The sequence below is a fragment of the Rhodoferax sp. genome, from assembly GCF_030646845.1.
GTDB lineage: Bacteria > Pseudomonadota > Gammaproteobacteria > Burkholderiales > Burkholderiaceae_C > Rhodoferax.
Genome location: NZ_JAUSLE010000052.1, coordinates 1 through 51,174 on the forward strand (window position 1 = coordinate 1; position 51,174 = coordinate 51,174).

At 63.7% G+C, this 51,174-nt stretch carries 49 protein-coding genes and 2 pseudogenes; 26 read left to right on the forward strand and 25 right to left on the reverse strand.

The features are described from left to right. The 5 genes from Q7T10_RS12570 to Q7T10_RS12590 form a co-directional block, all read right to left on the reverse strand. On the reverse strand, positions 1 to 900 hold a 900-nt coding region (locus Q7T10_RS12570; protein WP_304748677.1), incomplete at its 3' end, for a cytosine deaminase. A gap of 97 nt (positions 901 to 997) precedes the next feature. Then, positions 998 to 2,254 (reverse strand): Zn-dependent hydrolase, encoded by a 1,257-nt coding sequence (locus tag Q7T10_RS12575; RefSeq protein WP_304748679.1) that lies wholly within the window; start codon positions 2,252 to 2,254, stop codon positions 998 to 1,000. 27 nt (positions 2,255 to 2,281) lie between these two features. Further along, positions 2,282 to 3,733 (reverse strand): dihydropyrimidinase, encoded by a 1,452-nt coding sequence (gene hydA, locus Q7T10_RS12580; RefSeq protein ID WP_304748682.1) that lies wholly within the window; start codon positions 3,731 to 3,733, stop codon positions 2,282 to 2,284. A 51-nt stretch (positions 3,734 to 3,784) separates the two neighbouring features. Next, positions 3,785 to 5,098 (reverse strand): NAD-dependent dihydropyrimidine dehydrogenase subunit PreA, encoded by a 1,314-nt coding sequence (preA, locus tag Q7T10_RS12585; protein ID WP_304748684.1) that lies wholly within the window; start codon positions 5,096 to 5,098, stop codon positions 3,785 to 3,787. 40 nt (positions 5,099 to 5,138) lie between these two features. Then, positions 5,139 to 6,488 (reverse strand): NAD(P)-dependent oxidoreductase, encoded by a 1,350-nt coding sequence (locus tag Q7T10_RS12590; RefSeq protein WP_370653763.1) that lies wholly within the window; start codon positions 6,486 to 6,488, stop codon positions 5,139 to 5,141. Between the two features lie 230 nt (positions 6,489 to 6,718). Here Q7T10_RS12590 and Q7T10_RS12595 point away from each other — a divergent pair, with 230 nt between their 5' ends. Beyond that, positions 6,719 to 7,654: a nitronate monooxygenase family protein gene (locus tag Q7T10_RS12595; protein WP_304748686.1), complete on the forward strand. Its 936-nt coding sequence runs from the start codon at positions 6,719 to 6,721 to the stop codon at positions 7,652 to 7,654. 8 nt (positions 7,655 to 7,662) lie between these two features. On the opposite strand, the gene Q7T10_RS12600 is transcribed toward Q7T10_RS12595, so the two are convergent. Continuing rightward, entirely contained in the window at positions 7,663 to 8,568 is a 906-nt protein-coding gene (locus Q7T10_RS12600; protein WP_304748687.1) for a LysR substrate-binding domain-containing protein, read from the reverse strand. A gap of 183 nt (positions 8,569 to 8,751) precedes the next feature. Between Q7T10_RS12600 and Q7T10_RS12605 the strand changes: the two genes are divergently transcribed. The 5 genes from Q7T10_RS12605 to Q7T10_RS12625 all read left to right on the forward strand — a co-directional run bounded on the left by Q7T10_RS12605 (position 8,752) and on the right by Q7T10_RS12625 (position 13,500). Then, positions 8,752 to 9,948: an acyl-CoA dehydrogenase gene (locus tag Q7T10_RS12605; RefSeq protein WP_304748688.1), complete on the forward strand. Its 1,197-nt coding sequence runs from the start codon at positions 8,752 to 8,754 to the stop codon at positions 9,946 to 9,948. 6 nt (positions 9,949 to 9,954) lie between these two features. Next, positions 9,955 to 11,211, forward strand: a complete 1,257-nt coding sequence (locus tag Q7T10_RS12610) for a CaiB/BaiF CoA-transferase family protein (protein ID WP_304748690.1) — start codon at positions 9,955 to 9,957, stop codon at positions 11,209 to 11,211. Between the two features lie 56 nt (positions 11,212 to 11,267). Continuing rightward, the gene (locus Q7T10_RS12615; protein ID WP_304748693.1) at positions 11,268 to 12,668 is read left to right on the forward strand and encodes a dihydrolipoyl dehydrogenase; all 1,401 of its coding nucleotides are present in this window, start codon (positions 11,268 to 11,270) and stop codon (positions 12,666 to 12,668) included. A gap of 148 nt (positions 12,669 to 12,816) precedes the next feature. Then, a complete protein-coding gene (locus Q7T10_RS12620; protein ID WP_304748694.1) occupies positions 12,817 to 13,026 on the forward strand; it encodes a dodecin family protein in 210 nt (69 codons plus the stop codon). Between the two features lie 27 nt (positions 13,027 to 13,053). After that, positions 13,054 to 13,500, forward strand: coding sequence for a signal peptide prediction (locus Q7T10_RS12625; RefSeq protein WP_304748697.1), 447 nt, complete (start codon positions 13,054 to 13,056; stop codon positions 13,498 to 13,500). Between the two features lie 437 nt (positions 13,501 to 13,937). Here the strand turns inward: Q7T10_RS12625 and Q7T10_RS12630 are convergent. Further along, positions 13,938 to 14,229: pseudogene (locus Q7T10_RS12630) on the reverse strand (amidohydrolase family protein); the annotation flags it as partial. A gap of 112 nt (positions 14,230 to 14,341) precedes the next feature. Here Q7T10_RS12630 and Q7T10_RS12635 point away from each other — a divergent pair. The 4 genes and pseudogenes from Q7T10_RS12635 to Q7T10_RS12650 all read left to right on the forward strand — a co-directional run bounded on the left by Q7T10_RS12635 (position 14,342) and on the right by Q7T10_RS12650 (position 16,913). After that, positions 14,342 to 14,911: a lysoplasmalogenase gene (locus Q7T10_RS12635; protein WP_304748787.1), complete on the forward strand. Its 570-nt coding sequence runs from the start codon at positions 14,342 to 14,344 to the stop codon at positions 14,909 to 14,911. Positions 14,912 to 14,925: 14 nt separating this feature from the next. Continuing rightward, positions 14,926 to 15,051, forward strand: a complete 126-nt coding sequence (locus Q7T10_RS12640; RefSeq protein ID WP_304748700.1) for a hypothetical protein — start codon at positions 14,926 to 14,928, stop codon at positions 15,049 to 15,051. A gap of 84 nt (positions 15,052 to 15,135) precedes the next feature. Next, positions 15,136 to 15,659 (forward strand): annotated as a pseudogene (locus Q7T10_RS12645) (transposase zinc-binding domain-containing protein); the annotation flags it as partial. A 381-nt stretch (positions 15,660 to 16,040) separates the two neighbouring features. After that, on the forward strand, positions 16,041 to 16,913 hold the full coding sequence (locus tag Q7T10_RS12650; RefSeq protein ID WP_304748703.1) for an FmdE family protein: 873 nt from the start codon (positions 16,041 to 16,043) through the stop codon (positions 16,911 to 16,913). A 131-nt stretch (positions 16,914 to 17,044) separates the two neighbouring features. Here Q7T10_RS12650 and Q7T10_RS12655 read toward each other — a convergent pair whose 3' ends face one another. Beyond that, on the reverse strand, positions 17,045 to 17,944 hold the full coding sequence (locus tag Q7T10_RS12655) for a radical SAM protein (protein ID WP_304748704.1): 900 nt from the start codon (positions 17,942 to 17,944) through the stop codon (positions 17,045 to 17,047). A 209-nt stretch (positions 17,945 to 18,153) separates the two neighbouring features. On the opposite strand from Q7T10_RS12655, the gene Q7T10_RS12660 reads away from it, so the two are divergent. Continuing rightward, the gene (locus Q7T10_RS12660) at positions 18,154 to 19,518 is read left to right on the forward strand and encodes an AarF/ABC1/UbiB kinase family protein (protein WP_304748706.1); all 1,365 of its coding nucleotides are present in this window, start codon (positions 18,154 to 18,156) and stop codon (positions 19,516 to 19,518) included. A 23-nt stretch (positions 19,519 to 19,541) separates the two neighbouring features. Further along, positions 19,542 to 20,516 (forward strand): hypothetical protein, encoded by a 975-nt coding sequence (locus Q7T10_RS12665; RefSeq protein ID WP_304748708.1) that lies wholly within the window; start codon positions 19,542 to 19,544, stop codon positions 20,514 to 20,516. A 17-nt stretch (positions 20,517 to 20,533) separates the two neighbouring features. Here the strand turns inward: Q7T10_RS12665 and Q7T10_RS12670 are convergent, their stop codons facing one another. From Q7T10_RS12670 to Q7T10_RS12680, 3 genes are read right to left on the reverse strand one after another with little or no spacing between them, the layout of a single operon-like run. Then, complete coding sequence (locus Q7T10_RS12670; RefSeq protein ID WP_304748711.1) at positions 20,534 to 21,883, reverse strand: HD-GYP domain-containing protein; 1,350 nt, start codon at positions 21,881 to 21,883, stop codon at positions 20,534 to 20,536. A 23-nt stretch (positions 21,884 to 21,906) separates the two neighbouring features. Beyond that, on the reverse strand, positions 21,907 to 22,806 hold the full coding sequence (locus Q7T10_RS12675) for a DMT family transporter (RefSeq protein ID WP_304748713.1): 900 nt from the start codon (positions 22,804 to 22,806) through the stop codon (positions 21,907 to 21,909). Positions 22,807 to 22,842: 36 nt separating this feature from the next. Further along, the gene (locus Q7T10_RS12680) at positions 22,843 to 23,361 is read right to left on the reverse strand and encodes a flavin reductase family protein (protein WP_304748716.1); all 519 of its coding nucleotides are present in this window, start codon (positions 23,359 to 23,361) and stop codon (positions 22,843 to 22,845) included. 82 nt (positions 23,362 to 23,443) lie between these two features. Between Q7T10_RS12680 and Q7T10_RS12685 the strand changes: the two genes are divergently transcribed. Further along, positions 23,444 to 24,910 carry an NAD(P)/FAD-dependent oxidoreductase gene (locus Q7T10_RS12685; protein ID WP_304748719.1) on the forward strand — a complete coding sequence of 489 codons (1,467 nt, stop codon included), beginning with the start codon at positions 23,444 to 23,446 and terminating at the stop codon, positions 24,908 to 24,910. Between the two features lie 39 nt (positions 24,911 to 24,949). Here Q7T10_RS12685 and Q7T10_RS12690 read toward each other — a convergent pair whose 3' ends face one another. Continuing rightward, on the reverse strand, positions 24,950 to 25,609 hold the full coding sequence (locus Q7T10_RS12690) for a DsbA family oxidoreductase (RefSeq protein WP_304748722.1): 660 nt from the start codon (positions 25,607 to 25,609) through the stop codon (positions 24,950 to 24,952). A 149-nt stretch (positions 25,610 to 25,758) separates the two neighbouring features. Further along, positions 25,759 to 26,607: a PA4780 family RIO1-like protein kinase gene (locus Q7T10_RS12695; protein ID WP_304748725.1), complete on the reverse strand. Its 849-nt coding sequence runs from the start codon at positions 26,605 to 26,607 to the stop codon at positions 25,759 to 25,761. A gap of 302 nt (positions 26,608 to 26,909) precedes the next feature. Here Q7T10_RS12695 and Q7T10_RS12700 point away from each other — a divergent pair, with 302 nt between their 5' ends. Next, positions 26,910 to 28,247, forward strand: a complete 1,338-nt coding sequence (locus tag Q7T10_RS12700) for an ankyrin repeat domain-containing protein (protein WP_304748729.1) — start codon at positions 26,910 to 26,912, stop codon at positions 28,245 to 28,247. On the opposite strand, the gene Q7T10_RS12705 is transcribed toward Q7T10_RS12700, so the two are convergent. Further along, positions 28,173 to 29,033 carry a hypothetical protein gene (locus tag Q7T10_RS12705; RefSeq protein WP_304748732.1) on the reverse strand — a complete coding sequence of 287 codons (861 nt, stop codon included), beginning with the start codon at positions 29,031 to 29,033 and terminating at the stop codon, positions 28,173 to 28,175. The genes Q7T10_RS12700 and Q7T10_RS12705 overlap by 75 nt on opposite strands. A 565-nt stretch (positions 29,034 to 29,598) precedes the next feature. Between Q7T10_RS12705 and Q7T10_RS12710 the strand changes: the two genes are divergently transcribed. The 4 genes from Q7T10_RS12710 to Q7T10_RS12725 are packed head-to-tail and all read left to right on the forward strand — an operon-like array spanning position 29,599 to position 33,553. Continuing rightward, complete coding sequence (locus Q7T10_RS12710) at positions 29,599 to 29,730, forward strand: hypothetical protein (protein WP_304748734.1); 132 nt, start codon at positions 29,599 to 29,601, stop codon at positions 29,728 to 29,730. An 8-nt stretch (positions 29,731 to 29,738) separates the two neighbouring features. Beyond that, positions 29,739 to 30,218: a YbhB/YbcL family Raf kinase inhibitor-like protein gene (locus Q7T10_RS12715; protein ID WP_304748737.1), complete on the forward strand. Its 480-nt coding sequence runs from the start codon at positions 29,739 to 29,741 to the stop codon at positions 30,216 to 30,218. A gap of 15 nt (positions 30,219 to 30,233) precedes the next feature. Then, complete coding sequence (locus Q7T10_RS12720) at positions 30,234 to 32,669, forward strand: Lon protease family protein (RefSeq protein WP_304748739.1); 2,436 nt, start codon at positions 30,234 to 30,236, stop codon at positions 32,667 to 32,669. Between the two features lie 14 nt (positions 32,670 to 32,683). Further along, on the forward strand, positions 32,684 to 33,553 hold the full coding sequence (locus Q7T10_RS12725) for a hypothetical protein (protein WP_304748742.1): 870 nt from the start codon (positions 32,684 to 32,686) through the stop codon (positions 33,551 to 33,553). 9 nt (positions 33,554 to 33,562) lie between these two features. Here Q7T10_RS12725 and Q7T10_RS12730 read toward each other — a convergent pair whose 3' ends face one another. Then, positions 33,563 to 34,393, reverse strand: a complete 831-nt coding sequence (locus Q7T10_RS12730) for a MipA/OmpV family protein (RefSeq protein ID WP_304748744.1) — start codon at positions 34,391 to 34,393, stop codon at positions 33,563 to 33,565. A gap of 239 nt (positions 34,394 to 34,632) precedes the next feature. Between Q7T10_RS12730 and Q7T10_RS12735 the strand changes: the two genes are divergently transcribed. The 3 genes from Q7T10_RS12735 to Q7T10_RS12745 all read left to right on the forward strand — a co-directional run bounded on the left by Q7T10_RS12735 (position 34,633) and on the right by Q7T10_RS12745 (position 36,430). After that, the gene (locus Q7T10_RS12735; RefSeq protein ID WP_304748748.1) at positions 34,633 to 35,199 is read left to right on the forward strand and encodes a cytochrome b; all 567 of its coding nucleotides are present in this window, start codon (positions 34,633 to 34,635) and stop codon (positions 35,197 to 35,199) included. Between the two features lie 20 nt (positions 35,200 to 35,219). Next, complete coding sequence (locus Q7T10_RS12740) at positions 35,220 to 35,792, forward strand: YceI family protein (RefSeq protein WP_304748751.1); 573 nt, start codon at positions 35,220 to 35,222, stop codon at positions 35,790 to 35,792. Between the two features lie 62 nt (positions 35,793 to 35,854). Next, the gene (locus Q7T10_RS12745) at positions 35,855 to 36,430 is read left to right on the forward strand and encodes a YceI family protein (protein ID WP_304748753.1); all 576 of its coding nucleotides are present in this window, start codon (positions 35,855 to 35,857) and stop codon (positions 36,428 to 36,430) included. A 5-nt stretch (positions 36,431 to 36,435) separates the two neighbouring features. Here Q7T10_RS12745 and ald read toward each other — a convergent pair whose 3' ends face one another. Beyond that, complete coding sequence (ald, locus tag Q7T10_RS12750) at positions 36,436 to 37,551, reverse strand: alanine dehydrogenase (protein WP_304748754.1); 1,116 nt, start codon at positions 37,549 to 37,551, stop codon at positions 36,436 to 36,438. A gap of 165 nt (positions 37,552 to 37,716) precedes the next feature. Here ald and Q7T10_RS12755 point away from each other — a divergent pair, with 165 nt between their 5' ends. After that, positions 37,717 to 38,754 (forward strand): ribonuclease Z, encoded by a 1,038-nt coding sequence (locus tag Q7T10_RS12755; protein WP_304748788.1) that lies wholly within the window; start codon positions 37,717 to 37,719, stop codon positions 38,752 to 38,754. Between the two features lie 14 nt (positions 38,755 to 38,768). On the opposite strand, the gene Q7T10_RS12760 is transcribed toward Q7T10_RS12755, so the two are convergent. Next, positions 38,769 to 40,274 (reverse strand): CoA-acylating methylmalonate-semialdehyde dehydrogenase, encoded by a 1,506-nt coding sequence (locus Q7T10_RS12760; protein ID WP_304748757.1) that lies wholly within the window; start codon positions 40,272 to 40,274, stop codon positions 38,769 to 38,771. Between the two features lie 24 nt (positions 40,275 to 40,298). Continuing rightward, positions 40,299 to 41,648: an aspartate aminotransferase family protein gene (locus Q7T10_RS12765; protein ID WP_304748758.1), complete on the reverse strand. Its 1,350-nt coding sequence runs from the start codon at positions 41,646 to 41,648 to the stop codon at positions 40,299 to 40,301. A 91-nt stretch (positions 41,649 to 41,739) separates the two neighbouring features. Between Q7T10_RS12765 and Q7T10_RS12770 the strand changes: the two genes are divergently transcribed. Beyond that, entirely contained in the window at positions 41,740 to 42,696 is a 957-nt protein-coding gene (locus Q7T10_RS12770) for a LysR family transcriptional regulator (RefSeq protein ID WP_304748760.1), read from the forward strand. A gap of 50 nt (positions 42,697 to 42,746) precedes the next feature. Here Q7T10_RS12770 and Q7T10_RS12775 read toward each other — a convergent pair whose 3' ends face one another. Continuing rightward, complete coding sequence (locus Q7T10_RS12775; RefSeq protein WP_304748762.1) at positions 42,747 to 43,121, reverse strand: hypothetical protein; 375 nt, start codon at positions 43,119 to 43,121, stop codon at positions 42,747 to 42,749. Positions 43,122 to 43,311: 190 nt separating this feature from the next. Between Q7T10_RS12775 and Q7T10_RS12780 the strand changes: the two genes are divergently transcribed. Both Q7T10_RS12780 and Q7T10_RS12785 read left to right on the forward strand, forming a co-directional pair. Beyond that, positions 43,312 to 43,812, forward strand: coding sequence for a hypothetical protein (locus Q7T10_RS12780; protein WP_304748764.1), 501 nt, complete (start codon positions 43,312 to 43,314; stop codon positions 43,810 to 43,812). Between the two features lie 34 nt (positions 43,813 to 43,846). Continuing rightward, positions 43,847 to 44,506, forward strand: a complete 660-nt coding sequence (locus Q7T10_RS12785; RefSeq protein WP_304748766.1) for a nitroreductase family protein — start codon at positions 43,847 to 43,849, stop codon at positions 44,504 to 44,506. Between the two features lie 33 nt (positions 44,507 to 44,539). On the opposite strand, the gene Q7T10_RS12790 is transcribed toward Q7T10_RS12785, so the two are convergent. The 6 genes from Q7T10_RS12790 to Q7T10_RS12815 form a co-directional block, all read right to left on the reverse strand. After that, complete coding sequence (locus tag Q7T10_RS12790; protein ID WP_304748768.1) at positions 44,540 to 44,791, reverse strand: acyl carrier protein; 252 nt, start codon at positions 44,789 to 44,791, stop codon at positions 44,540 to 44,542. Continuing rightward, positions 44,788 to 46,050, reverse strand: coding sequence for a dihydrolipoamide acetyltransferase family protein (locus Q7T10_RS12795; RefSeq protein WP_304748770.1), 1,263 nt, complete (start codon positions 46,048 to 46,050; stop codon positions 44,788 to 44,790). The genes Q7T10_RS12790 and Q7T10_RS12795 overlap by 4 nt, the downstream gene beginning before the upstream one ends. Further along, positions 46,047 to 47,030 carry an alpha-ketoacid dehydrogenase subunit beta gene (locus tag Q7T10_RS12800; RefSeq protein WP_304748775.1) on the reverse strand — a complete coding sequence of 328 codons (984 nt, stop codon included), beginning with the start codon at positions 47,028 to 47,030 and terminating at the stop codon, positions 46,047 to 46,049. The genes Q7T10_RS12795 and Q7T10_RS12800 overlap by 4 nt, the downstream gene beginning before the upstream one ends. Next, on the reverse strand, positions 47,030 to 48,025 hold the full coding sequence (gene pdhA, locus Q7T10_RS12805) for a pyruvate dehydrogenase (acetyl-transferring) E1 component subunit alpha (protein ID WP_304748777.1): 996 nt from the start codon (positions 48,023 to 48,025) through the stop codon (positions 47,030 to 47,032). The genes Q7T10_RS12800 and pdhA overlap by 1 nt, the downstream gene beginning before the upstream one ends. Continuing rightward, complete coding sequence (acsA, locus tag Q7T10_RS12810) at positions 48,022 to 49,770, reverse strand: acetate--CoA ligase (protein WP_304748779.1); 1,749 nt, start codon at positions 49,768 to 49,770, stop codon at positions 48,022 to 48,024. Before acsA ends, pdhA begins: the two co-directional genes overlap by 4 nt. Positions 49,771 to 49,882: 112 nt before the next feature. Further along, on the reverse strand, positions 49,883 to 50,344 hold the full coding sequence (locus tag Q7T10_RS12815; RefSeq protein ID WP_304748782.1) for a host attachment protein: 462 nt from the start codon (positions 50,342 to 50,344) through the stop codon (positions 49,883 to 49,885). A 294-nt stretch (positions 50,345 to 50,638) separates the two neighbouring features. On the opposite strand from Q7T10_RS12815, the gene Q7T10_RS12820 reads away from it, so the two are divergent. Beyond that, positions 50,639 to 51,174 (forward strand): CapA family protein (locus tag Q7T10_RS12820; protein ID WP_304748784.1); only part of this gene is annotated, 536 nt, incomplete at its 3' end.

The following is a 51,174-nucleotide window of genomic DNA, read 5'->3' on the forward strand; positions in this document are numbered from 1 at the left end:
GGCGGCCATCAGTTCGGGCACGCGGGTCATGCCGCGGCGTTTGGGGTAGGTATCGTGGCGGCCCTGCAAGGTGATGTTGATCAACGGGTTGGCAATCACGCTGACGCCGCTCTCGACGATCAATGGCAGCAGCTTACTCACGTAGTAGTTGTCCATGCTGTGCATGGAGGTGCAGTGCGAGCCGTTCACCCGGCCCTGCAGGCCCAGGCGCTGGGCCTCAAAGGCCAGCGCCTCGATGTGGCGCGACAGCGGGTCGTCCGACTCGTCGCAATGCATGTCCACCAGCAGACCGCGCTCGGCCGCGATCTCGCACAGCAGCTTCACGCTGGTGGCGCCCTGTTCAGAAGTGCGTTCAAAGTGCGGGATGCCGCCGATCACGTCCACGCCCTTGTCCAACGCGCGCTTGAGGTTGTCCACGCCGCCTTTGGTGCGCAGCACGCCGTCTTGCGGAAAAGCCACCAGCTGCAGGTCGATGTAGGGCGCGACCTGTTTCTTCACCGCCAGCAGCGCGTCCACGGCCAGCAGGCTGGGGTCGCTGGTGTCCACATGGCTGCGGATCGCCAGCAGGCCCCTGGCCACGGCCCAGTCGCAGTAGGTGAGGGCGCGCTCGATAATGGCTTCGGCTTTCAGCAGCGGCTTGAGCTCGCCCCACACGGCAATGCCTTCGAGCAGCGTGCCGGACGCATTGACGCGCGGCAAACCGTAGCTCAGCGTGGCATCCATGTGAAAGTGGGCGTCGACAAAGGGTGGGCTGAGCAGCCGGTCGTGGGCATCCACCACCTCACGTGCCGGGCCAGCCAGCCCCGCGCTGATCTCCACAATTTTCTCGCCCTGTACCGCGATGGACATGTTGGAGCGACCATCCGGCAGCGTGGCGTTTTGGATCAGCAGATCAAGCATGGGCGTTGGATTGGATGTTGGTCGCTATCAAAATAGTAGCTGCTAGCGCAATATTGACGTGGGCTAGAGCCTGATTTCTTATATATTCTCCAGCGTCTTACGTGCCCGCCCGCTCCAGCATCGCATGCAGTAGCACATTGCAGCCGGCGGTGATGTGTTCGGGTTTGGCGTCTTCAATCTCGTTGTGGCTGATGCCGTCCTTGCAGGGGATGAAGATCATGCCGCTGGGCGCCAGTCGGGCCATGTAGACCGCGTCGTGCCCGGCACCGGAGACGGCGGGCATGTTGGAGTAGCCCAGCTTCTTGGCGGCGCGCGCCACGGCGTCGATGCAGTCGCCGTGAAAGGCCTGCGCCGGGTAGCTCGACACCAGCTCAATCTGGATGCCCAGGCCCGTGTCCTGGCTGAGTTTTGCCGCATAGGCCTTGACCTCATCCGCCATCTGGTCCACCAGCGCATCGGTGCTGTTGCGCAGGTCGATGGAAAACTTCACGCGCCCGGGGATCACGTTGCGGCTGTTCGGGTGCACCTGCACCATGCCCACGGTGCCGCGGCCGTGCGGCGCGTGACGCAGGGCGGCTGCCACCACTTCCTGCATCAGATGCGTGGCGACCTGCATGGCGTCTTTGCGCAGCGCCATTGGTGTCGGGCCGGCGTGCGCTTCCATGCCGGTGACGGTGCAGTCGAACCAGCGAATGCCCAGCACGCCTTGCACCACGCCAATGGTTTTGTCGTTGTCTTCGAGCACCGGGCCCTGTTCGATATGCGTCTCGAAATACGCGCCAATCGGATGGTCGCCCGGCTCCTGCTCACCCACGTACCCGATGCGGGTGAGCTCGTCTTTCACCGACTTGCCCTCGGTGTCCTTTGCGGCGTAGGCGTGCTCCAGCGTGAAGGCCTTGGCAAACACGCCCGAGCCCATCATCACCGGCACGAAGCGCGAGCCTTCTTCATTGGTCCAGAACGCGACTTCAATCGGGGCTTCGGTCTGGATACCCAGATCGTTGAGCGTGCGCACCACCTCGATACCCGCGAGCACGCCGTAGTTGCCATCGAACTTGCCGCCTGTTGGCTGTGTGTCGATGTGGCTGCCCGTCACGATCGGTGGCAGGCTGTTGTTGCGCCCGGCGCGGCGCATGAAGCCGTTGCCGATCTTGTCGATGGTGACGGTCATGCCGGCCTCTTTGGCCCAGCCGAGCACGAGGTCGCGCCCCTGCTTGTCCAGGTCGGTCAGGGTCAGGCGGCAGACGCCGCCCTTCGGCGTGGCGCCAATCTTTGCCAGCGCCATCAACGAGGCCCACAGGCGCTCGCCGTTGATGCGCAATGAATCGATGTCGATGCGGGTTTCGGTGTCCATGGTCAGTCTCCTTGTCGCGATGGGTGTTCAGGCCGGGCTGCGCTGCACGGCGCTGGGCGCCAGCGTTTCTGCGCGCTGTTTGGCGGCTGCAAAGTTGGGGCCGAACGCGGGGCGTTTGATGTAGCGGCCGGCGCCCTGCTTGGCGCGCAGGTCGCCCTGCACAAACACCAGCTCGCCCTGGCTCACGGTGTGGCTGGGAATGCCGCGCACGCTGCGGCCCTCAAAGATGTTGAAGTCGCCCTTGCTGTGCTGCGTTTTGGCGGACAGGGTTTTGCTGCCCTGCGGGTCCCACACCACCAGGTCGGCGTCCGCCCCCACCGAGACACTGCCTTTTTGCGGGTAGATGTTGAACAGCTTGGCCGTGTTGGCGGACGTAACGGCAACGAACTCGGAGGGGGTCAGGCGCCCGGTGTTGACACCGGCGTCCCAGATCACCGCCAGCCGTTCTTCCACGCCGCCGGTGCCGTTCGGGATTTTGGAGAAGTCGTCTTTACCGGCGGCTTTTTGCGCGGCGCAAAAGGTGCAGTGGTCAGTGGCCGTGGTGTGCAGGTTGCCGGATTGCAGGCCGCGCCACAACGCTTCCTGATGGCCCTTGGGCCGGAACGGCGGGCTCATCACATGCGCGGCGGCGGTGGCAAAGTCGGGGTGGCGGTAGACGCTGTCGTCCACCACCAGGTGTCCGGCCAGCACCTCGCCGTAAACCCGTTGGCCCCGCGCACGGGCGCGGGCAATCGCCTCAGCCGCCTCGATGCACGAGACGTGCACAACATAGATCGGCACGCCCAAAACATCGGCAATGGCAATGGCGCGGTTGGCGGCTTCGCCTTCCACCATCGGTGGGCGCGACAGCGGATGTCCTTCCGGCCCGGTGATGCCCATTGCCGCCACTTCCTTTTGCAGCAGGAACACCAGTTCGCCGTTCTCGGCATGGACGGTGGGCATGGCGCCCAGTTCGAGCGAGCGCTTGAAGCTGTTCACCAGCGTTTCGTCGTCACACATGATGGCGTTCTTGTAGGCCATGAAATGCTTGAAGCTGTTGATGCCTTCTTGTTGGACCAGCGTGCCCATGTCGCGTCTGACGGTTTCGTCCCACCAGGTGATGGCCATGTGAAACGAGTAGTCGCTGGCCGCTTTTTCGGCCCAGCCGCGCCAGGTCTGGTAGGCCTCCATCAGCGGCTGCTGCGGATTGGGAATGACGAAGTCGATGATGGTGGTGGTGCCGCCGGCCATGCCGGCCGCCGTGCCGGTGAAGAAGTCGTCCATCGTGGTCGTGCCCATGAAGGGCAGCTGCATGTGGGTGTGCGGGTCAATGCCGCCAGGCATCACATACTGGCCACCGGCGTCCACTATCGTGGCGCCGGCCGGGGCTGCAAGGTTGTCGCCAACGGCGCTGATCTTGCCGTCCTGAGTCAATACATCGGCACGAAAAGCGCGGTCGGCGTTGACCACCGTACCACCACGAATCAACAGGCTTGTCATGATTTTTTCCTCAGATGAATGAGTGACGAAGAAAGATAGTACGCCGATGCGTCAAGCCGGGCTAGCCGTGCGCATGGGGTTGTTGGGGTGGCCGGTCCAGTCGGCATGGGTCGCACTCACCGTTTTGCCGGTGCGCTGGTCCAGCTCGCGGGGTTTCAGGTCACGCAGCGTGATGCACTCCGACACCGGACACACCGTCACGCACAGGTTGCAGCCCACGCATTCGTCTTCCTTGACCTCGAAGTGGCGCTTGCCATCCTTCATGGCCGTGATGGCCTGGTGCGAGGTGTCTTCGCAGGCGATGTGGCAGCGCCCGCACTGGATGCAGCTGTCCTGGTTGATGACCGCCTTGCTGATGTGGTTGAGGTTGAGGTAGCGCCAGTCGGATACGGTTGGAATCGCCTTCCCCACAATCTCGCCGACCGACTTGAAGCCCATCTCGTCCATGTAGTTGGACAAACCGTCGCTCATTTCCTGCACGATCTTGAAGCCATAGACCATGGCGGCGGTGCACACCTGCACGTTGCCGGCGCCCAGGGCGATGAAGTCCAGCGCATCGCGCCAGTTGCCCACGCCGCCAATACCCGAGATCGGCAGGCCCTCGGTTTGCGGGTCGCGCGCAATCTCGGCCACCATGTTCAGCGCAATCGGTTTCACGGCCGGGCCGCAGTAGCCGCCGTGCGAGCCTTTGCCGCCGGTGGACGGGCTCATAGTCAGCGTGTACGGGTCCACGCCCATGATCGAGTTGATGGTGTTGATGAGCGACACCGCATCCGCGCCACCCTTTTTTGCCGCACGGGCCGGCAGGCGAACGTCGGTGATGTTGGGCGTCAGCTTCACGATCACCGGCAGTTTGCTGTACTGCTTGCACCAGGCCGTCACCATCTCGATGTACTCGGGCACCTGGCCCACCGCGGCACCCATGCCGCGCTCGCTCATGCCGTGCGGGCAGCCGAAGTTGAGTTCGATGCCATCGGCGCCGGTGTCCTCCAGGCGCGCCAAGATCGCTTTCCAGGATTCCTCCACGCAGGGCACCATCAGGGACACCACCATGGCGCGGTCCGGCCAGTCGCGTTTGACCTGGGTGATCTCTTTCAGGTTCAGCTCCAGGTCGCGATCGGTGATGAGCTCGATATTGTTAAAGCCCAGCAGGCGCCGATCCGGCGTGAGCAGCGCGCCGTAACGCGGGCCGTTGACGTTGACGACCGGTGGCCCGGCTTCGCCCAGCGTTTTCCAGACCACGCCGCCCCAGCCGGCTTCAAAGGCGCGGTTGACGTTGTAGGCTTTGTCGGTCGGTGGCGCCGAGGCCAGCCAGAAAGGGTTGGGGCTCTGGATGCCCGCAAAGGTGGTGTGCAGATTGGCCATGGTGATCTCCGAATCCAGGGTGTTGTAGGGGCGGGCCGGTTCAGGCGCCAGTGAGTTGGGCGTGGATCGCGCGGGCCGATTGCTTGCCGTGTTCCACGGCCTCCACGGTCAGGTCCAGCCCGCCGGCGCGGCAGTCGCCACCGGCCCAGATGCCGGGCAGGCTGGTCTGGCCCACGGTATCGGTGGCGACGCGTCCGCCTTCGAGCATCAGGCCCGCCTGCGCCAGCACCGGGTTGCCCAACTGCTGGCCGATGGCCTTGAACACCATGTCGGCGGCCAAAGTCTCCAATTCGCCGGTGGGCATGAGCTTGCCATTCATCAGGGCCTGACGGGCAAAGCGCACCGCGCTGGCATGGCCGTTTGTGCCCATGATTTCAACCGGTGCCAGCCAGTGGTGAATCGTCACGCCGTTGGTCTGCGCCCATTCCTGTTCGGCGGTGGACGCCGACAGGGCCGCGGGGCCGCGCCGGTACACCATGTGCACGTCTTGCGCGCCGAGGAGTTTGGACTGCACGGCGGCGTCCACCGCCGTCATGCCGCCGCCAATCACCACCACACGCCGCCCGATGGGCAGGGTGGAGAGGTCTTCTGTCTGGCGCAGCGTGGCGATGAAGTCGACCGCATCCCGCACCCCTTTCAATTCCTCGCCCGGCACCCCGAGCTGGTGCGTACTGGCCAGACCCATGCCCAGAAACAGGGCGTCATGGCCCTGGCGCAGGGCATCGAGCTGGGCGACGGACTCCAGCTTCCAGCCGGTGCGGATCTCGATGCCACCGATGTCCAGCAGCCACTGCACTTCGCGTTGCGCAAAGTTGTCGGGCGTCTTGTAGCTGGCCAGGCCATATTCATTGAGGCCGCCGGCCTTGGCATGGGCGTCGAATACCACCACGTCGTGACCCAGGCGCGCCAGCGTGTGGGCGCAGGCCAGGCCGGCCGGGCCTGCGCCCACCACCGCCACCGTTTTGCCAGTGGCCGCGGCGCGGGTGAACAGTTGCGGCTGGGCGCTTTCCATCAATGCGTCCACCGCGTGGCGCTGCAGGCGGCCAATCGCCACCGGTGTGCCCTCTTGCGTGTTGCGCACGCACACTGCTTCACACAGGTTTTCGGTCGGGCAGACGCGGGCGCACATGCCGCCCAGCGGGTTGGCTTCGAGAATGGCGCGCGCCGAACCGCGCAGGTTGCCGTCGGCGATGCGCTTGATGAAGGACGGCACGTCAATGCTGGTGGGGCAGGCTGTGGCGCAAGGGGCGTCGAAGCAGTACAGGCAACGCTCGGCTTCCAGCACGGCTTGCGCCTGCGTCATGCGGGGTGAGGCGTCGGCAAAGTGCTGGGCGTACTCAGGTGCGCTCAGACGGCCGGGGCGAACATCGGGTGAGGAGGGGATGGACACGCTGGCAACTCCTGTGATGGTGAACTCAAAGACACGCGGAACTTTAAAAACTGACCGTTTAGTCAACTTCTTGAAGGGATATTAGCAATAGATGTGCCACCACAGATACAGGGTTTGCCCGAATGGGTGTTTCAAATTGAGCGGCCGCGCCGCGGTAACGCCGGCGACACCGTGCGCCCAGGTCAGCTCGCAATAATCGCAGCCCTGTCCCTCTGCTGTATCGGAACTCCATGAACCGCGTACTCGCCCACACCGGCGCCAAATACCCCATCCTGCAGGCCCCGATGGGCTGGATTGCGCGCACGCAGCTGGCCTCGGCCGTCTCGCGCGCCGGGGGTCTGGGCATCATCGAAACCTCGTCCGGCGAGACCGAGAACTGCCAGGCCGAGATCACCAGGATGCGCGCGCTGGACCTGCCTTTCGGCGTGAATTTACCGATTCGCTTCCTGCGCGACGACGCCATGCTCAAGTTTGTCTGCGCCTCGGGCGTGAAGTTTGTGACCACTTCAGCCGGCAGCCCGGCCAAGTTCATCCAGCCGCTCAAAGACGCCGGGATCATCGTCTACCACGCCGTGCCCACGGTGGATGCCGCGCTCAAGTGCGTGGACGCCGGCATCGATGGCCTGGTGGTTGAAGGCGCCGAAGGCGGCGGTTTCAAGAACCCGGAAGAGGTCTCGACGCTGGTGCTGCTGCAGGCGATTCGCGCCCGCACGGACGTGCCGCTGATCGCCGCCGGCGGCATTTGCGATGGTCGCGGCATGGCGGCGGCGTTCGCGCTGGGGGCCGAGGCCATCCAGATGGGCACGCGCTTTGTGAGCTGTACCGAGAGCCCGGTGCACGCCAACTACAAGAACGCCATCGTCAATGCCAAGGAAACCGGCACCTGGGTTCTCAACACCAAATCTTCCCCCTGCATTCGCGCCCTGAAGTCGCAACGCACACAGGCCATTCATGACGAAGGCCTGATGTCGGTCGATGCCTTGAAGGGCATTCTCGGCGTCTACTTCGACGGCGACATGGAAGCCGCGCCGGCGCTAGCCGGCCAGACCGTGGGCCTGATCGATTCGGTGAAGTCGGCGCAGCAGATCATCGACGACACGGTGGCCGAGTTCTTTGCCATCACGGCGCGGCTGGGTGCGTTGGCGCAGGCGCGTTCGTTCGACTGACGCAGCGGCTACGCCGCCTGCGTCGCTGTTTGCTGCAGCCAGGCCCGAAAATTCTTCATGACGGGGCGCTCGTCACCCCGCTCCGGTGTGACCAGGTAATAGGCGCGCTCGCCGCGCAGGGGCTGCTGGCACGCCACCACCAACTCGCCGCGTGCCAGTTCGGCCTCAATCAGCAGGCGTGGCACCAGCGCCAGCCCCAGGCCGTGGGCGGCCGCGGCGGCGGTCATTGAGAACAGCTCGTAGCGCGGCCCGGACAACGCCAGCGGAGCGGGTACGCCCGCCACTTCAAACCACTGCCGCCAGCCATCCGGGCGCGTGCTTTGTTGCAGCAGGGGCAACTGGGCGATGGCCTGGGGCGTCAGCGTCTTCTGGGCGCCCAGAAATCTGGCGCTGCAGACCGGCACCACGTCCTCCGCCAGCAGCTGGACGGACCGGGTGCCGGCCCAATTGCTGACCTGGGCGGTGGTGCCTGAATAAAGGGCCGCGTCGAACGGCGTGTCGGCAAACATGAAGGGGCGGGTGCGCGTCTCGATGTGAACCGTGATTTCCGGATGCAGCGCATTCAAGTCAGGCAGGCGTGGTATCAGCCAGCGCGTTGCAAACGTGGGCACGGCAGCCAGATGGATGCTGCCGCCACGACCCTGGGTGGACATGACGTCCAGCGTGTCCTGCTCCAGCCCCTGCAGGCGCGGTGCCACCTGCAACGCGTACTCGGCACCGCGCTCGGTCAGGGCCACGCCATGCCGGGTGCGGCGAAACAGAGCCAGCCCCAGAAACTCCTCCAGCGCCGTGATCTGGCGCGAGACCGCGCTCTGCGTCAGCGCCAGCTCCTGTGCCGCCCGCGTGTAGCTCTCGTGCCGGGCTGCGGCGTCGAAGCAGGCCAGGGCTTGCAGTGAGGGGATTTTTCTGCGCATGGTGTGCCAAATATACACAACTTGACTCAAAGGAACTGTCCGTTACCAATAACGGCAGCAATTCCGGCGGTGAAGAATCTCAATTAATTATGATTTTTAGTCATGTCTGGATGAAAACTCATCGCTTGTATGTCGCCGGCGGGGCCATTACCATCAAGGTCAACGAATTACCGGAGATATCCCATGGCCCACGCAACATTCAACTGGCAAGACCCGTTCCTGCTCGACAGCCAACTCAGTGATGACGAACGCATGGTGCGCGATGCCGCCGCTGCCTATTGCCAGGACAAACTGCAGCCGCGCGTGATCGAAGCGTTTCGCAAGGAACAGACCGATGTCGCCATCTTCCGTGAGATGGGCGAACTCGGCCTGCTCGGCCCCACCATCCCCGAAGCCTATGGCGGCCCCGGTCTCAACTACGTGGCCTACGGCCTGATCGCGCGCGAAGTCGAGCGCGTCGACTCCGGCTACCGCTCCATGATGAGCGTGCAGAGCTCGCTGGTGATGGTGCCGATCTTCGAATTCGGCACCGAAGGCCAGCGGAGCAAATACCTGCCCAAACTGGCCACCGGGGAGTGGATCGGCTGCTTCGGCCTGACCGAGCCGGACCATGGCTCCGACCCCGGCTCCATGGCCACCCGCGCCCACAAGGTCGCTGGTGGCTACAAGCTGTCGGGCGCCAAGATGTGGATCTCCAACAGCCCGATTGCCGACGTGTTCGTGGTCTGGGCCAAAGAAGTGAGCGAGAGCGGCCAGGTCGGCCCGATTCGCGGCTTCGTACTGGAAAAAGGCATGAAAGGCTTGAGCGCCCCCGCCATCCACGGCAAGGTCGGCCTGCGCGCCAGCATCACCGGCGAAATCGTGATGGACGGCGTGTTCTGCCCGGAAGAAAACGCCTTCCCCGAAGTGCAGGGCCTCAAAGGGCCGTTCACCTGCCTCAACTCCGCCCGCTACGGCATCGCCTGGGGCGCCCTGGGCGCGGCGGAAGACTGCTGGTTCCGGGCCCGCCAGTACACGCTGGACCGCAAGCAGTTTGGCCGCCCGCTGGCGGCCAACCAGCTGATCCAGAAAAAGCTGGCCGACATGCAGACCGAGATTGCCCTGGGCCTGCAGGGCTGCCTGCGCCTGGGGCGCATGAAGGACGAAGGCACGGCCTCGGTCGAGATCACCTCCCTCCTCAAGCGCAACTCCTGCGGCAAGTCGCTGGACATCGCCCGCCTGGCGCGCGACATGATGGGCGGCAACGGCATCTCGGATGAGTTTGGTGTGGCCCGCCACCTGGTGAACCTGGAAGTCGTCAACACCTACGAAGGCACGCACGACATCCATGCGTTGATTCTGGGACGGGCGCAAACCGGCATTGCCGCATTTGCGAACTGAACCGACATGAGCACCGCAGCAAAAGACGGGGCACTGGCCCACCTCAAGGTTCTCGATCTTTCCCGTGTGCTGGCCGGTCCCTGGTGTACCCAGATACTGGCCGATCTCGGGGCCGATGTTGTCAAGGTCGAGCGCCCCGGCGCCGGGGACGACACCCGCCACTGGGGCCCGCCGTTCCTGAAAGACGCGCAGGGCCATGACACCGATCAGGCCAGCTATTTCACCGCCTGTAACCGCAACAAGCGCTCCATCACCATCGACATGGCCAAGCCCGAGGGCCAGGCGCTGATTCGCCAGATGGCCTTGAGCAGCGACATCCTGGTGGAGAACTTCAAGGTCGGCGGCCTGGCGCACTACGGGCTCGACTATGCCAGCCTGAAAGCAATCAACCCGCGTCTGATCTATTGCTCGGTGACCGGCTTTGGCCAGGACGGGCCCTATGCCGAGCGCGCCGGTTACGACCTGATGATCCAGGCCATGAGCGGCATGATGAGCATCACCGGCAAGGCTGACGAGGTGCCTGGCGGCGGCCCGCAGCGCGTTGGCGTGGCGCTGACGGATCTGTTCACCGGGGTCTATGCGTCTACCGCCATTCTGGCGGCGCTGGAGGTGCGCAACCGCACCGGCGAGGGCCAGCATATCGACATGGCCCTGCTCGACGTCGGCATGGCCATTCTGGCCAACCAGGCGGCCGGCTTCCTGAACACCGGCAACGTGCCGAAACGCCAGGGCAACAGCCACCCCAGCCTCGCGCCCTACCAGGACTTTCCGACGCTGGACGGTGCCATGCTGCTGGCCATTGGCAATGACGGCCAGTTCCGCCGCTTCTGCAACGCGGTGGGCAAGCCGGAGTGGGCGGATGACGAGCGCTTTGCCGGCATGGCCGCGCGTGTCACCCACCGTGCGGTGCTGATTCCGGCGATGGAAGCAGTCACCCGCACACGCACCACCGCCCAGTGGGTGGCCCTGCTGGAAGACAAGGCCGTGCCCTGCGGCCCCATCAACGATATTGGCCAAGCCTTTGTCGATGCGCAGGTGAAAGCCCGGGGTTTGGTGATAAATCAGCCTGTAGCCCCCGCCGTTATTGCGCAGACAGCTATTGAATCAATAGCAACCGTGGCAAGCCCGCTGCGCCTGATGGCCACGCCACCCGTGCTGCGCCGTGCGCCGCCGGCCTTGGGCGAGCATACTGATGAGGTGCTGGCCGGGCTCGGCCTGGATGCGGCACAGGTGGTGGCGCTGCGCCAGGCCGGCGTGGTGTGATCTAGCGGCTGCCTGCTGCCCGTGGCAGCTCTCTTTGAGTTTCAGGAGCGAATCGCATGCAGAGAACGAATTTGAACGCCACCATCACTACTGACATCGCGGTGATCGGCGCCGGCACCGCAGGTCTGACGGCATTCCACGAAATCTCACGCGCCGGCTGCTCCGTCCTGTTGATCGATCGCGGTCCGTTGGGCACCACATGCGCACGCGTGGGCTGCATGCCCTCCAAAGCGGTGCTGCATGCGGGCGAGCAATGGGCGACCTTGTCCCAGCTCGCCCCCGGTGGCATAGCTGCGGCCGACCAGACGCCAGACCGCCTGTGGCAACACGCCCGCGCCACGCGCGACCGCCTTGCCCAAGCAACGGTCGAGCGCACCATCGCCGATGCCGGCGATCGGCTGGTCATGGGAGACGCACGCTTCCTGGACGCCGGGACCCTCGACGTTGGTGGCCAGCGCATCACTGCCAGGGCTTTGGTGATTGCGACCGGGTCACGACCCGTCGTGCCCAAATTTTTGGCCGAACTCGGCGCACGCGTCGTGACCACGGACAGCTTGTTTGAACTCGACAAGCTGCCGCGCAGCATCGGCGTTCTGGGGCTTGGCGCGATCGGCCTGGAAATGGGGCTGGCATTGGCTAGACTCGGCGTGCGCGTGGTGGCGGGCGACCTGAAGTCCACGCCTGCGGGCATCACGGACCCCGAAGTCCGGGCCCGTGCGCTTGAGCTTTTCAGCGGAGAACTGACGACCTGGCTGGGCCGACCGGTTGAGGTGGAGGCCGCCGGCGAAGCGCTGCGCATGCACAGCGGTGACGCGTCGGCCACGGTGGACCTGGTGCTCGCGGCGCTCGGGCGCCAGCCCAACGTCGAGCAGCTCGACCTTGCCAGGGCCGGCGTCACGCTGGACAGCCATGGGCAACCTGTCGTCGATGCTGCAAGCCTGCGCGCGGCAGGCAAGGCGGCCGTTTTCCTGGCTGGCGATGTCAGTCCGGATCGGCCGCTGATGCATGAGGCCGTCGACGAAGGGGTGATGGCCGCGCGTGGCGCCATGCATTCCATTGGCAAGGGAATTGAGAAAGCATTGCCGGCCCGCCGTGCGGCCATGTCGATCGTGTTCAGCAACCCCGACGTTGCAGCGGTGGGGCTGCCTTTTGACCGTCTCGATCTGTCGCGCACGGTGATTGGTACGGCCCAGGGTTCAGGCAACGGCCGCTCGGTAATTCTGGGCGCAGAAGGTAACCTGTTGCGGGTGTATGTGGACCGTCACAGCGGCATGTTGCTTGGCGCCGCTCTTGTCGCCGTGAAGGGGGAGCATCTGGCGCACGCATTGGCCTGGGCGGTGCAACGGGGCGACACGGTCGAGGCGCTGTTGGCGATGCCCTACTACCATCCCAGCATCGAGGAGATGCTTCAGTCCGCGTTGAAAGATGCGGCCAAACAGAGGGCGGCGACCCGATAAAGACCGGTCGGCGCACATCCTGTTTCGTGCCCCAACGCATTAGGGAAATGCGCCCGAAGACTACAGCGCCGGGGGATACTTTCCTACATCGGAAAACGACCGGCATGGCTAGCATGAAGGCTCATTCAACCCCTTAAGGAGTCTTCCCATGAGCGTCGCCAAAGTCATTGAAGTCAGCGCCACCAGCAAGGTCAGTTTTGAGGATGCCATCAACCAGGGCATTGCCCGCGCTTGCGATACCGTCTCCAACGTGCGCGGTGCGTGGATCAAGGAACAGAAAGTCACCGTTGAAGACGGTCGTATCTCCGCCTATCGGGTGAACATGCAGGTCACATTCGTCCTCGGTGGCGAGAAGTAGGCATTTCGCCGGCCGCCAGCCTGCCCCGTGATTTCCCGCCTCATCGCCTACACGTGGGCCGCGCCCAATACGGCACTTGGCGCTTTGGCGGGTCTCGCCATGCTGTGCCTTGGTGGACGGGTGCGATTCGTGGCGGGCGTCGCCGAGTTTCATGGTGGCTGGGCTGGCCGTTGCTGCGCCGGTCTTCCGGGCCGGTTTCGCTTTGGCGCCATGACACTGGGCCATGTCATCCTTGGCATCAGTCCGACGGAACTTTGCGCCCTCCGGGAGCATGAGCATGTGCACGTTCGACAGTACGAACAGTGGGGCTTGTTCTTCTTGCCGGCCTATGCGCTGTCGAGTGTCTGGCAAGTCGCTCAGGGCCGCAGTGGGTACCGCAGCAACTTCTTCGAAAGGCAGGCCTATGCCGTCGAAGCTAACCAGGCGTTGCAGCCGAACCCGCAATTGCGTCGGACCGGCTTTGGTGACAGGTGAATCGCGATGGTGGACGCTTGGCTTGGGGAACTCGAATGCCTGCGGTCAGGCTTCTAAAGCCGTTGGCCTGGGTGATGGCGCTTTCCATGTTGAATGACTCTTGAAGACTGGGAGCGGGTGCAGAGATTTATGCACTGTTCGCTCCAAACCTGCCATTGGCGCTGGCATTGCCACGGTACGCGGGCCGCCATTGTGGGAGGGCTGTGATGCGCAGATGGATGACGGGGCGCAAGCGGCACCCGACTTTGATGTCGATCAGCGCATCAGTTGGTGAGGTAGCAAAGCGTCGGTTCTCTCTCTCTCCGCGGGTTGATGCTGATTGCGCGACTGACCCCGAGCAGTTTTGCGACCAAGGGCATGTCCAATCAAGTGGTTCGACGGATCAGGCTACAGGTGCGGTGAGCGTTTTGACACTCCCAAGCCACACTTGCGGTAAACGCGAAAAACCCGACTTTTAGAATTAGCGCGGGTTTTGCCGCAAAGAAGGCCGGTTTCCACACCATCAGCTCGGCCCCCTTTCCTGACTTCGATGCTACCAACTTCGTGGCTGAAGCCGTGCGCAAGGGCAGGGTCGATGGTGTACTTGGCGATTTTGCGCTTGGCGCGGAAGTTGTCGTTGCGGGCGCTGTCTTGCGGCAACGAACCACGCCGCGACTTCATCTTGTGAGCGGTCTGTCAGGTGCGGATGATGACCTCATCCACGCGGCCCATGGCCTGGCTGTCGCTGCCCATCCTGCCACAATGACCGAATTCAACAGGAGCTCTCTCAATGACACAAGCGTTTCTCGCACTGGCCGGAGCACTCGCCATGGCAATGAATCTGGTCAGCATTGCCACAGACATGGATACCGTGCGCCAGCTCACCCAAGCGCTTCCCATGCTGGCGCTGGCGTGCTGGGTCTGGCCACGCGGTGACCGGCGGGTTGCCCTTGGTCTGCTGGCAGGCTCGGCTGGCGGCTATCTGCTAAACCAACAGGGGGGCTTTTTGTTTGGCATGATTGCCTTTGCCATTGGCCATGGACTGTATGTGGCAACCTTCTGGTCTTGGCAGCGCACCCCGGCACCCTTGCTGCTCCTACCCATCGTGGCCTATCTGGCGGTGATCCTGAAACTGATGTTGGCAGGGCCTGGCCCCGGTGCCGGACCGCTCACCGTGCCGGTGGTGTTTTATGTCGGCATCATCGGCGCGATGATCTGGCGTGCGGCGGCGATTGCTGCGGACGACACCCTGAACGGATTTAGTCGCTGGGGAGGGCTAGCCGGGGCGCTTCTTTTTGCCTTCTCAGACACGCTCATTGGGGTGAACAAGTTTGCCATTTCGCTGTCGGGGGTGTCATACCCCATCTTGCTTACCTACTGGGGCGGCCAGCTGCTGATCGCCATTACTACGGTGCAGCGCGGCAAGGCCTGAAACTGGCCATCGAGATGGGCGCCGACGCTGTGGACATCGGCAAGACCATCGATTCCCGTCTCACGCTGAGCGAGAGCATCGGCATGGCGGCGGAGATTGCACATGGCAGCTGCGCGGATGTGCCGCCAGTGCGCAAGTAGGCCAAGCCAAAAACCTGCACACGACGCGCGAACTGGCAACGGTTCGGGCTTTTTGCTGCCTGGCTGCTTAGCACGAGTGGCTAGATCAATACCGCTCAACCAACATCAACGCCCCAACCTAAACTCTACAACCCGCACCACCCTGAGCGCACGCTGCTCCACAAAACGATTGCCGAGCACTTCGAGACCTGGCTCGAACTCGCAAGTGCAGGCCAGCTCGACGGCCAGGGCGACCACCACACACCGCGCCCCTACGTGCGCCAGGCGTTTCGCAATGATCTGGAATGCAGCATCTTTACGCATGGCTTTGCCCGGGCCTGGTGTGATGACTGCGGCCGCGACTACTTTGTTGCCTATTCCTGCAAAGGCGGTGGTGTCTGCCCCTCGTGCAACACGTGGCGCATGGTGGAGAAGGCAGCACACCTGACCAATCACGTATTCCCCGCTTGCCGGTACGCCAGCGGTTGCTGTCGGTCCCGAAGCGACTGCACTACTTCATGCAACGCGACTCTCACGCCGCTGGACTGATCGAGCGCATCGCCACGCATTGCCCCGCGCGCATCCACCGGCATCGCTTTGGACTACCGCATAGCCGCATAGCGGGTATTCGTGACCGTCGGCTACCGCTGCATAGCGGAAGGCCGTGTCAGACTGACTCCCGAGATTCGATCTGCCTTCTCCAAGCCTGACATGGACATTCGCCGTTTGTCCCTTGGCAATGTGGCGTTCAATTGAACCGGCAGCGACACCCGCAACTGACATTTACGGTCGGATGTCCGAGTTCTGACGCTGAGCCTGGGTGTGATACCTCGCCTCATGCGGTTGAGATTCCTCTTCGTTTGTTTTTTATCAAAACTGGAAACCACACTGACTCTTACGCTTGCAGCGTCATGGGTTGTTTCGACATCCGCAAGTGCGCAGGGTGGCAGACCGTGACAGGGGTCCTTGATTCGGCTGGGCACAGGCCGTGCAACTTGTAGGAGATTCTCATGACGATCACAGGGCTTACTTTGGCCTTTTCGCTATTTGTAGCCGGTGCGAGCGCCTTGGCTGCCGAGCCGACCTACAAAGAAGGCGAAACGATATTCGTTGAGACGGGGGTAGAGGCACCAGACCGCACCCCAACCTGGTATGCCTCCATCGTGGCCAAGCCGTATGCGCCGGTGTTCGAGATGCTGGCCACTCAGGGTACGCAGGGTCGCTACTACCCCTATACCTACCCCGTTACGCTGAAGGACATGGTCCGGTTCCATGGCCATGATTGCGAGGGGACCTCCACGGCAGCAAATTCGGCCTGGATGGCTTTCAAGATTTTGTTCCCAGACGGCATCGTCGATCGCAGCGTGCTGTGGGGCATCAGTGGCGAGTCGCCCTGCTGGTCCGACGCCGTGGCATTTCTCACCGGTGCGCGCCTGCAGTATGGCAACCTTGGATTTTTCAAGGACAAGCGCTATAGCCATGCCATCATCCTGTACCGCGAGGACACGAAGGTAGCCGTACTGGCGACGTGGAAGGAAGGCGTCAACAACATCCCGGGCGAGCCAGTGATGCTGCCGGGGAAGATCACCTGGCAGCCCAAAATCACAATGAAGGATGTCGAGGCGCTCAAAGCAGTGGTCAAGCTGGCAGGTGGCAATCCCACGCCCTACCAGGTGGACCTGATGCGCTACCAGCAGTGGGTGCACATCAACGACATACTCGATCGTCCTCTCGCCGAGAGTTACCAGGCGCAGGTGATTGAGAATTTCAAATGGGAAGACTGGATCGACCCGAGCAAGGTCATAGTCAAGCCGCATGAGCGCAGCGACACGCGCCTGAAAAACCACCCCTATCGAGGCCGTCCGGTGGAAGGGCCGCGTTGATCATCCGCTGCGCTCGCGTCCCTTCAGGTGCTGCTGGCGGAATGAATTTCGATCAGGAGTGCCACTTGTTTCACGCCTGTCAATGATTCGCGGTACCTCTGGTCAAATTCGCACTGGCGCAAGCAGGTCGCCTAAAGACCCCGCGCCCATTTGGGGCGCAGCCGGCTGGACTCTGGGTGGCCGATGGCGTTTCTCACTTCCAGCAACAGGCGCTCTTTCTCGGCTCCCAGGACGCCTTTGAGCACCAGCCAGTTCGACGCATGGTCGCTTCGAAAAACGGTGCGCTTGAGCTCCAGGGCCGACAGGAACTGTTCCATCTCTTGAAACAGTTCCTGCTGATTGAGGGGCTGCCACTCCGGATAACCCCGGCGGAACCGGTCCTCACCCTGCGGAAAGCTCACCACCAGCGTTGCCAGAAACTCAGGCTGGGTCAGATTGACCAGACGGGCAGAATTTTCTGCATGCTGTCGGGAGAGCAGGCGACCGCCGAGTCCGTTGAGCAGCATCACCGAGCGGGTGATTCCCGCCGCGCCCAATTTGTCCAGGGCGTCCCGGGTGGTGTCAAACGATTCGCCCTTGCTGACCTTCTGCAGAACCTCGTCATCGCCCGACTCCGCGCCGACGTAGACCAGCGACAAGCCCGCTGCGCGCAATGCCAGCAGTTCCTGTGCCGATTTCAGGCGCAGATTGCGGGGCAGGCAATAGCTTGAAATGCGCCGGACTCTGGGCAGATGGTCCTTGATCGCCGCAAGCAGGGTCATGAGGCGTCGCGTTGACAAGACCATGGCGTCACCGTCACCCAGAAAGACCCGTTGCACCTCGCCGGCGAACTGTTCGCCGCACCGCCGGATCGCGTCCAGGGTCTCTCGTTCATCGCGGACGCGAAACTTCTTTTGCGGCGCGGTGTACATCTCGCAATAAGTGCACTTGTTCCACGAGCAGCCATCGGTCACCGGCAGGATCAGCGACTCCGATTCGCTGGGCGGGCGATAGACAGGATTGACATAACGAATTGGGAAATCTTGATTCACTTCGTGGCTTTTTCAGAATGGCACCAGGGTGCTCTTTGGTAAAACGTGGGCTGCTGGCGCCGACTCTACATTGAAGTCAAGCGGCCTTTGTGGTGCAGCGCAAAGACCCGCCACCGGCACGCGGGCCGCGGGTCTGGCAACATTCGCGCAACGACGGGGCCTGTGACGACAACACAATGCCGCGTTCGAACGACTAAAGGAAAACCGATTTGAACAAGGACAACAGCACGGATGCCCGCTCACCGACTCTGGCGGTGCCCAGCGGGCGCGGGTCGCGGCTGGTCAGACTGGGATGGATGGCCACGGGCATTGCCGGTGGCATGGTGGCTGAAGGCGCCCGCCAACTGGCCCAGGGAAATCGCCCCAAGGTAAGCGACCTGCTGTTCACGCCGGCCAATGCGCGCCGGGTCGCCGACCAGTTGGCCAAGTTGCGTGGCGCGGCGATGAAGGTGGGCCAGCTGATCTCGATGGACTCGGGCGATCTGCTGCCGCCCGCGCTTGGCGACATCCTGGGGCGCTTGCGCTCCGATGCCAAAGCCATGCCCAAGTCCCAGGTCGTGAGTGTGCTGGAAGCCAACTGGGGCAAAGGCTGGGAGAAGCAGTTCAAACACTTTTCCTTCACCCCGCTGGCCGCCGCCTCCATCGGGCAAGTCCATCGTGCGCAGACCCGGGACGGACGGGACATGGCCATCAAGATCCAGTACCCCGGCGTGCGCGAGAGCATCGACAGCGATGTGGACAATGTGGCCGCCCTGTTTCGCATGTCAGGGCTGCTGCCCAAAGAGATGGACATCAAACCGCTGCTGCGTGATGCCAAGCGCCAGCTGCATGACGAGGCCGACTACGTCCGCGAGGGCAACTACCTGCGCCGTTACGGCGAGTTGCTGGCCGACGAGCCCGTGTATCTGCTGCCGCAACTGCATGCCGATCTGACAACGCACAGCGTGCTGGCCATGTCCTTCGTGGGCGGGGTGCCGATTGAATCCCTGGTGGACGCGCCGCAGACGGAGCGTGATCGCGCCGTGGCGCTGCTGTTTGCCCTGCTGTTGCGGGAGGTCTTTGAGTTCAGGCTGGTCCAGACCGATCCCAACTTTGCCAACTACCGCTACGACACCGATTCACGGCAGCTGATCCTGCTGGACTTCGGTGCCACCCGACCCTACAAAGCCACCATGGCCAATGAATTCCGGCGTCTCATGAAGGGCGCGATCACCGGTGACCGTGCCGCCATGAGCGCGGCTGCCATCGCGATTGGCTATTTCGATGACACCACGCAGGAGAAACACCGACAGGCCATATTGGAGATGGGGGAGCAGGCCTTCGAGCCGTTCTGCCTGGCGGGCGAGTACGACTTTGGTGGCTCTGACTTGCCGGCCCGCATTCGCGACGGCGGCATGGCACTGGGCCTGGACAAGACGTTCTGGCAACTGCCGCCTGCAGACGCCATGCTTCTTCAGCGCAAGTTCGGCGGACTGTATTTGCTGGCCATCCGACTGAAGGCCCGGGTGGACCTGCACGCGGTGGCGCAGGCTGCGCTGGCTTCACGCAAGCGCAGCCCACCATCCCACGCCTGACGGCGGACTTCTCGATACTTTTCATGGCGATAAGAAGAACAACAGCGCTCGTTTCTTTGTTCTCGTTGCTGCTCGCATTGGCCGGTGCGGCCGGTGCACAGCCCGTTTCTTTCGGATTATTTGGGGACACGCCTTACAGCCACTGGGAGCGAGCGCGCCTGCCCGAGTTGATGAGTGAGATGGACAGCGAGGACCTGGCCTTTGTCGTCCATGATGGCGACATCAAGAGCGGTGGGAGTGTGTGCAGTGATGAGGTGCTGCGCGACATCCTGGGCGTTTTCCAGGCTTCAAAAACACCGCTGGTGTATGTGCCGGGCGACAACGAGTGGACCGATTGCCATCGCAAGAGCAATGGCGGCTACGACCCGCTGGAGCGTCTGGCCAAGCTGCGTGAACTGTTCTTTGTGGGGGACGCCGCGCTCGGCCAGCGCACGCTGCCACTGGAGCGCCAGAGCCGCAACCCGGCCTTTGCCAGCTACCGCGAAAACGTGCGCTGGGAAGCGGGCGGCGCCCTGTTTGTCGGCCTGAACCTGCCCGGCAGCGAGAACAATTACCACGGCAGCACGCACAACGGTGGTCCGGTGCCGGAGTTTGTCGAACGCAGCGCAGCCAATCGGGCCTGGCTGGCCCAGGCCTTTGCCCTGGCCCGGGTCAAAAGACTGGCAGGCATCCTGATCGTGATCCAGGCCAATCCCGGATTTGAAGCCTTCAGTGCGGACCGGACCCGGCCGGGTTACCGGGAATTCCTGATGCAGTTGCGCGCGGAAACCCAGGCCTTTGCCGGGCGTGTGGTCCTGGTGCATGGGGATACGCACTGGCACCGTATTGACCAGCCGCTGCTCAATGACACGGGAAAAGAGTTGGTCAGCAACTTCACCCGGGTTGAAACCTTTGGCTACCCATTTCCTGGCTGGATCAAGGCGACCGTCGATGCCGCAGATCCCCAGGTGTTCCGGTTTTCACCCCGCCCCTGGCGCGCCCCATCGCCACAAAATTGAGCGGCGCGTTGCTGGGATTACATGCCCGGAAACAACTCCGGGCTGGTGTGGATGATCTTCTTGAGGTGGGCGAAACAGTCGGCATCAATCGCGGTACCCACCGTGTCCGCCATGATGGCCAGCGTTTTTTCTACCGGCACCGCGCCCCGATACGGCCGCTCGGCCGTGATGGCATCAAAGATATCGGCGGTCGTGATGATGCGGGTTTCCAGCGCGATGTCGGCGGCCTTCAGGCCACGCGGATAGCCGCCACCATCGAGCCGCTCATGGTGCGCGGCTGACACCCGAGCCAGCTCATCAAAGATCTGGATGCGCCCCAGGATGGATTCGGTGTAGACCGCATGCTGTCTGACGGCGGCCCACTCGGTCTCATCCAGTTTGCCCGGCTTGTCCAGGATGGCGTTGCTCACCCCCAGTTTGCCGACGTCATGCAGGAGCGCGCCCCGTTTGAGCCAGCGCCGGCGAGGCTCAGGAATTCCCAGCGACTCACCCAGCAGCGCCGTGTACAGGCCCACTCGGGCGCTGTGGCCGGCGGTGTACGGGCTCTTGGCGTCGACCACCTGGCCAAAGGCCTCGGCAATGTCGTCCAGATAGTCCTCGTCCAGCAAGGCTTCATGGCCGCCGGGCTCCAGCGCAAACACGCGCAACTCCACGTCCGGCGAATTCAGGGTGTCCCAGAACGGGGCAGAGTCCGCCACGGCCACAAAAGCGTCCACCACGTCCGGGTCAAACCATTTGCCGCGCCGATGCAGCACTTCGGTCGTGGCCGCTGCCTGTCCGTCTGAACTGTTGACGATGTCCATCACCTGCGCCAGCAGCGCAATGCGCGCGTACAGCGGAATGGCGCCACCGGCCAGTGCTTCGGGGCGGCCCTGGCCGTTCCAGTGCTCGTCCAGCGAATGAATGCCATTCGCCACCCCTTCAGAAAAACGCAACTGCCGGGCGATATCGGCGCCACGCGTGCAGCGGGTCTGGATCAGCTCCTGGGCGATCTCGTCGCCATTGGACAGGATGCCGCCCAGCGCCTTGAGCCGGTCCATCAAACCCGAGGCCGGCCCGGTATTGCGCAGCACAAAGCGCAGCACCTGCGGCAGGCTGCCATCCACCCACTTGAAATCACGCTTGAAAGCCAGGTCGTCGGTCAGGTACAACTGGCAAATGCGCGACGCGTTGCTGCTGCAGCCCAAGTCTTTCAGCAGCAGGGTGTAGTAGAGCTCCCACAACTGCTCGGTTGACAGGGCGAGTTTCTGCCCGATGTGCATGCCGATCCAGCAGCAGCGCACGCAGTGCCCCTCGGGCTGGCCTTCCGTGATGTCCAGCGCGTGACTGAGCGCGCCCATGAGTTCCGACAGCTTCAATGCCTGCATACGTTGCCTCGTTCAGTCCGCTGTCAACCCGCAGGTTTGCGGTTCACCAGCACGATACCCCCCGCCACCATGGATAAGGAAGCTATTAAATTGACCGTCACCGGTTCGTTCAGCCAGAGCGCACCAAACAGCAGCGCAAAGACGGGTGTGAGAAAGACAAACGCCGAGATCTTCGTGGCCGGGTAGCGGCCCAGCATCCACATCCAGGCGAGGTAGCTGGCGAATGCGCCGACCACGGTTTGCGCCAGCAGGGAGCTGGTGGCAAAGGCGCTGAAGGTCCAGACCCACTGCTCGCCCAGCAGCAGCGACAGCAATGGCAGCGTCACGGTGCTCACACCCACCTGGTAGAACAACAGTTTCTCGGGCGTGGCCCGGGTCAGGCGCGAGCCGCGAATGACGACGGTGGTCAAGCCCCAGAACATGCCGGCCGCTAGCGCCAGCAAGTCACCCAGCCACTGTTGCGGCTGGTGGGCAGCGCTCAAGCCTTCACGCAGGGCAAACACCACGGCGGCGAAGGCCATGGCCAGTCCCACCCACTGCAGGGGGCGCAGCTTCTCGGAAGTGACAAATAGAGGCAGCAAGACGGCCACCCAGAACGGCGAGGTGTAGAGGAATACCGTCAGGCGCGAGGCGGCAGAAAACTGCAGACCCGCGTAGAGGCAGGCAAATTCAAGGGCAAACAGGGTGCCGGCCAGCAGCCCGGCCGCGAGCGTGCCGTCACGCTGAAAGATGCGCACGCCGCGCCACCGGCACCAGAGCCACAACAGCACCGTCGCCCCCGCGAATCGGATGGCCGCCTGAAAAACGGGTGGCAGCTCGGGAATGGTCGCTTTCACCAGCACCTGCTGAAAGCCCCAGAACAGGCAGCAGCCCAGCAGCAGGCTGACGGCGAGGCCGTCCAGGTGGTCTTTGCGTGGAATCATGCGCGCGCCCTTGGGTTCATCGGTCAGGCTGTCGCCCTACAAGGGGTGCTCGGTGTAGAACTTGCCACCGTGAAACAACAAGGGTGAAGCGCCGGCGCGGTGCGAGCAGCGTTCGACTTCGCCGACAAAGATCACGTGGTCGCCTTCTTCATAGCGGCTGCGGTTGAAGCACTCAAAGGTGGCCGCCGCGCCGGCCAGCAGGGGCGCGCCGCCGACGCCTTCGACGAAGGCCACGTCAGCGAAACGGTCCACGTCCCTGGCGGCAAAACGCCGGGCCAGCTCATGCTGGTCAGCGGCCAGGATGTTGATGGCGTAGTGCGAGCCGGTGCTGAATGCCGGCAGCGACGCGGCCGCCCTGGACAGGCTCCACAGCACCAGCGGCGGGTCCAGGGACACGGAGTTGAATGAGTTGGCGGTGAGCCCGATGAGGTCGCCCTCGGCGGTGCGGGCGGTCACGATGGTCACACCGGTGGCGAACATGCCCAGTGCGGTGCGGAACTCAGGCTGGGAAAAATTGGGGGCTTGTGCCGTGGGGCGCAAATCAGACGAAGACATGCATGGAATTTACCCGAGTTTTGCCCGCATCCCCGTCGCCACGGGTACTTGGTGCCGCGAAGGGCTGTGCTACCGTGCGGCCATGAACCAAGTTGACGTGGCGATTGTGGGGGCCGGCTTTGGCGGCCTGTGTGCAGCTATCCGGTTGCGCCGGAGCGGCGTGCAGTCGCTGCTCGTGCTGGAGCGCAGCAGTGAAGTGGGTGGCACCTGGCGTGACAACGTCTATCCGGGCTGCGCCTGTGACGTGCCTTCGCACCTGTACTCCTTTTCGTTTGAGCCCAACACCGAGTGGACGCGGCCTTACCCCCAGCAACAGGAAATCCAGGACTACATCCTGCGGGTGGTGGACAAGTACCGCTTGCGCCCCGTGATCCGCCTCAAGGCCGACGTGCAGCAGATGCGCTGGCTGCCCGATGCGCAGTGCTGGCAGATTGACCTCAACGGCCAGCCGGCCTTGCTGGCGCGCCATGTGGTGCTGGCCACCGGGCCCCTGAACAAGCCCCTGATTCCCGATGTGCCTGGTCTCGATAGTTTTGCCGGCCCGACCTTTCACTCCAGCCTGTGGCGCCACGATGTGGCGCTGGCGGGCAAGCGCATCGCCGTGGTCGGCACCGGCGCCAGTGCGGTGCAGATCGTGCCGGAGATCGCGCCGGCAGCGGCGCATCTGGATGTGTTTCAGCGCACCCCGGCCTGGGTATTGCCACGGCAGGACGCGCCTTATGGCCCGTTCAAACGCTGGCTGTACCGCCATGTGCCGGGCGTGCAGCGCCTGAGCCGCTGGCGTGTCTACTGGTTCAACGAGTGGATTGGCATGGGCTTCATGGGCTCGGACCGGATGCAGAACATGTTGCGTCGTCTCTCAAAGCACCATATGCGTCGGCAAATCAGGGACGATGGCCTGAGGGCCGCGCTCACGCCGGACTTCAACCCCGGCTGCAAACGCCTGCTGATCTCCAACACCTGGTTTCCGGCCTTGCAGCGGCCCAATGTGCGCCTGGTCACGCAAGCGGTCACCGAGATCCGGCCAGAGGGCGTGGTCAGCGCCGACGGCACGCTGCACCCCTGCGATGTGATCATCTGGGGCACGGGATTCAAGGCCGCCGAACTGGTGACGCCGATGCGCATTTATGGCGAGAGCCACAGCGCGGCTGATGAAGCACCTGAACTCAGCGCGCTGTGGCGCACCCAGCCGGCCGCCACGCGGCTGGGCATCACCGTGGCGGGCTTTCCGAACATGTTCCTGCTGGTTGGCCCCAATACCGGACTCGGCCACAACTCCATCATCTTCATGATCGAGGCGCAGGTAGATTACATCGTGGCCGCTTTGCGGCACCTGCGTCGGCGCGGGCAGACGACGCTGCGTTTGCACCCGCAGGTGCAGCAGGACAGCTATGCCGCCATGCAGCGCAAGATGAAGGGCACGGTCTGGTCCTCCGGCTGCAGGAGCTGGTACCAGAACGCCGCGGGCCAGATTGACACGCTGTGGCCGGGCTTCACCTGGCAATACTGGCTGCAGACGCGCCGCTTTGATGCGGCGCACTACGAATAAGCGCCGCTTCAAGACAGCGCGTGGCGAATCGTCGTCGTCTCAGTCTGTGCCCGCTGCTGCCTGCTGCATCGCCGCCAGCAAGACCGCCGGGTCTTGCGCCCCTGATACCGTCAACTTCTGGTTGAAGATGAAAAAAGGCACGCCGCTGACGCCCAGACTTCTGATGTGGGCGTCGGCCTGCGCCACCGCCGCCAGCTGGTCAGGGTCGGTCACAAAGGCGCGCGCGTCTTCGCCGTTCAGCCCCGCTTCTTCGGCGATCTCCGCCAGCACATTCGCGCTGCCAATGAAGCGGTTTTCCACGAAATAGGCCTTGAGCAAACGCTCCTTGATGTCGCTGGCATCAAAGTCACCCAGCTGGGCAAACGCAATCAGGGCGTGCGCCGCCAGCGTATTGGGCTGCAGCGTGATGCCGTCGATGTTCAGCGCCAACCCGACCGCGTTGCCGGCCGCGAGCACCCGCTCGTAAATCTCGGCGGCGCGCTGTGGGCCACCAAACTTGTCTTCCAGATACTGCTGGCGCGACATGCCTTCGGCTGGCATGTCCGGGTTGAGCTGAAACGGGTGCCAGCGGATCACCACATTGGGCAGGTCGGCGGCATCGGGCAAGGCCAGGGCCGCTTCGAGTTTGCGTTTGCCGATGTAGCACCAGGGGCAGACGACGTCGGACACCACGTCGATGGTGAGGGTGGGGGTATTCATGGGCAAATTGTAGGTCAGGACTCAAGCGGCACGGCGGCTATGAATATTGGTTAAAACAGGCTGTAGCCGACGTAAAATAAGCGCTGTTAGCTACTAAAACAATAGCATCTGTGGCGCTGGGCTGCGGCCCCGGCGGGTCCGTCGACCTGTCACTGGACCGGCTGCAGGCGCAGGCGGCGCGCGGCCTCCTCGGCGCGGGCGTCGTCAATCTCGCGCAATACGCCGCCCACGTCGACCGTGCCTTTCTTGTGCTCGAAGTGGCCGGTGAGCACGGTGTCGGGGCGCAGCACGCCGCGTTGATACAGGTCCCAGATTTCGGGGCCAAAGTCGGTGGCCAGCAACTCAGGCGCGAACTGGCCGAAGAAGTTCCGCAGGTTGGCGACGTCGCGCAGCAGCATGCGCTGCGCGTGGTTGTTGCCGGCCGCGTCCACCGCCTGCGGCAGGTCGATGATCACGGGGCCGTCTTGTGCCAGCAAGATATTGAATTCGGACAAATCTCCGTGCACGACACCTGCGCATAGCATCCGTACGACTTCGGTCAGCAGCATCCCGTGGTATTGCCTCGCCTGCTCGGCTGTCATCGCCACGTCGTTGAGGCGCGGGGCGGCGTCGCCGTTCTCATCGGTCACCAGCTCCATCAGCAGCACGCCCTCAAAAAAGTTGTACGGCTTGGGCACACGCACGCCGGCGTCGGCCAGGCGGTAGAGCGCATCGACCTCGGCGCTCTGCCAGGCCGCCTCCTGCGCCTCGCGGCCAAAGCGCGTGCCCTTGGCCATGGCGCGGGCCTGGCGCGTGTTCTTGACCTTGCGGTTCTCGGTGTAGTCCACCGCCTGGCGAAAGCTGCGGTTCGTGGCTTCCTTGTAGACCTTGGCGCAGCGTGTCTCGTCGCCGCAGCGCACCACGAAGACCATGGCTTCCTTGCCGCTCATCAACTGGCGCACGACCGTGTCGATCAGGCCTTCTTCGACCAATGTCTGCAATCTTTTGGGTGGTTTCATGGGTGCCATTTTGCACCGCGCCGGCTTGTTGCTGCCGGCAGTCAGCAGATCCCCGCTGACAGCATGGACAAGGGGCCTGCGGTGGTGGGATGTACTCCGTCCCGGCACAGCCAGGTATTCGGGTCACACGGGCCATTGGCTTGATATTTCGCAACTCCGGCCCCGCGCTTCGAAACCGGCGCAGTGGGCGTGAGCTAGGTGGACTGCGCTGTGTCAATGCGTGGCAGCAAGCGCTGTCACAAAATTGAATCCCTCTGAGTCTTGTTATGCCTTTCTGTGGCGCAATCGAAGAGGAGAACAGCATGATCAACCAAGACGCCTACGCGGTATTTCGCCTGGCGCGCGATCGGGTGTGGCAGTCCGCCGGGGCAGTGATGCTGACTTTCATGCTGCTTCTCTCAGCCGGGCAGCCTCACGCGCAGTCGGCCTCGACCGCCGTGGACATCCATTCAGCCATCCGGACCGGTGATGTGCAGACCGTGCGGCAGGCCGCCATGGCAGGCGCCAATGTCAACGCGCCAGACAACTGGGGCCGAACACCCTTGATCGTTGCGCTGCAGCAGGGCAAGGCCGCCGTGGTGGACTTGCTCCTTGACCAGGGCGCCAGCATTACGCTGACCGATGCCTGGGGTCGCACGCCGCTGCTGGTGGCCACCCAGCTCAGAAACACGGCGGCCATTCGCCGGCTGCTGGCACGCGGTGCCGACGTGAACGCCGCCAACAAAAATGACATCACGCCACTGATAGCAGCAGCTCAGACCGGCAATCTCGAAGCCATGCGTTTGCTGCTGGAGGCCGGCGCAGCGCCAGACCGCACCGACAACCTCGGCTGGACCGCCTTGATGTGGGCCACCAGCCGCAACGATGAGGCTGCCGCGCGGATGCTGGTGGAGCAGAGCGCCGGTGTCAGCCGGATCGGCACGGAGCGCCCGACGGCACTGCCCCGCGTGGCTCCTGCACCGCTCGCGCCTGCTCGTCTGCCCGCCATCGACCCCGGCCGCCTGGTCCGGGGTTCGCCTGAAGCCGCCATCACCATCGTGGAGTACACGGATTTCCAGTGCCCTTACTGCGGTTCCGGTGCGAAAACGGTGGAGGAGGTCCTGGCCCGCTATGAAGGGCAGGCGCGGCTTGTGGTCAAGCACCTGCCGCTGCAGTTTCATCCGATGGCCAAACCGGCGGCGCAATACTTCGAGGCGCTGTCCCTGCAAAGTGCCGCCCGTGCCTGGGCCTTCTACGACCGCATCTTCGGCAACCCGCAAGCGCTTGCGGGTGGGGAGCTCTACCTGCGCCAGCTGGCGGGCGACCTTGGCGCGGACGTGACACGGCTTGAACAGGATCGTGGCAGTCCCGTGGTTCGCGACCGCCTGGCGGCCGACCTGTTGGAGGCGCAGCGCTACCAGTTCGACGGCGTGCCCGCCTTCATCATCAATGGGCAGATCGTTGAGGGTGCGCAGCCGGCGCAGGTGTTTTTCGACATCATTGAAGCGATCCTGCGCCGCTCGCGGCGGTGCTCCACATTCGTGCCAGCCGTGCGGTCGACTTGCTGCGCTATGCAGTCGCGCCTGTCAGACAGGGCCTTGAGACAGCAGCGAAAACCACCAGCGCCAGTAGCCCGGGTTGTCCCTCAGGCTGTTGAGTAGCAGTCTCGTCTGCGCATTCTTGAACATGGCCTCGGTCGACTTGTCTTCCAGACCGGCACACTCATGCAGGAAGTGCAGTTTTTCATGCAGCGCAACCAGCGCCAGATTGGCGCCTTGGAGCTTGTCCGAGAGTTCGATGATCCCTTCGCCGATGGTGTAGAAGCCATAGGCGCGGGCCTTGTTGCAGCCGTCGGACGCGACAAAGCCAATGGTGCAAGTGCGGGATCCGCAAACGATGCGCTTTGGCGCGGGCACGGCGCGACCTCTCAGGTAGGCGTTGCGCCAGCCGGCGCCGGGCTTGACCTGTTTTTCGATCAGCGTCAGCAGTTCGACAAAAAACTCCCTTTGGCTGAGCGCCAGCTCCACCAGTCCCGAGGCGCAGGAGTGGGTGTAGCTTTCCTCGTCCGATGCGTCGTTCAGTCCGCTTCGGTAATGGATCGCCGTGATGAGCTGACGCACGATGAGGGTGAGGGCGAAAGACTCGTTCGCGTCCTGGCGAATGTGGACGATGCCGGCGTTCCAGTCGGTCTCGACCTTGCGTCGCTTGTCCATGAACATCTCCCTTGTCGCTGGAACAATGCGGAGCTGATACGGGCCCATTCTGTAGGGGGGCAAGGTCGAAAACGTCACGTCGGCCGGGGCGGCCAGCTGCGCGACCGCATCGGGTGCGCCGCGCCGCAGACGGCGCACAGGCCCGACGGGCGGACGAGGCCGTGCGCCTTGGCCGGCACTCGGCAATGCGGCTTTGCGGGTGGGATTGGGCGGTTTCTTTCGGGATTGGGTCATGGTGCCATCTGAGGGTTTGTCCGGCAGGCACCCCCAGTCTAGAAAAGACCGACCAGGCGGTCTTGCGCTTTCTCAAATCGGGTCATGGCCCTTGATCCAACGGGCTGAGAAAAAAAGAAACCCGCCAATCCTTGCGAATTGACGGGCTGGCGAAGACCCCTAACCATGCGCTTGACCGCCCGGTCAGTCTGAGGATGCCTTCGTCCTTTCTGGTGTCAAAAACACCAGAAACTTCCCCCGTGAAGGGGAACCTCATCGTTGTGGCTCAGTGTTTGAATCAAGCATTCACTCAGGCACGGCCAAACTGTACGACTCGCGGCGCCGGGTACTTTGAGAATTCGCAAGAAGAACACTGTGATGGAATAAATCATGCCACCGTGCGTTGGCAGGTGCATGCGTCGTTGACGTCTGCATGGGCGTGGCGCTTGAGAAATATCAAGCCACGGTTGACCCGGCGTCATAGAGTGAAGTTGTTCTGCCGCTGCAGTCTGTCCTGCGGGAAATTGTTGATCCGGACGCGTTCTGGCGGCGGGCTCCACTAGCAACCTTTTTGAGATATTCGACCATGCTGAACTCCTTGAAACAGACCGGTAAAACCATTGGCCGCGAAATCAGTCGCGCATGGGAAAACCTGTCAGAAGGCTGGCGCGAATTGCTGAGCCGCAGCAGTGAGGTCAAATCCATCCCCGTGTCCTGAGGCATTCCATGTCTCTGACCCTCACTTCCGCTTCATTCGAGCACAAGGGCATGATTCCGTCCCGCCATACCTGTGATGGAGAGGATCGCTCGCCGCCGCTGGCTTGGACCGGTGTGCCGGCCAACGCGCAGAGCCTGGTGCTGGTCGTCGACGACCCCGATGCGCCGGACCCGAAAGCGCCACGAATGACCTGGGTGCATTGGCTTCTTTACAACATTCCCCCGCAGTTCCGGGAATTGCGTGAGGGCATCCCCGCCGCTGATCTTCCGGTGGGGTCCTTGCAGGGTCTGAACGACTGGCGGCGCACCGGTTACGGCGGACCATGCCCGCCGGTTGGCATGCATCGCTATTTCCATAAGCTTTTCGTGCTGGATTGCATACTCCCGGATTTGAGAATTCCAGGCAAGGCGGCGCTGGAACAGGCCATGCAGGGCCACGTCCTTGCGCAGACCGAACTGATCGGTTTGTACCAGCGGCATGTCAAGTAGCAGGCAGGCATGGCCGTGTCTGAGCCACTTCTGATGCTACCTCCGCTGGCACCGCAGCAGCTTCACCACACTTGCGACCCTGAACAATTTGGATTCGAAACCACGGCGGAGCTGGAGGGCCTGACCGAGCTGATTGGCCAGCTGCGCGCCATGGACGCCGTGCGTTTCGGCGCCGGGATCCGCCATGACGGTTACAACGTTTACGTGCTCGGCCCCTCCGGCATGGGCAAGCGCAGCATGGTGAGCCAGTTTCTCGCAAAAAGGGCGGTGAACGAACAGGAGCAGGCGGACTGGTGCTACCTCAACAACTTCACCCAGCCGCACAAGCCCCAGGCGGTCCGGTTGCCATCGGGCCGGGGGGCGGAACTGCGCCACCAGATGGAGCAGCTGGTGGACTATTTGCGTACCGCCATCCCGGCGCTGTTCGAGAGCGATGACTACCGCGCCAAGACAGGCGCTATCGAGGATGAGTTCAACAAGCAGCAGGAGAAGGTTTTCGCGGAGCTGGGGGACGACGCCGCGAAACAGCAGATCGTCCTGCTGCGCACCCCCGGCGGCTTCGCTTTTGCACCGACCCGCAATCGTGAGGTGATTCCGCCGGACGAATACGCCAAGTTGCCGGAAGAAGAAAGGCAGCGGATCGCCACCGCCATCGCCGATTTGCAGGCGCGCCTGGAAAAGATCATGAGCCACATACCGCAGTGGTGGAAGGAGCGCAGCGAACGGGTCAAGCAGCTCAACCGGGAAACCACCCTGTCGACCGTCAAGCACGCGATGGACGAGCTGCGGGCCCGCTTTTCCGACTTGCCCGCGATACAGACCTACCTCGATGTCGTGCAGCAGGACATGGTCGAGCATGCGGACGACTTTCGCAAGCAGGAGGAATCCACTACCGTCTCCGGCCTGACGATCGTCACCCGCGAGTCCTTTCATCGCTACCAGGTCAATGTGCTGGTCACGAGCGGCGAACAGGCCGGGGCCCCTATCGTCAGCGAAGACAACCCGACCTACAGCAACCTGATCGGGCGCGTCGAGCATATCGCCCAGTTGGGTGCACTGGTCACCGACTTCACGCTGATCAAGCCCGGTGCCCTGCACCGCGCCAACGGCGGCTACCTGCTGCTCGATGTGCGCAAGGTCTTGACGCAGCCGTTCGCCTGGGACGCCCTGAAACGGGCCCTGCAATCGCGCGAGATCCGCATCGAATCGCTGGGCCAGATGTACAGCCTGGTGAGCACCGTCTCACTGGAGCCGGAGCCGATCCCGCTGGAGGTCAAGATCATCCTGTTCGGCGACCGTCTGTTCTATTACCTGCTGCAGCAATACGACCCTGATTTTGGCGAGCTGTTCAAGGTGGCGGCAGACTTCGAGGATCGCATTGAGCGCAACGCCGACACCCACCTGCTCTATGCCCGCCTGATTGCCACCCTGGCCGCCAAGGAGAAACTGTTGCCGTTCGACCGCAGCGCGGTGGCGCGCGTGATCGAGTACAGCGCGCGGCTGGTCGGCGATGCGCAACGGCTGTCGACCCACATGCGAAGTGTGGCCGATTTGCTGCAGGAGTCTGACTACTGGGCGCGCGAGGCGAGTCTCCAGGCGGTGACAGCGAGCAATGTGCAGCAGGCGATCGACACCCAGATCCACCGCCAGGACCGTTTGCGAAACCAGCTGCAGGAAGCGATTCTGCGCGGCACGCTTCTGATCGACACGCAGGGCGCGGTCGCCGGGCAGATCAACGGCCTTTCCGTGATCGACCTCGGAAACTTCGCGTTTGCCCAGCCAACCCGGATTACCGCGACGAGCCGCCTGGGCGCCGGGGAGATGGTCAACATCGAGCGTGAAGTGAAGCTCTCGGGTGCCATCCATTCCAAGGGCGTGCTGATCCTGTCTTCTTTGCTGGCCGCGCGCTATGCGCGCAACCAGCCACTGGCGCTTTCCGCAAGCCTGGTGTTCGAGCAGTCTTATGGCCTGGTCGAGGGGGACAGCGCGTCGATGGCAGAGCTGTGTGTCCTGTTGTCCAACCTGGCGAATGCGCCGGTTTTTCAGTCGCTGGCGATCACCGGCTCCGTCAACCAGTTGGGCCAGGCGCAGGCCATCGGGGCCGTCAATGAAAAAATTGAGGGCTTCTTCGACATCTGCGCCGCGCGCGGATTGACTGGCGAGCAGGGCGTGCTGATTCCGGCGGCCAACGTGAAACACCTGATGTTGCGCCGGGATGTGGTGGCGGCAGCGCAGGCCGGGCAGTTCCGGATCTATGCCGTCGACAACGTGGATCAGGCCATTGCACTTCTGACCGGTGTGCCCGCGGGAGAAGCGGATGCCAGCGGGCAATACCCGGCGGACAGCATCAATCACCGGGTGGCGGCGCGGGTGGCCGAGCTGAGCGCGCTGCGCAAAGCGTTCGCACGTTTGCCCGAAGAGACCCTGCAAACAAAGAAAGAGCAAGAGTAACCCGTGGAGAGGCGATGACTAAGTTACAGGTGGCGGTGATTGGTCTGGGTCAATTGGGCCGTGCGTGTGCCGAGGCCCTGATTGACGACGGTGAGTTGGCGCTGGCTGGCGTGGTGCGCCGTCCGCATGCGCCGGGTGCTGCACCCGGCACGTTGCCCGGCCGTTTGCAGCGCTTCCCCGTCGCGTCGCATGTGAGCGAGCTGGCAGGGGTGCGGGCCGCCCTGGTCTGCGTGCCGGCTGATGCCGTGCTGGGCGTGGCGTTCGAGCTCCTGCAGGCGCGCATTCCGATCGTTGAATGCGCCTGTCTCGGAAGCCGGACACTGGAGTGGCACTACAGCAAGCTGGGCGAGGCGGCGGACAACCATCACGTGGCGGCGGTGGTGGGCGCTGGCTGGGATCCCGGTGTCCTGCCGCTGTTGCGCAGCGCCTTCGAGATGCTGATTCCGCACGGCCACACCGTATTTCATCGGCACCCCGGCCTGAGCCTGCACCACACCGCGGTGGTGGAAGGCGTGCGCGGCGTCAAGGGCGCGCTGGCCGGTGAATACCGTGGCGCCGACGGTACGCCGCAGCACTATGTGTATGTGGAGCTGGAGCGTGGCGTCGAGCTGGCGCAGGTGCAGGCGGTCATTGCCGCTGATCCGCTGTTTGCCGGGGAGGTCACGCAGGTGTTCCAGGTGGACCAGCTGTCCGATTTCGAGGGGGAGGAAGGGCTCGGCGTGGTGCTGGACCGCCGCGGCAACGGCACCCACGGCCCGCACCAGAGTTTGCTGCTGGAGGCGCGCTTCGATCCGGTTGCTTTCTCGGCGCGCATCATGCTCGACGCCGCGCGCAAGCTCCCCGGTTTGAGCCGGGGTGCGCACCGCTACACGCTGGGACTCTGAGTGGCGCGCTCAGTCAGCGGCGCGACGGTCGGATCGTTTCCATGTGTAGGTGAAGCCCAGACCGACCGAGACCCCGTTTTGCTGCTGCACCAGTGGGCTGGATGCATTGGCAGTGCCGCCCACGCTGTCTAACCGGGCGAAGCCGAACAGCCGCAAGTCCGGTGACAGGTCGCGCCAGAAGCCCCCCCAGAGTCGCCAGTTGATTATTCCGCTGTCAGCGACATAAGCGGCGCGCTGTGGCGTTGCATAGATCGGTGCCACGCCGTAGTAGGTGTCAGCCAGCTGCCGATTGCCCCACACCGCGCCGATGCTGGCGTTGTAGTTCCAGCGGCCAAGGCCCGAGCGCTCGAAAATCAGCTCCGGCTCGAATGCCACGCCCTTGTAGGCCAGGTGGTCGTTCAGGTCAAACACGCCGCGCAGCGGGAACTGGGCCCGCCATTTGCCCTGCATCGGCCCTGCTCCGAGGTGCCACTTCACACGCGGCCCGAACTGGCCCAGCGTGCCGAGATCGGGCATGCCGCGGCGGACCTCAATGTCGTCGGAGCTGGCCCCGAATGCCCCCGCGAAACCGATGTCAAGCTCGAACTTGGGGGTCTTGACCGCGCGCAACTCCACGCCGCTGCGATCGGCCCGCAAATATTCGCCACGGTAGATCAGATAGGGCAGCAAGAGACCGGTGTTGACGCGCGCCGAGGCACCGGGATAGGCCTGCTGTGCCACCCCGACGCCGACCGCGCCAATTTCCCACAGCGGCAGGCCGCCCGCTTCCTGGGCCAGGGATGACGCCGCCGCAATGGCCGCAGCAAAGGCGGTCAGGGACTTCTGGCATAGGCTTCGCATGATCGGGCTCCTTCAGCTTCAGGATGATCGCCTGACTATAGGTCCAACGACCCGCCGGCCCTGGATTTGCGCGGCATGAAGAATGAGGCAGACTTCGAATTTGAAGTCTCGAAGGTATACGTGTTCAAAATATTTGAACCAAAGCTTCAATTCAAATGAACACGGTTGCACTGGCCGACCCCTAAACTTCGCTCACTTCAGGGGCTGACCCCTGATGACCCAACTCAAGGAAACCTGACGTGACGGTATCACCATCCTCCGGCCCGGCCCATGCCGTGTCCCGCTACACGCCTTTGGCGATTGCCTTGCACTGGTTGCTGGGGCTGGCCATTCTGGGCATGTTTGCGGTCGGGGTGTTCATGACCGACCTGCCCATCTCGCCGCTGCGCCTGAAGCTCTATAACTGGCACAAATGGGCGGGTGTGACCGTTCTGACGCTGTCCGTGCTGCGTCTGCTGTGGCGTGTGACCCATCGCCCCCCGGTCTTGCCGCAAGCCATGCCGACCTGGCAGGCGCGCGCCTACCATGCCACCCATTACCTGATGTATGCGCTGTTTTTTGCAGTGCCGCTGATTGGCTGGGCCTACAGTTCGGCCGCCGGTTTTCCGATTGTCTGGTTTGGCCAGATTCCCCTGCCTGATTTGCTGGCGCCTGACAAGGCGCTGGCCGACATGATCAAGCCGCTGCACGAGCTCTCCGCCTTTGCGCTGGTCGGTCTGGCGAGCCTGCACATTGCCGCCGCGCTCAAGCACCACTGGATCGACCGCGACGGCTTGCTGTCCCGCATGTTGCCGGGCCGTTCCTGAAAATTTTCAAAGAGTTCACCATGAAATTTGCTTCCCTTCTCTTGCCCTTGGCGGCCGCTTTGCTGTCAGTCACGGCCTTGCCTTCATTTGCGCAGCAAAAGCTGTTGCCGGCGCAGAGCAACGTCGGCTTTGTGGTCAAGCAAATGGGCGTTCCGGTGGAGGGTCATTTCAGGAAGTTTGATGCCCAAATCAGCTTTGATGCCGCCAAGCCCGCAAGCAACAAGGTCGCCTTCACGGTGGACATTGCCAGTGCCACCCTGGGTTCTGCCGAGGTGGACGCCGAGTTGCCCAAAGCGGTCTGGTTCAACACCGCCAAATTCCCGCAAGCCACGTTTGTCTCATCCGGCTTCAAGGCCCTGGGTGGCGGCAAATACGAAGTGGCCGGCAAGCTCAGCATCAAGGGTCAGTCCCGCGATGTCGTGGTGCCGCTGAGCATGACGCAAGCCGGTGCTGTGACGGTTGCCACTGGCATGCTCCCCATCAAGCGCCTGGTCTTCAAGATTGGTGAAGACGAATGGGCCGACACTTCCATGGTGGCTGACGACGTGCAGGTCAAATTCAAGCTGGCCCTGAGCGGCGTGGGCAAGGTCTGACCGGCTTCTCACCCTTCCTTTTTCTCACCCCCTTCCTCAACATCCATCTCAGGAGTCTTCACATGCGTTTTTCCCTTCTCTCTGTTGCCGCTGCTGCCACCCTGCTGGCTGGCGCTAGCCAGGCCCAAGCGGCCAACTACGCCATTGATCCAACGCACACCTTCGTGACGTTCGAGATCGGCCATTTCGCCACGTCCACCAACCGTGGTCGCTTTGACAAAAAAGAAGGCACGGTCCAGTTTGACCGCGCCGGCAAAAACGGCAAGGTTGAGATCGTGATCGACATCGCGTCGATCAACACCGGCACGGCGCCTTTCAACAAGCATCTGCAAAGCGCAGAACTGTTTGACGCCGCCAAGTTCCCCACCGCCAAATTCGTGGCCGACAAGTTCAGCTTCAATGGTGACAAGGTGTCGGAAGTGGCCGGCACCCTGACCCTGCTTGGCAAGACGAATCCGGTCACGCTCAAGGCGACCAATTTCAATTGCTACGACAGCCCGATGGTCAAGCGCGAAGTCTGCGGCGGTGATTTTGAAACCACCATTGACCGCACCCAGTTCGGCATGAACTACGGCCTCGCCTATGGTTTTCCGAAAGAGGTGCGCCTGCTGATCCAGATCGAAGCGATCAAGCAGTAAACACCTCAGCCCAGCAAGATGTCGGCCTGTACGAAGTCGTAGCTCAGCGCACGGGCGACCGCTTCATACGTGACGTGACCGCTGGCCACATTCAGGCCGTTCTTCAGGTGCGCGTTGTCCTTGAGGGCCTGCTGCCAGCCCTTGTCCGCCAGCGCCACGGCATGGCCAATCGTGGCGTTGTTGAGCGCAAAGGTTGAGGTGCGGGCCACGGCGCCCGGCATGTTGGCCACGCAGTAGTGCACCACACCGTCCACCATGAACGTGGGTTCGGTATGTGTGGTGGCGTGCGAGGTCTCGAAGCAGCCGCCCTGGTCAATCGCCACGTCGACCACCACCGCCCCTTTTTTCATGCGGGACACCATGCTGCGTGTCACCAGCTTGGGCGCCGCCGCGCCAGGAATCAGCACCCCGCCAATGACCAGTTCGGCATCAAGTACCGCATCCTCCACGCTCTGGGGGCCGGAGTACACCGTGTTGATACGGTTGCCAAACACCAGGTCCAGCTGGCGCAGCCGGTCCACGTTCTTGTCCAGCACCGTCACCCGCGCCCCCAGACCGACCGCCATTTGCAGTGCGTGCGTCCCCACGACACCGGCGCCGATGATCACCACATGGCCCGCCGCCACACCGGGTACGCCACCCAGCAGCACGCCCATGCCACCCTTGGACAGCTCCAGGTGGGTGGCACCCGCCTGCACTGCCATGCGGCCGGCCACCTCGCTCATGGGCGCCAGCAGCGGCAGGCCGCCGCCAGGGCCGGTGATCGTTTCGTAGGCAATGCACACGGCGCCTGACTTGATGAGTGCGGCGGTCTGCGCCGGGTCGGGGGCCAGATGCAGGTAGGTGTACAGAATCTGGCCCGGGCGCAGCATGGCGCACTCCTGCGGCTGGGGCTCCTTGACCTTGACGATCATGTCAGCCTGGGCAAACACGTCGCCCGCGTCTGCCACCAGGCTGGCGCCGGCGGCCCGGTATTGCTCGTCGGTCAGGCCAATGGCGGCGCCGGCACCGGTCTGCACCAGGACCTGGTGGCCATGCGCGGTCAGTTCGCGCACGCTGGCGGGCGTCAGCCCCACCCGATATTCGTGGTTCTTGATTTCCTTGGGTACGCCGATGTGCATGCGGGTCTCCTGGTTTGCTGTTGTGCAACGTGCAGTGTGTGGACAAGCGAGGCCCGATTGACAAAACTCAATCGACCCACGGGCCATCCGCGAAGAATAGCCTGTGTTGCTCCTCAACTGAACGAAACAGGACATTCATATACCGTCCTGCCCAAGCCTGCCGCCATGCGTCCGATTTTCCGACCCGAACTCGTGAACGATGCGTTCGGCGACCCCGGCCTCTACGTCGATTTCAAGTTCGAGAAACGGGCCCTGCTGTTTGATCTCGGCGATCTCACGGCGTTGCCGCCGAAAAAGATACTGCGGATTTCGGATGTGTTCGTCTCACATACCCATATGGACCACTTCTCCGGTTTCGACCGGCTGCTTCGCATCTGCCTCGGCCGCCTCACGGGCATCCGCTTGTACGGTCCGCCCGGTTTTGCAGAGCAGGTTGGGCACAAGCTGGCTGCCTATACCTGGAACCTGGTGGAGCACTACCCCGGCGACTTTACGGTCGATGTCTGGGAGGTCGATGCCGGATGGTTGGCCCGCGGCACCCGCCTGCGCGGTCACAACCGCTTTCAAGCCGAGCCGCTCGCAGCGCCGCGATTGCAGGACGGTGTGCTGCTTGATGAGCCGGCGTTTCGCGTGCGCGCGGCATTCCTCGATCACGGTACGCCTTGCCTCGGTTTCGCGGTCGAGGAAAAAACCCACGTCAACGTGTGGAAGAACCGGCTTGCCGAGCTGGGGCTGGCGGTCGGGCCGTGGCTGAAGGAACTGAAGGATGCGGTGATCCGGGGCGCCCCCGACGATACCCCGGTGCGGGCTTGGTGGCGTGACGGCAACGGCGAGCATGAGCGCATTTTCCCTTTGGGGGCGCTCAAGGCCGAGGTGTTGCGTCTGGTGCCGGGACGCAAGATCGGCTATGTGACCGACGTCGCTTTTCAGCAGGACAACGTGCAACGCATCACGGCGCTGGCGGCGGATGCAGCGCAGCTATTCATTGAATGCGTATTTCTTGAGCAGGATGCGGATCACGCCATTCGGAAACATCATCTCACCGCCCGCCAAGCGGGCAGCATCGCGCGTGAGGCGGGGGCAAAACTGGTTATTCCATTTCATTTTTCCCCACGCTACGCCGACCGTGAGGCGGACCTGCGCGCGGAGATCGATGCGGCATGGCGTCACCCGCTTGACTCTCCAGAGTCAAGCGGGTGTTGACGACATCAGACGATTTAGCGGTTGCTTGGAAAGCTGAACGCCGTGCCTTCCCGCACACCGGCTGACGGCCAGCGTTGCGTGATGGTCTTGCGCTTGGTGTAAAACCGCACGGCGTCCGGACCGTAGGCCGAGAGGTCGCCAAACAGCGAGCGCTTCCAGCCGCCAAACGAGTGGTACGCCACCGGCACCGGCAACGGCACATTGACGCCGACCATGCCGACCTGGATGTGGTCGGTGAAGTAACGCGCGGCCTCGCCATCGCGGGTGAAAATGCAGGTGCCGTTGCCGTACTCATGGGCATCGATCAGGTCCATGGCTTCATGCAGGTTGTTGACGCGCATGACACCCAGCACCGGCCCGAAAATTTCTTCCTGGTAAATCGTCATGCCGGGCTTGACGTGGTCAAACAGGCAGGCGCCGAGAAAGTAGCCTTCTTCATGGCCGGGCACCTTGATGCCGCGGCCATCGACCACCAGCGTGGCGCCCTCGGCCACGCCCTGGTCCACAAAGCCCTTGACCTTCTCGAAGTGCTGCCTGGTGACCAGCGGCCCCATGTCGTTGCTGGCGTCGACACCGGGGCCGACCTTCATCTTGGCAATCTCGACCTTCAGCCCCGCCACCACTGCATCGGCAGTGGCGTCGCCTACCGCCACGACCAGCGGAATGGCCATGCAGCGCTCGCCGCACGAACCGTAGGCGGCGCCCATCAGCGCGCTTACGGCGTTGGCCACGTCGGCGTCGGGCATCACGACCGCATGGTTCTTGGCGCCGCCCAGGGCCTGCACCCGCTTGCCATTGGCACAACCGGTGGCGTAGATGTACTCGGCAATCGGCGTGGAGCCCACAAAACTGATGGCCTGCACGCGCTTGTCATGCAGCAGCGTGTCCACGGCCTCCTTGTCGCCGTTCACCACGTTGAGCACACCGGGCGGCAGACCCGCCTGCAGTGCCAGTTCTGCCACCAGCAAGGCGCTGCTGGGATCGCGCTCGGATGGCTTGAGCACAAAGGTGTTGCCGCAGGCAATAGCCATTGGCCACATCCACAGCGGCACCATCACGGGGAAGTTGAACGGGGTGATGCCGGCGGTCACGCCCAGCGACTGAAACTCGCTCCACGAATCGACGGCGGTGCCGACGTTTCTGCTGTGTTCGCCCTTGAGCAATTCGGGGGCGTAGCTGGCGTATTCGACGTTTTCAATGCCGCGCTGCAGCTCGCCCATGGCGTCGCCCAGCACCTTGCCATGCTCGGCCGTGAGCAGGGCGCAGATCTGGTCAGCGTTTTCTTCCAGCAACTGCTTGAGCTTGCTCATGACCCGCGCCCGCTTGAGTGGCGTGGTGGCGCGCCAGGCGGGGTAGGCGGCGTGGGCCGAGGCAATGGCCTGCTCGACGGTGGTCTTGTCCGCCAGCAACAGGCGTTTCTCCGCCTTGCCGGTCGCCGGGTTGAACACCTCGGAATAGCGGCTGCCGCCAGCCACCAGCTGGCCGTCAATGAGGTGATGAATCGTTGGGAGGGTTTGCATAAGAGATATCAGTAAAAAGTGGCTTCAAGCCGTTTGGTTGATGGTCTCACCCAGCGCGTTGATCAGGCTGTCAATCTGGGCGGGGGTCGTGATGAAGGGCGGTGCGAGCTGGATGGTATCGCCACCGTAGCGCACATAGAAGCCTTTTTTCAGCATGGCCATGGCAATCTCATAAGGGCGCCGCGCGGGCTCGCCAGGCACCGCGTCGATGGTGAAGCCTGCCGCCAGACCGTAGTTGCGGATGTCGGTGATGTGCTTGGTGCCCTTGAGGTTGTGCACGGCGTTCTCAAAATACGGCGCCACGGCTTTGACCTGCTCGACCATGTTCTCTTTCACCAGCAGGTCCAGCGCGGCCAGGCCGACGGCACAGGCGACCGGGTGGGCCGAGTAGGTGTAGCCGTGGGCGAATTCCAGCATGTAGTCCGGCCCGCCCTGCGCCATGAAGGTGTCGTAGATGTCTTTTTTGACCAGCACGGCGCCCAGCGGCTGCGCGCCATTGGTGATCTGCTTGGCGACGTTCATGATGTCGGGCGTCACGCCAAAGGCCTCGGCGCCGGTGTAGGCGGCGGCGCGGCCAAAGCCGGTGATGACCTCGTCAAAAATCAGCAGGATATTGTTGGCGGTGCAGATGTCGCGCAGGCGCTGCAGGTAGCCCTTGGGCGGAATCACCACGCCGGCCGAGCCCGAGAACGGTTCCACAATCACGGCCGCAATGTTGCTGGCGTCGTGCAGGGTGATCAGCCGGAGCAGGTCGTCCGCCAGTTCCGCGCCCTTCTCCGGCATGCCGCGTGAAAACGCGTTGCTGGCCAACTGGGTGTGGGGCAGGTGATCTGCCGCAATACCCTGGCCAAACATCTTGCGGTTGGCCCCGATGCCGCCGACCGAGATGCCGCCAAAGTTGACGCCGTGATAGCCTTTTTCGCGTCCGATCAGCAGTGTCTTGCTGGCCTGGCCTTTGGTACGCCAGTAGGCTCGTGCCATCTTGAGCGAGGTGTCAGCGGATTCCGAGCCGGAACCGGTGAAGAACACATGGTCGAGCCCCGCGGGGGTGAGTTCCTTGAGCTTGTTGGCCAGTTCGAACGACAGCGGGTGGCCGAACTGGAATGCGGGGGAGTAGTCAAGCGTGGCCATCTGCTTGGTCACTGCATCAGTGATCTCCGTGCGCCCGTGGCCCAAGCCGCAGCACCACAGGCCGGACAGGCCGTCAAAAATATTTTTGCCATGGTTGTCGGTGTAGTAGCAACCTTTGGCGCTCACCATCATGCGCGGGTTGGCCTTGAACTCGCGGTTGCCGGTGTAGGGCATCCAGTGCGCCTCAAGCCAGGCGGCGTCGGTGCGAGGGGCGGCCAGCTGCTGTGCATCGTTCATATCCATGGTGTCTCCTGAATGGGGGAAAGAGCTTGCGATTCTGATGGGCTCTGTTACTCTTATAAATGTATAAGTATCACTATTCAGTTATCAATCTATGCAAGTAAAGAGCCGGGCCGCCCTGGGCCAGTTGAGCGACATGGATATTCGCCTGCTACGGGTGTTCAAAAGCGTGGTGGAGTGCGGGGGCATGGCCGCCGCGGAGCTGGAGCTCAACATCGGCACCTCCACGGTCAGCCGCCACATCAAGGATCTGGAAACCCGCGTCGGGCTGACCCTGTGTCGCCGGGGGCGGGCCGGTTTTGCCCTGACAACCGAGGGTGAGCAGATTTACACCGAGACCCTGCGCCTGCTGGCCGGGGTGGACGCGTTTCGCGGCAGTGTGGACGAGATTCATCGCCGCATGGGCGGTCAGCTCAACATCGCGGTGTTCGACAAGACCGCCAGCAACCCGGCCGCCCACATCGGTGCAGCGATCGCCCTGTTTTCGGATGTTGCGCCAGAAGTGAGTCTGCACTTGCATGTGGCGCCTTTGAACACCATCGAGCGTGGCGTGATCGACGGGCAGTTTCAGGTCGGGGTCATTCCGGGCCATCGCAGCTCGGAGACGCTGGCTTACGACGAGCTGTTCACCGAGACCATGTTCTTGTACTGCGGTGCGCGCCATGCGCTGTTCAAGGCCGAGCCTGCCGACATGACGTGGGACGACATGCGCGCCCATCACTTTGCGGGCCTGGGTTACCACTCGCCCAATATGGAAATCAGCCAGCAGCTGCGCTTGCCGCGCAAGGCCACCGGCTATGACCAGGAGTCCATCGCGACGCTGATCCTGTCGGGCAGGTATCTGGGCTTTTTGCCCGATCACTATGCCGAAGGCTTTGTGCGCAATGGCCAGATGCGGGCTGTCAAGCCGGCGTTGTTTCGCTATGACTGCAGTTTTTTCAGCATCGTGCGGCGCTCGCCGCAGCCATCCCGCGTGACGCGGGCGTTCCAGGAGTGCCTGGTGCAGGCGCATAAATCAATCGATCAGACGGCGGGTCTATATAACAAATAGGCCTCTAGCCCACATGTTATATGCGTAAGCAGCTATAAAAACAATAGCAATCAAGCCGCGCGCGTGCGCTCGATCCGTTTCCCGTGGGGCAGCGTGGCCAGCCGTGTGAACATGCGCCGGCAGTAGCCGCTGATCTGCAAGCATTTGTTGATCTCGTCGACCGGCAGCGGGCCGGACACCACGACGATGTCATTGGCGCTGTCCAGCGCCCCGGCGGCGCGCAGCCGGCGGCGCGCCGTGGTGGCCCAGGACTGGATGCGAACGGGGCTGCCATGCTCATGCAGCACACCGGTGCGCACGTCAAACGCAATGGCGACGTTGTCGGTTTTGAGTCGCAGACGATGCTCTCCGGTGACCTTGCTGGCCGGCGTGCTCATGTCGTACAAATGGTAGTTGCCCTCTTTGAGCTGGTACTGCAATGTCATGGAATCTCCTCGTTTAGGTGGATTGTGGGCCGCGGCAGGCGCAAACTAAAGTGAGAAAAGCGCGTGGAAATCCCCCCTGTTCGCACTGCCGCCGCTCAGGGGCGCTTGGCGAGGCGGCCACTTTCATGACCTGGGCTTGTGGCTTGAGAAAAAGCAATGCGTCAGGCTCTGCCGTGTCTAGACTGACCTCATGAAAACGACAAGACTATTGACAGCGCTTTTGCTGTGCCTCGCTGCGCTGGCCGCGTGCACCACCACCGGCACCGGCGGCGGACAAGTGACCGGCGTCGGGGCGCAGGAACAGCTGGTGGCGTTCAACTGGAAGAGCACCGACGGCGGCATATCGGGCACCATGACAGCAGCGCTTCCAGATTCGGTCTTTCAGGGCCGGTTCTTCCAGATCACCCGGCAAACGCGCAGTGAGGTGCTGGACCCGCTGTGGACGCACTGGCACCGCGGCTGGTACGACTGGCCGTATTGGGGGAGTCCTTTCTCTCCGGCCTACCCGACCACCCAGTTCATCACGCATTACTCCGGCAAGGTGGTCGCCACCCTGGAATCGCAGAACAACCAGCGACTGCGCTGCCGCTTCCACCTGGTCGAGCCCGTGCGGGGCATGTCGGGCGGTGGCGAGGGCGAGTGTCAGCTGTCCGATGGGCGGGTGGTGCGGGCGGTTTTTCCGGGCAAGTAGCCTTGATCGCCAATCATTCAACAGGAGCGTACACATGAACACACTGACCAAAATGGCGCTGGGCCTGCTCGGGCAGCTCAAACCAGAGCCCGCTGTGGGTGACGCCGCCAGCACGATGCACCTGCCGCCAGTCAGGCTGACGGGCGGCATGCCACTGATGCAGGCGCTGGCGCAACGCCAGTCACTGCGGGAGTTCGATCCGGCGCCGCTGCCGGAGCAGATGCTCTCTGATCTGCTGTGGGCGGCCGCTGGCATCAACCGCGTCGCGCTGGGTGGCCGTACAGCGCCCAGCGCGATGAATGCCCAAGAGGTGGACGTGTACGTCGCCTTGCCCGCTGGCCTGTACCGCTACGCCGCAACGACCCACACGCTGGATCTGGTAAGCGCCATCGATGCCCGCCGCGTCACCGGCTACCAGGACTTTGTGGAGGACGCGCCGCTGGACCTGGTGTTTGTTGCCGACTATTCCCGCATGAAGTTGGTGCCGGCGGCGCAGCGGGAGTCTTATGCGTCGGCGGCGGCCGGTGCCATGGCGCAAAACGTTTACCTGTATTGCGCCTCGACTGGCCTGGCCACGGTGATTCGTGCCTGGATCAATCGCGGTGCGCTGGCGCAGGCCATGGGGCTGAACAATGACCAGCAGGTATTGCTGTCGCAGACGGTCGGGCGGCCAAAGGCGGCGGCCGCACGCTGACACTTGCCACGCAGGGCTCGCCCCGGTCCGGCTTCAGGCGAGCCGGGCTTGCAGGTAGTCGACGACGTTGTCGAGGGTCACCAGCCCGGCATAGTCCGCCTCCGGGATGTTCACGCCGAAGCGCTCGTGCAGGCTCACCAGGAAATTGAGCCAGTCCATTGAATCCAGATCAACCTGTTGGCGCAAGGGCCGCTCGGGCTCCAGCGTGTCGGGTTCCACTTCCGGGGCGATGGAACGCAGCAGGGTCACCACGGTCTCCACCAGCGTCTGTCGGTCGGGCTTCATGTTTGAGCTCCCTGGTTGGTGGCGGGCGCCGTGCACGCGTCCGCCAGCGATTGCGGCCGCTGCAGCACGTCGCGCAGCTCGACCAGAAAGAGGGCGCCGCGGTGCCCGTCCGAGGCACGGTGATCGGCGGCCAGCGTGGCGTTCACCACGGGCAGCGCGCGCACCTCGCCGTCCTGCACCCAGGGGCGTACAACGATGCTGCCAAAGCCCACCAGCGCCACCTGCGGCGGGTAGATGACGCCAAACACGGTTTCTGCCCCCTGATCGCCCAGATTGGTGACGGTGATCGTGGGGTCGGACATCTCGGAGCTGCGCAACGAACCCGCGCGCGCGCGCTTGACCAGATCGGCCAGCTCGCGCATCAGCTGCGCAAGCGGCTTGTCACCGACATCGTGGATGGCCGGCGCCACCAGCCCGCCGCCGCGCAGCGAAATAGCGACCCCGGCATGCACCGCCGGGCTGGCCTGGAACTGCCCGTCGAGGTAAAACCCGTTGAGCTCGGGGGTGCGCCGCAGCGCGATGGCCACGGCCTTGAGCAGCAGCACAGCGGGCAGGATGCGCTCGGTGATCGGCAGGCCTTCGTTGCGTTGTTGCAGCCAGGTCAGCGCCACTTGCATCGGAATCTTCTCGGACAGGTAGTAGTGCGGAATCTCGCGCTTGGAGCGGCTCATGGCGGCAGCAATGGCCTTGCGCATTTCCTTCTGACGATCGGGCACTGCCGCTGGCGTCGTGGGTGGCGCGGCTGTAGCAACACCGGTGGCAGGCACCGGCGGCGTGCGCGCCGCTGCCTCGACGTCGGCCAGGGTGACGGCTCCTTGTACACCCGTGCCGCGCACGCTGTCGGGATCGATGCCAAGCTCTCTGGCGCGCTTGCGCGCGGAAGGTGACACGGGACGCCGCCCCGCCGGAGCCTGCTCAGGCTGCGCCAGCTGCGGCGCTGCCGACACCGGCGCCGCCGTGGCGACCGGGGCCGTTGCGGCAACCGGTTTGGCTGGCGCAACTGCCGGGGGTGCCGCCACTTCACCCGGCTCCAGCACAGTGGCCAGCACCGTGCCGACCGGCACCTTGCTCCCGGGCTGCACCAGCAGCTCGCCGACCCGGCCGTCGTGCCAGATCTCCACATCGACGGCCGCCTTGGACGTGTCCACTACCGCGACCACCTGGCCGCGTTTCACGGCATCGCCCGGCGCCACGCTCCAGCTCAGCAGCGTGCCTTCGTCCATGTCCGCGCCGAGCGACGGCAGCTTGAACTCGATCACGCGCTGGTCCCCATCAAGGCCTTCACCGCCGCCACAATTTTTGGCACCTGGGGCAGGGCGGCCTCTTCCAGGTGACGGGCATAGGGGATCGGCACCTCTTCACTGCACACCCTGGCCAGCGGGGCATCCAGGTCAAAAAAAGCCTGTTCGCTGATGCGCGCCATCACCTCGGCGGCGAAGCTGCCCGAGCGCCAGCCTTCAGTTACCACCACGGCGCGCCGGCATTTGCGCACCGAGGCCATCACGGTCGCGTCATCCAGCGGGCGCAGCACCCGCAGGTCGATCACCTCGGCTGACACGCCCTGGGCCGCCAGTTCCTCGGCCGCGCGCAAGGCCTTGGGCAGACTGCCGCCGAAGGTGATCAGGCTCACATCGCTGCCAGCACGCCGCACCTTGGCGCTGCAGATGTCCACCTCGTAGTCGTCAGCCAGTTCGCCTTCCATGTTGTAGAGCTGGGCGTGCTCGAAAATCAGCACCGGGTCGGGGTCGGCCAGAGCGGGCTTGAGCATGCCGCGCGCATCTTCCACCGTGGCCGGCACCAGCACCCGCAGGCCTGGCACATGGGCATACCAGCCCTCGAAGCTGTTGGAGTGCTGGGCGGCCACCTGGCGCCCGGCACCGGTCGCCATGCGGATCACCACCGGCACGGAAAACTGCCCGCCCGACATGTGGCGCAGCATGGCTGCCGTGTTGACGATGGGGTCCAGCGCCAGCAGGCTGAAGTTGACCGTCATGATCTCCACAATGGGGCGCATGCCGCCCAGCGCGGCGCCGATACCGGCGCCGACAAAGCCGAGCTCCGACAGCGGCGTGTCGCGAATGCGCTCGGGGCCGAACTCTTCCAGCAGCCCCTTGGACACGGCGTAGGTGCCGCCGTAGCAGCCCACGTCTTCGCCCATCAAGAACACGCGCGGGTCGGCCTGCAGCGCTTCACGCAGCGCCTCCCGCAGGGCGTCACGGTAGCTGATGCGCCGGCCCATCAGGTGGCTCCTTCAGGGGTGTGTATGTCGCGCAGCAGGTCTTCGACCGGCTCCCAGGTGCCGGCTTCGGCAAAGGCCACGGCGGCATCGACTTCGGCCTGCGCTGCCGCATCCAGTGCCAGGAATTCGTCCTCGGTCAGGTCGCCCTGTTCCTTGAGGCGGGCGCTGTAGGTGTGGATCGGCCCGCGCGTCTTCCAGGCATCGATTTCCTGTTTGACCCGGTACAGGTCAGGGTCAAACATCGAGTGGGCTCGAAAGCGGTAGGTGCGCAGCTCCACAAAGACAGGACGGCTGCCCTCACGCACCTGCTGGGCGGCGCCTTGCACCGCCTCCAGCACCGCCACCACGTTCATGCCGTCGACCTGCACCGTGGCCACGCCGTAGGACGCGGCCTTGGCGCACAGATCGGTCTGCGACTCGGAACGCGCCAGCGCCGTGCCCATGGCATAGCCGTTGTTCTCGCAACAGAACAGCACCGGCAACTGCCACAGCGCGGCCAGGTTCATGGCCTCATGAAATGCGCCCTCGGCGATCGCCCCCTCGCCGAAGAAGCAGGCGGTCAGGGCTGCACGCCCGGCCATCTTGTCGGCCAGCGCCAGCCCGACCGCCAGCGGCAGGCCGCCACCCACGATGCCCTGCCCGCCATAGAAACGCCTGGCCCGGTCAAACAGGTGCATGGAGCCGCCGCGCCCGCCGGAGCAGCCTCCCGACTTGCCGTACATTTCGGCCATCACCTCGTTCATCGGCACGCCGCGGACCAGCGCGTGGCCGTGCTCGCGGTAGGTGCCGACGATCCGGTCCCCGTCGCCGAGGACCGGGATCACTCCAGTGGCGATGGCTTCCTCGCCATCGTAGAGATGCATGAAGCCGCGGATCTTTTCCTGCGTGTAGAGCTCGGCGCACTTGTCCTCGAAGCGCCGTATCCGGATCATCTGCCGCAACAGCTCCAGCGAATGGGCGCGGGTGAGGTGAGGCTTGGCGGCGGTGTCGGTCATTTCTCGTCACTTTCGAGCGTCGAAATGTCACCCTCGGGCAGCCCGAGTTCGCGCGCCTTGAGCAGCCGGCGCATGATCTTGCCGCTGCGCGTCTTGGGCAGGTTCTGCCGGAACGCGATCACCTTGGGGGCGACCGCCGGGCCGAGGCGCTTGCGGGCGTGGCCAAGGAGTTCGAGGTTCAGATCGTCGCTCGGCTCGAAGCCGGGTTTGAGCGCGACGAACGCTTTGACCACTTCTCCGACCATCTCGTCGGGAATGCCGATGACAGCCACCTCGGCCACCGCCGGGTGCTCCATCAGCGCGCTCTCGACCTCGAACGGGCCGATCAGATGCCCGGCACTCTTGATCACGTCGTCGTCGCGGCCGACGAACCAGAAATAGCCGTCCTCGTCGCGCATCGCGAGGTCGCCGGAGATGTACCAGCCAGATACGAAGCACTTCTTGTAGCGTTCCTCCTCGTGAAGATAGGCGCGCATCATCGAGGGCCAACCGGGTCGCAATGCCAGCTGGCCGATGACCATCGGCCGGCCGACCTCGCGCACGCCGTCCCCGGTCTTTTCGACGATGCCGGCGACAATGCCCGGCAGGGGCTTGCCCATCGAGCCGGGCTTGACGTCCATCGAGGCATAGTTGGCGATCATGATGCCGCCGGTTTCCGTTTGCCACCAATTGTCGTGGAACGGCATTCCGAACGTCTGGTTGCCCCACACTACCGCTTCCGGGTTGAGCGGCTCGCCGACGCTGGCCATGAACCGCAGGTTCGAAAGATCCTTGCCCTTGAGCGGATCGGTGCCGACCTTCATCAGCATACGGATGGCGGTCGGGGCAGTATACCACACGTTTACCTTCTCGGCCTCGAGGATGCGGTACCAGCGCTCGGCATCGAACTCCGCCTCGTCGACGATCATGGTCACGCCGTTGGTGAGCGGCGAGATGATCCCGTAGGAGGTGCCGGTGACCCAGCCGGGGTCGGCCGTGCACCAGAAGATGTCGTCGGGATGGAGGTCGAGCGCGTAGCGGCCGGTGACATTGTGGGCGACCACCGCCTCATGCACATGCACGGCGCCCTTGGGCTTTCCGGTGGTCCCCGAGGTGAAGTGGAGCAGAGCCATGTCCTCGGGCTGGGTGCGGGCGATCTCGAACTCGGGCGATGCCGTGCCCGTCAGCACCGCGAGATCGCGCGTGCCCTCGGGCGGATCGCCGGTTGCATCGACGATCAGGACGTCGGTGAGATGGGCGAGCTCGGCCCGCCAGCCGGCGACCTTGCGCCGGTACAGCGCCTCCGAGGTGACCAGCACCCTGGCCTCGCCGATCGACATGCGTGCCTTGATTGGCTCGGGTCCGAACGCCGAGAACATCGGACAGAACACCGCGCCAAGCTTCAGCGTCCCCAGCGCCGCGATGTAGAGGTCGGGGACGCGGCCGAGCAGGCAGAACACGCGGTCGCCCTTCCCGACGCCGAGCGACTGGAGCGCATTGGCAAAGCGATTGGTTCTCGCCCTGAGGTCGGCATAGGCGAAGTCGTGGCGGCTCTCGTCCTTGGCGATCCATCTGATCGCCACCTTGTCACCGAGCCCGGCCGCCACGTGCCGATCGATCGCCTCGTGCGCAATATTCAGGCCGCCACCGGGAAGGCCGTCGAGCAAGGTCCGCGCCGCATCCCACGTGAAGCTCGCGCGTCCCGCGTCGTAGTCCTTGAGGTTGGCACGGACGACTTGGTCCGAACGCTTGTGGATCGTCTCCATGTTCCAGGCACCTCCGCCGCTCGCCACGAAGAACAGACCCCAGTGTCCCATCGAGCAGCTTAGCGCCCAGTCCCACGGGCGGCTTGATACAGGTCAATCGGACCGGGACGTATCAGGGCAGCTCGCGCATCGCCGCGAGGTGACGTTCGATCTCCAGCGTGGGCAGCTTCACGAGGTCTTTGGGAATCTCAGCCGAGAGCACCGCCCGCACCGCGGGCGTGACTGCGTCGCGGAGAATCCCAAGTGCCTTTGGCGGTGCGACGACAATCAGAGCCTTGAGGCCTCGCGACCGCACGAGGTCGTCGAGCTTCGTCGCGATGCCGCGCAGAAAAGTCGCCTCGGCCTCCTGATGCCAGTCCGTGCCTTCCACGCTGCTGCGCGACCCGTCCATCGCATCGTAGGCCCGCCCCGGCCGGTCCGTACCCATTTCACGTGTCGGCGGGTGCGGCTCGTGCAGGACTTCGGCGACCTTGAGGTTCAGAGCCAATCCGTCGCCGGCGTTCTGAAACAGCAGCGCCTTGGCGCCATCGCATACGAGGATCCAGCTTTTGGAGGGGATTGTCAGGCGGTTCATTCGCGTTCTCCGCGGGTTGTGTCTGGTTGGCGAGAAGGTGCGCGATCGAGCGATCGGCGAGAGCGTCTCTACATCGGCTTGCGCATTGCGCACCGTCGGCTGTGGCCTCGCATCTCGGTGTAGTCCAGCCAACCCGCCGCGGGCATCCTGCCGAACCAAAGCCCACGCATCTTGAGCCAAATCAATCGCCGCGCGCGAGTTGAGCCTAACTGTTGGGGGACGATACCGATGGCGTCACACAGGAATCTCGTTCTTGCCGTGCTCCGATGGCGCGACCAAGAAAGGTGTGTGGGGATGGCAGTGATCACCCTGATGCTTGCCGGCGACGTCATGACGGGGCGCGGCATTGATCAGATAATGCGTCATCCGTCGCCGCCCGAGCTGCACGAGGACTATGTCAAGTCGGCTCTGGACTATGTCCGATTGGCCGAGGCTGCCAACGGGCCGATCCCGCGGGACGTGCCGGCGGCCTATGTCTGGGGCGACATGCCCGGCGCCGTCGGGCCGTTTCGTCCGGAGTTGCGCATCGTCAACCTCGAGACGGCCGTGACGCGATCCGCCCAAGCCTGGCCGAAGGGGATCAACTACCGCATGCATCCGGGGAACATCGACTGCCTCACGGCGGCCGGGATTGATTGCTGCGTGCTGGCCAACAACCACGTCCTCGATTGGCGCGAAGCTGGACTGCTCGAGACGCTCGAGAGCCTCGCGGCGGCGGGGGTCGCGACTGCCGGCGCCGGCCGCACCAGCGAGGAGGCCACCGCTCCCGCCGTTCTCCCCATTGGCGGCGGTGGGCGATTGCTTGTCCACGCCTTTGCCTGCGCCTCGAG

Excerpts from the sequence above, each read along its gene's own strand:
- Q7T10_RS12640 (WP_304748700.1), top strand. The coding sequence starts at position 14,926 with ATGGGCGCCGACGCTGTGGACATCGGCAAGACCATCGATTCCCGTCTC.
- Q7T10_RS12615 (WP_304748693.1), top strand. The coding sequence starts at position 11,268 with ATGCAGAGAACGAATTTGAACGCCACCATCACTACTGACATCGCGGTG.
- Q7T10_RS12715 (WP_304748737.1), top strand. The coding sequence starts at position 29,739 with ATGTCTCTGACCCTCACTTCCGCTTCATTCGAGCACAAGGGCATGATT.
- Q7T10_RS12760 (WP_304748757.1), bottom strand. The coding sequence starts at position 40,274 with ATGCAAACCCTCCCAACGATTCATCACCTCATTGACGGCCAGCTGGTG.
- Q7T10_RS12740 (WP_304748751.1), top strand. The coding sequence starts at position 35,220 with ATGAAATTTGCTTCCCTTCTCTTGCCCTTGGCGGCCGCTTTGCTGTCA.
- Q7T10_RS12595 (WP_304748686.1), top strand. The coding sequence starts at position 6,719 with ATGAACCGCGTACTCGCCCACACCGGCGCCAAATACCCCATCCTGCAG.
- Q7T10_RS12775 (WP_304748762.1), bottom strand. The coding sequence starts at position 43,121 with ATGACATTGCAGTACCAGCTCAAAGAGGGCAACTACCATTTGTACGAC.
- Q7T10_RS12650 (WP_304748703.1), top strand. The coding sequence starts at position 16,041 with ATGACGATCACAGGGCTTACTTTGGCCTTTTCGCTATTTGTAGCCGGT.
- Q7T10_RS12725 (WP_304748742.1), top strand. The coding sequence starts at position 32,684 with ATGACTAAGTTACAGGTGGCGGTGATTGGTCTGGGTCAATTGGGCCGT.
- ald (WP_304748754.1), bottom strand. The coding sequence starts at position 37,551 with ATGCACATCGGCGTACCCAAGGAAATCAAGAACCACGAATATCGGGTG.
- Q7T10_RS12770 (WP_304748760.1), top strand. The coding sequence starts at position 41,740 with ATGCAAGTAAAGAGCCGGGCCGCCCTGGGCCAGTTGAGCGACATGGAT.
- hydA (WP_304748682.1), bottom strand. The coding sequence starts at position 3,733 with ATGACAAGCCTGTTGATTCGTGGTGGTACGGTGGTCAACGCCGACCGC.
- Q7T10_RS12800 (WP_304748775.1), bottom strand. The coding sequence starts at position 47,030 with ATGGGCCGGCGCATCAGCTACCGTGACGCCCTGCGGGAGGCGCTGCGT.
- Q7T10_RS12705 (WP_304748732.1), bottom strand. The coding sequence starts at position 29,033 with ATGACCCAATCCCGAAAGAAACCGCCCAATCCCACCCGCAAAGCCGCA.
- Q7T10_RS12785 (WP_304748766.1), top strand. The coding sequence starts at position 43,847 with ATGAACACACTGACCAAAATGGCGCTGGGCCTGCTCGGGCAGCTCAAA.
- Q7T10_RS12670 (WP_304748711.1), bottom strand. The coding sequence starts at position 21,883 with ATGCAGGCATTGAAGCTGTCGGAACTCATGGGCGCGCTCAGTCACGCG.
- Q7T10_RS12815 (WP_304748782.1), bottom strand. The coding sequence starts at position 50,344 with ATGAACCGCCTGACAATCCCCTCCAAAAGCTGGATCCTCGTATGCGAT.
- Q7T10_RS12745 (WP_304748753.1), top strand. The coding sequence starts at position 35,855 with ATGCGTTTTTCCCTTCTCTCTGTTGCCGCTGCTGCCACCCTGCTGGCT.
- Q7T10_RS12685 (WP_304748719.1), top strand. The coding sequence starts at position 23,444 with ATGAACCAAGTTGACGTGGCGATTGTGGGGGCCGGCTTTGGCGGCCTG.
- Q7T10_RS12765 (WP_304748758.1), bottom strand. The coding sequence starts at position 41,648 with ATGGATATGAACGATGCACAGCAGCTGGCCGCCCCTCGCACCGACGCC.
- Q7T10_RS12730 (WP_304748744.1), bottom strand. The coding sequence starts at position 34,393 with ATGCGAAGCCTATGCCAGAAGTCCCTGACCGCCTTTGCTGCGGCCATT.
- Q7T10_RS12755 (WP_304748788.1), top strand. The coding sequence starts at position 37,717 with ATGCGTCCGATTTTCCGACCCGAACTCGTGAACGATGCGTTCGGCGAC.
- acsA (WP_304748779.1), bottom strand. The coding sequence starts at position 49,770 with ATGGAGACGATCCACAAGCGTTCGGACCAAGTCGTCCGTGCCAACCTC.
- Q7T10_RS12680 (WP_304748716.1), bottom strand. The coding sequence starts at position 23,361 with ATGTCTTCGTCTGATTTGCGCCCCACGGCACAAGCCCCCAATTTTTCC.
- Q7T10_RS12665 (WP_304748708.1), top strand. The coding sequence starts at position 19,542 with ATGGCGATAAGAAGAACAACAGCGCTCGTTTCTTTGTTCTCGTTGCTG.
- Q7T10_RS12605 (WP_304748688.1), top strand. The coding sequence starts at position 8,752 with ATGGCCCACGCAACATTCAACTGGCAAGACCCGTTCCTGCTCGACAGC.
- Q7T10_RS12700 (WP_304748729.1), top strand. The coding sequence starts at position 26,910 with ATGATCAACCAAGACGCCTACGCGGTATTTCGCCTGGCGCGCGATCGG.
- Q7T10_RS12710 (WP_304748734.1), top strand. The coding sequence starts at position 29,599 with ATGCTGAACTCCTTGAAACAGACCGGTAAAACCATTGGCCGCGAAATC.
- Q7T10_RS12780 (WP_304748764.1), top strand. The coding sequence starts at position 43,312 with ATGAAAACGACAAGACTATTGACAGCGCTTTTGCTGTGCCTCGCTGCG.
- Q7T10_RS12690 (WP_304748722.1), bottom strand. The coding sequence starts at position 25,609 with ATGAATACCCCCACCCTCACCATCGACGTGGTGTCCGACGTCGTCTGC.
- Q7T10_RS12675 (WP_304748713.1), bottom strand. The coding sequence starts at position 22,806 with ATGATTCCACGCAAAGACCACCTGGACGGCCTCGCCGTCAGCCTGCTG.
- Q7T10_RS12695 (WP_304748725.1), bottom strand. The coding sequence starts at position 26,607 with ATGAAACCACCCAAAAGATTGCAGACATTGGTCGAAGAAGGCCTGATC.
- Q7T10_RS12575 (WP_304748679.1), bottom strand. The coding sequence starts at position 2,254 with ATGGACACCGAAACCCGCATCGACATCGATTCATTGCGCATCAACGGC.
- Q7T10_RS12600 (WP_304748687.1), bottom strand. The coding sequence starts at position 8,568 with ATGCGCAGAAAAATCCCCTCACTGCAAGCCCTGGCCTGCTTCGACGCC.
- pdhA (WP_304748777.1), bottom strand. The coding sequence starts at position 48,025 with ATGACCGACACCGCCGCCAAGCCTCACCTCACCCGCGCCCATTCGCTG.
- preA (WP_304748684.1), bottom strand. The coding sequence starts at position 5,098 with ATGGCCAATCTGCACACCACCTTTGCGGGCATCCAGAGCCCCAACCCT.
- Q7T10_RS12790 (WP_304748768.1), bottom strand. The coding sequence starts at position 44,791 with ATGAAGCCCGACCGACAGACGCTGGTGGAGACCGTGGTGACCCTGCTG.
- Q7T10_RS12620 (WP_304748694.1), top strand. The coding sequence starts at position 12,817 with ATGAGCGTCGCCAAAGTCATTGAAGTCAGCGCCACCAGCAAGGTCAGT.
- Q7T10_RS12610 (WP_304748690.1), top strand. The coding sequence starts at position 9,955 with ATGAGCACCGCAGCAAAAGACGGGGCACTGGCCCACCTCAAGGTTCTC.
- Q7T10_RS12635 (WP_304748787.1), top strand. The coding sequence starts at position 14,342 with ATGGATACCGTGCGCCAGCTCACCCAAGCGCTTCCCATGCTGGCGCTG.